The organism is Acinetobacter sp. YH16044 (assembly GCF_013417145.1).
GTDB lineage: Bacteria > Pseudomonadota > Gammaproteobacteria > Pseudomonadales > Moraxellaceae > Acinetobacter > Acinetobacter amyesii.
Window position 1 is genome coordinate 1 of sequence record NZ_VPEK01000008.1, and the last position, 57671, is coordinate 57671.

At 41.9% G+C, this 57671-nt stretch carries 52 protein-coding genes, 5 tRNA genes and 1 riboswitch; of the genes, 24 read left to right on the top strand and 33 right to left on the bottom strand.

Annotated elements, in window-relative coordinates; translation table 11 throughout:
• Nucleotides 1–138: 138 nt before the first annotated feature.
• From FTV38_RS06955 to tpiA, 13 genes are all read right to left on the bottom strand, one after another.
• Nucleotides 139–456: a hypothetical protein gene (locus FTV38_RS06955; RefSeq protein WP_180022043.1), complete on the bottom strand. Its 318-nt coding sequence runs from the start codon at nt 454–456 to the stop codon at nt 139–141.
• Between the two features lie 4 nt (nt 457–460).
• Entirely contained in the window at nt 461–679 is a 219-nt protein-coding gene (locus FTV38_RS06960; RefSeq protein ID WP_180022044.1) for a M48 family metallopeptidase, read from the bottom strand.
• 292 nt (nt 680–971) lie between these two features.
• Complete coding sequence (locus tag FTV38_RS06965; RefSeq protein ID WP_078189413.1) at nt 972–1379, bottom strand: ribosome-binding factor A; 408 nt, start codon at nt 1377–1379, stop codon at nt 972–974.
• Complete coding sequence (infB, locus tag FTV38_RS06970) at nt 1379–4072, bottom strand: translation initiation factor IF-2 (protein ID WP_180008040.1); 2694 nt, start codon at nt 4070–4072, stop codon at nt 1379–1381. The genes FTV38_RS06965 and infB overlap by 1 nt, the downstream gene beginning before the upstream one ends.
• A gap of 10 nt (nt 4073–4082) precedes the next feature.
• Nucleotides 4083–5567 carry a transcription termination factor NusA gene (gene nusA / locus FTV38_RS06975; protein WP_180010651.1) on the bottom strand — a complete coding sequence of 495 codons (1485 nt, stop codon included), beginning with the start codon at nt 5565–5567 and terminating at the stop codon, nt 4083–4085.
• A gap of 35 nt (nt 5568–5602) precedes the next feature.
• A complete protein-coding gene (gene rimP, locus FTV38_RS06980; protein ID WP_078192559.1) occupies nt 5603–6127 on the bottom strand; it encodes a ribosome maturation factor RimP in 525 nt (174 codons plus the stop codon).
• 216 nt (nt 6128–6343) lie between these two features.
• Nucleotides 6344–6420, bottom strand: a tRNA-Met gene (locus tag FTV38_RS06985).
• A 90-nt stretch (nt 6421–6510) separates the two neighbouring features.
• Nucleotides 6511–6587 (bottom strand) — tRNA-Met (locus FTV38_RS06990).
• A gap of 58 nt (nt 6588–6645) precedes the next feature.
• A tRNA-Met gene (locus FTV38_RS06995) sits at nt 6646–6722 on the bottom strand.
• Between the two features lie 73 nt (nt 6723–6795).
• Nucleotides 6796–6872 (bottom strand) — tRNA-Met (locus FTV38_RS07000).
• 48 nt (nt 6873–6920) lie between these two features.
• A tRNA-Leu gene (locus FTV38_RS07005) sits at nt 6921–7005 on the bottom strand.
• Nucleotides 7006–7057: 52 nt separating this feature from the next.
• On the bottom strand, nt 7058–7387 hold the full coding sequence (gene secG, locus FTV38_RS07010) for a preprotein translocase subunit SecG (protein WP_078192560.1): 330 nt from the start codon (nt 7385–7387) through the stop codon (nt 7058–7060).
• Nucleotides 7388–7400: 13 nt separating this feature from the next.
• Entirely contained in the window at nt 7401–8192 is a 792-nt protein-coding gene (gene tpiA, locus FTV38_RS07015; protein WP_180022045.1) for a triose-phosphate isomerase, read from the bottom strand.
• A 275-nt stretch (nt 8193–8467) separates the two neighbouring features.
• Here tpiA and pilB point away from each other — a divergent pair, with 275 nt between their 5' ends.
• Genes pilB through coaE form a run of 4 tightly spaced genes read left to right on the top strand, consistent with a single transcriptional unit; the run spans nt 8468 to nt 12908 of the window.
• On the top strand, nt 8468–10177 hold the full coding sequence (gene pilB / locus FTV38_RS07020) for a type IV-A pilus assembly ATPase PilB (RefSeq protein WP_180022046.1): 1710 nt from the start codon (nt 8468–8470) through the stop codon (nt 10175–10177).
• A 32-nt stretch (nt 10178–10209) separates the two neighbouring features.
• On the top strand, nt 10210–11436 hold the full coding sequence (locus FTV38_RS07025; protein WP_168378204.1) for a type II secretion system F family protein: 1227 nt from the start codon (nt 10210–10212) through the stop codon (nt 11434–11436).
• Nucleotides 11436–12296, top strand: a complete 861-nt coding sequence (locus tag FTV38_RS07030) for an A24 family peptidase (protein ID WP_180022047.1) — start codon at nt 11436–11438, stop codon at nt 12294–12296. Before FTV38_RS07025 ends, FTV38_RS07030 begins: the two co-directional genes overlap by 1 nt.
• A gap of 9 nt (nt 12297–12305) precedes the next feature.
• Nucleotides 12306–12908, top strand: a complete 603-nt coding sequence (gene coaE, locus FTV38_RS07035; RefSeq protein WP_168378206.1) for a dephospho-CoA kinase — start codon at nt 12306–12308, stop codon at nt 12906–12908.
• 14 nt (nt 12909–12922) lie between these two features.
• On the opposite strand, the gene FTV38_RS07040 is transcribed toward coaE, so the two are convergent.
• The 3 genes from FTV38_RS07040 to FTV38_RS07050 form a co-directional block, all read right to left on the bottom strand.
• Nucleotides 12923–13843 carry a DMT family transporter gene (locus FTV38_RS07040; RefSeq protein ID WP_168378261.1) on the bottom strand — a complete coding sequence of 307 codons (921 nt, stop codon included), beginning with the start codon at nt 13841–13843 and terminating at the stop codon, nt 12923–12925.
• An 8-nt stretch (nt 13844–13851) separates the two neighbouring features.
• Complete coding sequence (gene rlmB / locus FTV38_RS07045) at nt 13852–14610, bottom strand: 23S rRNA (guanosine(2251)-2'-O)-methyltransferase RlmB (RefSeq protein ID WP_168378207.1); 759 nt, start codon at nt 14608–14610, stop codon at nt 13852–13854.
• Nucleotides 14611–14787: 177 nt separating this feature from the next.
• On the bottom strand, nt 14788–15111 hold the full coding sequence (locus tag FTV38_RS07050; RefSeq protein WP_067763086.1) for a pyrimidine/purine nucleoside phosphorylase: 324 nt from the start codon (nt 15109–15111) through the stop codon (nt 14788–14790).
• A gap of 598 nt (nt 15112–15709) precedes the next feature.
• Between FTV38_RS07050 and recN the strand changes: the two genes are divergently transcribed.
• Nucleotides 15710–17371 (top strand): DNA repair protein RecN, encoded by a 1662-nt coding sequence (recN, locus tag FTV38_RS07055; protein WP_180008045.1) that lies wholly within the window; start codon nt 15710–15712, stop codon nt 17369–17371.
• Nucleotides 17372–17432: 61 nt separating this feature from the next.
• Here recN and FTV38_RS07060 read toward each other — a convergent pair whose 3' ends face one another.
• The gene (locus FTV38_RS07060; RefSeq protein WP_180022049.1) at nt 17433–18158 is read right to left on the bottom strand and encodes a hypothetical protein; all 726 of its coding nucleotides are present in this window, start codon (nt 18156–18158) and stop codon (nt 17433–17435) included.
• A gap of 308 nt (nt 18159–18466) precedes the next feature.
• Between FTV38_RS07060 and FTV38_RS07065 the strand changes: the two genes are divergently transcribed.
• Both FTV38_RS07065 and ruvX read left to right on the top strand, forming a co-directional pair.
• The gene (locus FTV38_RS07065) at nt 18467–19021 is read left to right on the top strand and encodes a YqgE/AlgH family protein (RefSeq protein ID WP_180022050.1); all 555 of its coding nucleotides are present in this window, start codon (nt 18467–18469) and stop codon (nt 19019–19021) included.
• Complete coding sequence (ruvX, locus tag FTV38_RS07070; RefSeq protein ID WP_111884874.1) at nt 19014–19457, top strand: Holliday junction resolvase RuvX; 444 nt, start codon at nt 19014–19016, stop codon at nt 19455–19457. Before FTV38_RS07065 ends, ruvX begins: the two co-directional genes overlap by 8 nt.
• 105 nt (nt 19458–19562) lie before the next feature.
• Here the strand turns inward: ruvX and FTV38_RS07075 are convergent, their stop codons facing one another.
• From FTV38_RS07075 to FTV38_RS07085, 3 genes are read right to left on the bottom strand one after another with little or no spacing between them, the layout of a single operon-like run.
• The gene (locus FTV38_RS07075) at nt 19563–20567 is read right to left on the bottom strand and encodes an HlyD family secretion protein (protein ID WP_180022051.1); all 1005 of its coding nucleotides are present in this window, start codon (nt 20565–20567) and stop codon (nt 19563–19565) included.
• Nucleotides 20568–20600: 33 nt separating this feature from the next.
• A complete protein-coding gene (locus tag FTV38_RS07080) occupies nt 20601–20807 on the bottom strand; it encodes a DUF1656 domain-containing protein (protein ID WP_180022052.1) in 207 nt (68 codons plus the stop codon).
• A gap of 16 nt (nt 20808–20823) precedes the next feature.
• Complete coding sequence (locus FTV38_RS07085; protein WP_180022053.1) at nt 20824–22899, bottom strand: FUSC family protein; 2076 nt, start codon at nt 22897–22899, stop codon at nt 20824–20826.
• Nucleotides 22900–23363: 464 nt separating this feature from the next.
• Between FTV38_RS07085 and FTV38_RS07090 the strand changes: the two genes are divergently transcribed.
• On the top strand, nt 23364–24140 hold the full coding sequence (locus FTV38_RS07090; protein ID WP_180022054.1) for an IclR family transcriptional regulator: 777 nt from the start codon (nt 23364–23366) through the stop codon (nt 24138–24140).
• Nucleotides 24141–24370: 230 nt separating this feature from the next.
• Here the strand turns inward: FTV38_RS07090 and FTV38_RS07095 are convergent, their stop codons facing one another.
• Nucleotides 24371–24997, bottom strand: a complete 627-nt coding sequence (locus tag FTV38_RS07095; protein WP_180022055.1) for an alpha-ketoglutarate-dependent dioxygenase AlkB — start codon at nt 24995–24997, stop codon at nt 24371–24373.
• A 172-nt stretch (nt 24998–25169) separates the two neighbouring features.
• Here FTV38_RS07095 and FTV38_RS07100 point away from each other — a divergent pair, with 172 nt between their 5' ends.
• The gene (locus FTV38_RS07100; protein ID WP_180022056.1) at nt 25170–26966 is read left to right on the top strand and encodes an ABC transporter ATP-binding protein; all 1797 of its coding nucleotides are present in this window, start codon (nt 25170–25172) and stop codon (nt 26964–26966) included.
• 58 nt (nt 26967–27024) lie between these two features.
• On the opposite strand, the gene phoU is transcribed toward FTV38_RS07100, so the two are convergent.
• Together phoU and FTV38_RS07110 are read right to left on the bottom strand one after the other, a co-directional pair.
• Complete coding sequence (gene phoU, locus FTV38_RS07105) at nt 27025–27741, bottom strand: phosphate signaling complex protein PhoU (protein ID WP_078189433.1); 717 nt, start codon at nt 27739–27741, stop codon at nt 27025–27027.
• An 83-nt stretch (nt 27742–27824) separates the two neighbouring features.
• The gene (locus FTV38_RS07110) at nt 27825–29180 is read right to left on the bottom strand and encodes a TolC family outer membrane protein (protein WP_168378215.1); all 1356 of its coding nucleotides are present in this window, start codon (nt 29178–29180) and stop codon (nt 27825–27827) included.
• 314 nt (nt 29181–29494) lie between these two features.
• Between FTV38_RS07110 and FTV38_RS07115 the strand changes: the two genes are divergently transcribed.
• The 7 genes from FTV38_RS07115 to FTV38_RS07145 all read left to right on the top strand — a co-directional run bounded on the left by FTV38_RS07115 (nt 29495) and on the right by FTV38_RS07145 (nt 36238).
• Nucleotides 29495–30481, top strand: coding sequence for a hypothetical protein (locus FTV38_RS07115; RefSeq protein WP_218950259.1), 987 nt, complete (start codon nt 29495–29497; stop codon nt 30479–30481).
• A gap of 102 nt (nt 30482–30583) precedes the next feature.
• Nucleotides 30584–30710, top strand: a riboswitch (TPP riboswitch).
• 116 nt (nt 30711–30826) lie between these two features.
• Entirely contained in the window at nt 30827–32722 is a 1896-nt protein-coding gene (thiC, locus tag FTV38_RS07120; RefSeq protein ID WP_180022057.1) for a phosphomethylpyrimidine synthase ThiC, read from the top strand.
• A gap of 76 nt (nt 32723–32798) precedes the next feature.
• Nucleotides 32799–33419: an NUDIX domain-containing protein gene (locus tag FTV38_RS07125; RefSeq protein ID WP_078189436.1), complete on the top strand. Its 621-nt coding sequence runs from the start codon at nt 32799–32801 to the stop codon at nt 33417–33419.
• 10 nt (nt 33420–33429) lie between these two features.
• A complete protein-coding gene (cpdA, locus tag FTV38_RS07130) occupies nt 33430–34233 on the top strand; it encodes a 3',5'-cyclic-AMP phosphodiesterase (RefSeq protein WP_180022058.1) in 804 nt (267 codons plus the stop codon).
• Nucleotides 34234–34442: 209 nt separating this feature from the next.
• A complete protein-coding gene (gene dksA, locus FTV38_RS07135; protein ID WP_078189438.1) occupies nt 34443–34970 on the top strand; it encodes an RNA polymerase-binding protein DksA in 528 nt (175 codons plus the stop codon).
• A 4-nt stretch (nt 34971–34974) separates the two neighbouring features.
• Nucleotides 34975–35892, top strand: a complete 918-nt coding sequence (gene gluQRS, locus FTV38_RS07140; RefSeq protein ID WP_373887007.1) for a tRNA glutamyl-Q(34) synthetase GluQRS — start codon at nt 34975–34977, stop codon at nt 35890–35892.
• An 85-nt stretch (nt 35893–35977) separates the two neighbouring features.
• Complete coding sequence (locus FTV38_RS07145; protein WP_180022060.1) at nt 35978–36238, top strand: zinc-ribbon domain-containing protein; 261 nt, start codon at nt 35978–35980, stop codon at nt 36236–36238.
• Here FTV38_RS07145 and ftsW read toward each other — a convergent pair.
• The 5 genes from ftsW to FTV38_RS07170 all read right to left on the bottom strand — a co-directional run bounded on the left by ftsW (nt 36227) and on the right by FTV38_RS07170 (nt 41378).
• Nucleotides 36227–37423, bottom strand: a complete 1197-nt coding sequence (gene ftsW, locus FTV38_RS07150; RefSeq protein ID WP_180022061.1) for a putative lipid II flippase FtsW — start codon at nt 37421–37423, stop codon at nt 36227–36229. The genes FTV38_RS07145 and ftsW overlap by 12 nt on opposite strands.
• A 21-nt stretch (nt 37424–37444) precedes the next feature.
• Nucleotides 37445–38791, bottom strand: a complete 1347-nt coding sequence (gene murD / locus FTV38_RS07155; RefSeq protein ID WP_180022062.1) for a UDP-N-acetylmuramoyl-L-alanine--D-glutamate ligase — start codon at nt 38789–38791, stop codon at nt 37445–37447.
• Between the two features lie 173 nt (nt 38792–38964).
• The gene (locus FTV38_RS07160; RefSeq protein ID WP_180022063.1) at nt 38965–39216 is read right to left on the bottom strand and encodes a DUF6587 family protein; all 252 of its coding nucleotides are present in this window, start codon (nt 39214–39216) and stop codon (nt 38965–38967) included.
• 36 nt (nt 39217–39252) lie between these two features.
• Nucleotides 39253–41118 carry a ferrous iron transporter B gene (locus FTV38_RS07165; RefSeq protein WP_180022064.1) on the bottom strand — a complete coding sequence of 622 codons (1866 nt, stop codon included), beginning with the start codon at nt 41116–41118 and terminating at the stop codon, nt 39253–39255.
• Complete coding sequence (locus FTV38_RS07170) at nt 41115–41378, bottom strand: FeoA family protein (protein ID WP_111884859.1); 264 nt, start codon at nt 41376–41378, stop codon at nt 41115–41117. The genes FTV38_RS07165 and FTV38_RS07170 overlap by 4 nt, the downstream gene beginning before the upstream one ends.
• 172 nt (nt 41379–41550) lie before the next feature.
• Between FTV38_RS07170 and xerD the strand changes: the two genes are divergently transcribed.
• The 5 genes from xerD (at nt 41551) to FTV38_RS07195 (ending at nt 47539) form a co-directional block, all read left to right on the top strand.
• On the top strand, nt 41551–42468 hold the full coding sequence (gene xerD / locus FTV38_RS07175) for a site-specific tyrosine recombinase XerD (RefSeq protein WP_180022065.1): 918 nt from the start codon (nt 41551–41553) through the stop codon (nt 42466–42468).
• A gap of 96 nt (nt 42469–42564) precedes the next feature.
• The gene (locus FTV38_RS07180) at nt 42565–43377 is read left to right on the top strand and encodes a DsbC family protein (protein WP_180022066.1); all 813 of its coding nucleotides are present in this window, start codon (nt 42565–42567) and stop codon (nt 43375–43377) included.
• Between the two features lie 130 nt (nt 43378–43507).
• The gene (locus FTV38_RS07185; RefSeq protein ID WP_078192857.1) at nt 43508–44812 is read left to right on the top strand and encodes a homoserine dehydrogenase; all 1305 of its coding nucleotides are present in this window, start codon (nt 43508–43510) and stop codon (nt 44810–44812) included.
• A gap of 62 nt (nt 44813–44874) precedes the next feature.
• Complete coding sequence (gene thrC / locus FTV38_RS07190) at nt 44875–46014, top strand: threonine synthase (RefSeq protein ID WP_078192584.1); 1140 nt, start codon at nt 44875–44877, stop codon at nt 46012–46014.
• Between the two features lie 88 nt (nt 46015–46102).
• Nucleotides 46103–47539 carry a hypothetical protein gene (locus FTV38_RS07195; protein WP_180022067.1) on the top strand — a complete coding sequence of 479 codons (1437 nt, stop codon included), beginning with the start codon at nt 46103–46105 and terminating at the stop codon, nt 47537–47539.
• A gap of 103 nt (nt 47540–47642) precedes the next feature.
• Here the strand turns inward: FTV38_RS07195 and FTV38_RS07200 are convergent, their stop codons facing one another.
• On the bottom strand, nt 47643–48692 hold the full coding sequence (locus FTV38_RS07200; RefSeq protein WP_180004717.1) for a serine hydrolase: 1050 nt from the start codon (nt 48690–48692) through the stop codon (nt 47643–47645).
• 212 nt (nt 48693–48904) lie between these two features.
• Here FTV38_RS07200 and FTV38_RS07205 point away from each other — a divergent pair, with 212 nt between their 5' ends.
• The 3 genes from FTV38_RS07205 to FTV38_RS07215 are packed head-to-tail and all read left to right on the top strand — an operon-like array spanning nt 48905 to nt 52575.
• A complete protein-coding gene (locus FTV38_RS07205; protein ID WP_078189449.1) occupies nt 48905–49540 on the top strand; it encodes a response regulator in 636 nt (211 codons plus the stop codon).
• A 22-nt stretch (nt 49541–49562) separates the two neighbouring features.
• The gene (locus tag FTV38_RS07210; RefSeq protein ID WP_180022068.1) at nt 49563–51128 is read left to right on the top strand and encodes a PAS domain-containing sensor histidine kinase; all 1566 of its coding nucleotides are present in this window, start codon (nt 49563–49565) and stop codon (nt 51126–51128) included.
• Between the two features lie 19 nt (nt 51129–51147).
• The gene (locus FTV38_RS07215; RefSeq protein ID WP_180022069.1) at nt 51148–52575 is read left to right on the top strand and encodes a sigma-54 dependent transcriptional regulator; all 1428 of its coding nucleotides are present in this window, start codon (nt 51148–51150) and stop codon (nt 52573–52575) included.
• Nucleotides 52576–52597: 22 nt separating this feature from the next.
• On the opposite strand, the gene FTV38_RS07220 is transcribed toward FTV38_RS07215, so the two are convergent.
• From FTV38_RS07220 to lptF, 4 genes are all read right to left on the bottom strand, one after another.
• Nucleotides 52598–53773, bottom strand: a complete 1176-nt coding sequence (locus FTV38_RS07220) for a S41 family peptidase (protein ID WP_180022070.1) — start codon at nt 53771–53773, stop codon at nt 52598–52600.
• 17 nt (nt 53774–53790) lie between these two features.
• Nucleotides 53791–55338: a 2,3-bisphosphoglycerate-independent phosphoglycerate mutase gene (gene gpmI, locus FTV38_RS07225; RefSeq protein ID WP_180022071.1), complete on the bottom strand. Its 1548-nt coding sequence runs from the start codon at nt 55336–55338 to the stop codon at nt 53791–53793.
• A gap of 122 nt (nt 55339–55460) precedes the next feature.
• Nucleotides 55461–56531 (bottom strand): LPS export ABC transporter permease LptG, encoded by a 1071-nt coding sequence (gene lptG, locus FTV38_RS07230; RefSeq protein WP_180022072.1) that lies wholly within the window; start codon nt 56529–56531, stop codon nt 55461–55463.
• 1 nt (nt 56532) lies between these two features.
• On the bottom strand, nt 56533–57633 hold the full coding sequence (lptF, locus tag FTV38_RS07235; RefSeq protein WP_180022073.1) for an LPS export ABC transporter permease LptF: 1101 nt from the start codon (nt 57631–57633) through the stop codon (nt 56533–56535).
• Between the last annotated feature and the right edge of the window lie 38 nt (nt 57634–57671).

Sequence of the window (57671 nt, forward strand, 5' to 3'; positions counted from 1 at the left end):
CTGATGCTAGTTGGTCTAACACCTTGCAATGTTTGTCTTTTATACGTAATTTAAGGGTTTTCATGTACTTATATTAACAATCAAAACTCAAGGAAAATAGTCCTTAGTTAAATCAAACGACACTTCATGTCGTGTCGCTTATATCTCTGACCTGAAGGACAGAGTTTTACGCTCCATTTGATAAAACAGCTGTGCCATCACGGCATTCTGTCTTGAAACAAAATTTTTCCGCTCATTAATCTGTAAACTGGCCTGCTCTCGTATAGCATCATATTCTGCCGTTGTGAGTTTTCGCTGATTCTTCCAGTGCGCATCAGGTACATAACCTGTTCCATAATGTACATTCAACAATGGCAATTCATGAAAATATTTTGCCGTCGCACGTTTTTCTTTGGCTGTTAAAATATTCAGATGAATCCATTCACTGCCAAGATGAATCGATGGATCACGCTTCATACCTTCAGCAATCCATTTTTTTGGCTAGTTTAATATTGCCGATCAACTCATAAGCTGTGCCTAAATTCACTGCCATCTTCGGTAAACCTGGATGCTCTTTTTCAATTTCACTTAAAACCTTAATGGCTAAATCGTGACGACCTGCGTGGATCTGATGTACGGCAAAATCAATTTCTGCTTGATAGTCTATTGGGCTAGGATGCCTTGATACAAAGTTATTCAATTTCTCATCATGATCTTCTTCAAGTTGATTTTCTTTTTATGAATCAGATGTATAAAAATCTTCTACATTGGTATTTAAACATGCCCAACTTGGCATAGTGATGAGTAATATGCTGCTCAATAGCATGATTTTTTTTCATTTCATTGTTTTTACAGATAGGCGGATTGAATATCATGTTCGACCTGTCTTTCATTAGCACATTATAATTTTAAAGTGATTGAGTTTTTAAGTTACTGCTATTCAAACATAAAAAAGCCACCCGAAGGTGGCTTTTTTCATTCAGCGAACTGAATTATTCATCATCTTTTTTTGCTTCGTCAGTAGGAGGTAAGTCCTTGACCGCTTCCGCAATTAGACCAAACATATAGTTGCCATAAGCATTTGTTTTGTCGTAATGGAAACGCAAACGTGGCGTAATACGTGTTTTGATACGACGGCTCAGTTCATGACGCAAGAAACCAGATGCTTTATTCAAGACATCTAAAGTTTCTTTATTTGCAGCTTCACTTTGCTCATCGCCTAGCTCACGACCCATTACAGTCACATAAACTTCGGCATATCCTAAGTCTGGGCTCACCTTCACGGCAGAGATGGTCACAAGACCACCTAAGCGTGGATCTTTCAGCTCCTGACGGATCAGTTCTGACAACTCACGTTGTACTGTATCCGCCATACGCTTCAGACGTTGACTACCCGCCATTAAAGACTCCGTTTAATCAATTGAACATCGTACACTTCGATCTTATCTTGTGCTTTGATGTCTTTATAGCCTTTCACCGCAAGACCACATTCCATACCGGCACGAACTTCTTCAACCACATCTTTGTAGCGACGAAGAGATTCAAGCTCACCTTGGAATACCACCACGTCATCACGTAATACGCGAATCGGTTTATTACGGTGTAATGTACCTTCAAGTACCATACAACCTGCAGCAGCACCGAATTTACTTGAGTGGAACACTTCACGTACTTCAGCAACACCAAGAATTGTTTCACGGTGTTCAGGCGCTAATTTACCGCTCATCGCATCTTTCACATCATCAATTAATTGATAGATGATCGAGTAGTAACGAATGTCGATACCATCAGCATCAGCTTTTTGACGTGCAGTATTATCAGCACGTACGTTAAAGCCGAGAAGAACCGCTTCTGATGATTCAGCAAGTGTTACGTCAGACTCAGTGATCGCACCAACACCTGAACCAATAATACGTACTTTCACTTCATCAGTTGCAAGTTCAGCAAGTGCAACGTGTAATGCTTCCAAAGTACCACGTACGTCTGTTTTCAATACCACGTTGACAATAGGCACATCTTTCTTGCCCATAGACGCCATGATATTTTCAAGACGCATCGCAGATTGACGCTCAAGACGTTTTTGACGTTCACGATCCATACGCGCATCAGCAACTTCACGTGCTTTTTTCTCGTCATTTACAACAAGAACTTCATCACCCGCCATTGGCGCTTCTGGTAGACCCAAGATTTCCACAGGAATCGAAGGACCAGCAGATTTAATACGTTGACCATTTTCATCTGTCATTGCACGTACACGACCGTATGACGAACCTGCAAGAACAAGGTCACCCACTTTCAATGTACCGTTTTGAACAAGAATCGATGTTACCGCACCACGTCCTTTGTCTACACGTGCTTCAATTACAACACCTTGTGCCGCACCCTCTTCAGATGCTTTAAGCTCAAGAAGTTCGGCTTGAATTGAGATCAAGTCAAGAAGTTCGTCGATACCTGCACCGCTGTGCGCAGAAACCATTGCCACTGGAACGTCACCGCCCCATTGCTCAGGTACGATTTCTTTCGTCGTCAACTCATTCAATACGCGATCTGGATCAGCAGACTCTTTATCCATTTTGTTGATAGCAACAATAATTGGCGTACCTGCTGCACGTGCATGGTCAATCGCTTCAGCAGTTTGTGGCATAACACCATCATCTGCTGCAACAACCAACACTACGATATCTGTAGATTTCGCACCACGTGAACGCATTGCAGTAAATGCTGCGTGTCCCGGTGTATCTAAGAAAGTAATAATACCTTTTTCAGTTTTCACATGGTAAGCACCAATATGCTGTGTGATACCACCTGCTTCACCTGCAGCCACTTTAGAGCGACGAATACGGTCAAGAAGTGATGTTTTACCATGGTCAACGTGACCCATAATTGTCACAACTGGCGGACGAGTGGTTTGGACACCACGCGCTTCTTCAGCTGCTTCAAGTAAGTTGTCTTCTGCTTGTGTATCCGAAACAAGTACTGGATTGTGACCCATTTCTTCAACAACAAGTACTGCGATTTCTTGATCAATCGCTTGGTTTTGAGTAACCAATTCGCCCATTTTCATGAGTGATTTGATAACTTCGCGAACTTTAACCGCCATTTTCGCAGCCAAGTCAGCAACAACAATTGTTTCACCAATTTCAACATCATAAACTTGTTTTTTAACTGGTTTTTCAAAGCCATGCTTGTTCGCTTGACTTGTTTTTAAACCACGTTTATGTGAGTTATCACGGAAAGATTGCTCTTCACCACGACGACCACCTTTTTTAGGTGAACGTGAATTGTTGGTATTGGTACCACGTTTAATTTCACGGTCTTCTTTCGCAAATGAATCTTCATATGCCTGACCTACAAGGCCGGCAGCAAGCGGAGAATCATCTACAACACGAATGGTCGCAGTAGTGTCTTCGTTAGAATACTTAGACGCCATTTGACGCATTTGCTCAAGCGTACGTTGTTGCGCTTCTTCAGCGGCTTTACGACGCGCCGCTTCTTCTACAGCTTTCAATTGTGCTGCTTGAGCTTCACGTGCTTTTTTCTGTTCTAGAGTTTCAACAGGTTTTGTAATTGGCTTGTTGTTTGACTTACGTTTTACAACAACCGCAGCTTTCGGTGTTTCTTGCTTCGCATGTTCTTGCTTCGCAGCAGCACGCATTGCTTCTAAAGCTTGTTTCGCTTTAGATACTGGTTGTTGCTTCGGTTCTTCAGCTTTCGCTTCAACCTTAGGTTCCTGTTTACGTGCTTGTTGGTCAGCTTGTGCTTTCGCTAATGCTTCAGCTTTAATTTGCTCAGGATCCGGTTTAACAAATGTATGTTTCTTACGAACTTCTACATTAATCGTTTTTGCCTTGCCCGATGTACTCGCCACTTTAGCAGTACTGGTAGTTTTACGTTTCAACGTGATTTGTCCTGCATTGCCCGCATCCTGACCATGAACTTTTTTCAAATGGTTAACGAGGGCATTTTGTTGTTCAGTGGAGATAATATCTTCAGGTTTAGTTTGTGTTAAACCTGCATCACGAACCTGTTCCAGCAGCTTCTCAACTGGACGACCCACGCTGAGAGCTAACTCCTTAATCGACTTGTCCGTCATATATTACCTCCTAGTTAAACCATGATTCGCGCGCTTTCATAATAAGTTGACCTGCTTTTTCAGCACCTAAACCTTCAATATCAGAGATATCGTCAGTGGCTTGATCTGCAAGATCATCTACAGTTACCACACCGCGAGCGGCAAGCGCATATGCGATTTCTTTAGTCACGCCTTCCATTGCAGCAAGCTCTTCGCTTGGCTCTTGGATGTTCTCTTGTTGTTTCAATGCATCAGCCAATGCAACTTCTTTTGCACGACCTTGTAGCATTTCAACAGTTTCAGCATCAAGTTCGATCTCATCGAATGTTTCCGCAGGAACATACGCGATTTCTTCTAATGATGTGAAGCCCATTTCAACCAACGCCATCGCTAAGTCTTCATCAATATCTAGACGTGTAACAAACATATCTAAATATTGTTGCGCTTCGTTTTGTTGGCGTGCGTGATATTCTTCTTCAAGCATCATATTGAGCTTGTAACCAGTCAATTCAGATGCTAAACGTACGTTTTGACCTTGAGAGCCAATTGCACGCGCTAACTGATCACTCGTTGCAAAAATAATATCTGCAGTACGTTCTTCTTCATCAATCACGATACCTGATACATCAGCAGGCTCTAAAGCACTTGCAATGTACTGTGCCGCGTCATCCGACCAAACGACTACATCAATACGCTCACCATTTAACTCTGACTGAACCGCTTGGATACGTGTACCACGCATACCAATACATGCACCTACAGGATCAATACGGTGATCGTTTGTTTTCACAGCGATTTTAGCACGAACGCCAGGTTGGCGTGCAGCTGCCTTAATCTCAATGATTTCTTCAGCAATTTCAGGAATTTCTTTCTTCATCAATGCGATGAGCATTTCAGGTTTAGAACGAGAAAGTAATAACTGAGCACCACGGCCTTCACGGTTCACATTAAACAAAATCGCGTTTACACGTTGTTTAGGACGTAGAATTTCTTTAGCGATCATTTCTTCACGCGCAAGATATGCTTCTGCATTGTCACCTAAGTCAATGATAAAGCCATCTTTGGTTTGTTTTTTCACTTCACCGTAGATGAGTTCACCAACTTTAGACTCGTAAGCATCTGCAATTAATGCACGTTCTGCTTCACGAATTTTTTGAACAATCACTTGTTTCGCAATTTGTGCCGCAATACGACCGAAATCAATCGATTCAACTTCAAGTTCACGAATATCGCCAATTGCCCATTTTGCAGGATCTACATCAGAGATCGCATCTTGGCATGCTGGCATTTCGTGATCTTCGTCGGCAACCACTTCCCATTGACGGAAAGTACGGTAATCACCAGTACGACGGTCGATTTCTACACGTAGACGAGCTTCTTCCGAGTGAGTTCCCTCATAGAATTTCTTCTTAGTCGCTGCAACTAAAGCTTGTTCAAGCGCTTCAAAAATTGCATCACGACTTACACCTTTTTCGTTACTAACCGTTTCTACTACGGTAAGAATTTCACGAGCCATAAGTCACCTATTCGTTCAGATTCTTATTTATTAAATTAATCTTGGAAAACCAGATTTGCTTTATCAATATTGTGGCTGTCAATATCCAATACTTGTTGCTTTTCAACTTCAACCTGAATCATTTCGTTCTCAAGGTCTACGTTTACAAGTTTGGCTTGGAATTTACGACGATTATCTACAGCACTGATCAAACGCAAAGCGACTTGCTGACCAATGTATGCCGTCATTTGTTCCAATTTAAAGAACTGACGATCCCAACCTGGAGATGACACTTCCAATGCATATTCGCCTGAAATTGGATCATGTACATCCAACATCGCACCCACTTGCTGAGTGACACGAACACAGTCCTGCACGCCGATACCACGGCCTTGCTCAACTTCACCATCTTCATTGATGACAGGTTCTGCATTTTCATCAACTTCACGGTCGATATAAATACGTAACAGTGAACGTTTTCCTTGAGGTTGGAAATCAATCCCCCAAAGTTCTACATCACATGCTTGCACCGCTGGGGCAATTAAGTCCTGAAGTGCTTGAGTTTTATTTGATAGCTTCATTTACTCTCGTCAAATTTGTGCGATTCGATGGTCGAAATGACCACTACAGACCAATACGAAACTATAGTAGTAGTGAAACATGACGGTTTGACCAAAATACTGTCGACACTACACGATAGCCAATAAAAAAGGGCGTAAATCGCCCCATTATTACACAGAAAACCATAGTCCACTGTGCAAAAAGGCCCACCTAGTTGTGAGCCTCTTTTAGAAACTTGGTAGCGGGAGCTGGATTTGAACCAACGACCTTCGGGTTATGAGCCCGACGAGCTACCAGACTGCTCCATCCCGCATCAACATGCAAAAATTATATACAATTTCTTGGTCATTTTCAATCTAAAACAACCTGAAGAATTGCCCTACTGAGTTGCATCTCAGAGGATTGGTAGCGGGAGCTGGATTTGAACCAACGACCTTCGGGTTATGAGCCCGACGAGCTACCAGACTGCTCCATCCCGCATCAACATCACAATGACTTTCAGATAAACTGCTTATATAGATTGTGTGCTATATAAGATTGGTAGCGGGGGCTGGATTTGAACCAACGACCTTCGGGTTATGAGCCCGACGAGCTACCAGACTGCTCCACCCCGCATCAATATGCAAATAGTTTTCTCAGCTTTAAAAGCTGTCCATTTAAAAGTTTGCATCTTAAAAATAGAATTGATTGGTAGCGGGAGCTGGATTTGAACCAACGACCTTCGGGTTATGAGCCCGACGAGCTACCAGACTGCTCCATCCCGCATCAACAGAGTTTTGCTGCATACACCAACTTATGTTCTGGATTATAAGTTGGTGCGGAAGGGGGGACTTGAACCCCCACGCCCGAAAGCACTACCACCTCAAGGTAGCGTGTCTACCAATTCCACCACCACCGCAGCTGTGACGCATTCTAGTCTCAACACGTCAAAAAAGAAAGTGCTAAATAAATTATTCAGCGCTTTTTGGTGCAGTTGGCGAAGTTTCAGCCGATTTTGCAGGCGCAGTCGGTACTGAAGAAATCGCATTCAGACTATAAGCATCTGTCGTTTGTTTCTTTGCAAACACAGCAAGTGTCAAGCTCGTAACGAAGAACAAAGCCGTTAAAATCGCAGTCAAACGGGTCATAAAGTTACCCGAACCCGATGCACCAAATACAGTTGCAGCACCGCCGCCACCAAAAGATGCACCCGCATCTGCGCCTTTACCATGCTGAACTAAAATCAGCACGATCATTAAAATCGCTAAGATAATATGTACCACCAGCACAAACGTATGCATGCTGAACTCCTAATTATTTTGTATATGCAAATGCTTGAGCAATTTTATAAAACGACTCTGCATTTAATGATGCACCACCGACCAGCGCACCATTGATATCTGGACAGGCTGCCAACTCTACTGCATTTTCAGGTTTTACACTACCACCATAAAGAATCGCAGTATGAAGTCCCATTGGGGTGATTTGGCTTAAACCTTCACGAATTTTAGCATGCATCGCTTGCGCATCTTCAGGTGACGCCGTTTTACCTGTGCCAATAGCCCAAATTGGCTCATAAGCCACCACAATTTGTTTCCACTGCTCTGCTTGTACGACAGCAGCTATATCACATATTTGTTGTAACACAACCTGTTCTGCTTGACCGCTTTCACGTTGTTCTAAGCTTTCACCCACACAATAAATCACAGTCAAACCTGCGTTTAATGCATTTTTTACTTTTTCATTAATGATATGCGGTTGATCAGCAAAAATTTCACGGCGTTCTGAATGACCAATCAGTACAAATTCAACACCATAATCTTTTAATAGCTCAGCACTTAGCTCACCCGTATATGCACCTGTACCTGCAACGCGAGAAACGTCTTGTGCAACAGTCATGATGTTACGGCTAGCTTGTGCTAATTCATTTTGCACCGAGGTCAGAGCAATAGCTGTTGGTGCAACCCCAATATGGCATGCCGCTTCAGCAATATTTTGTTCATTTAATAATTGCTTAAAATTCTTAAGAAGTGCGCCAGCATCGGCTTGCAATGGGTTCATTTTCCAGTTACCCACTACCCAAGGCGTAATCGTCGAACCCGACATATTTATCCCACATGACAAAGATGAAATCGGGCACATTCTACACGTAATTCATAATTTTGAAGATAAATTTCAACACATTTGCATCTTCGAACCACACCAGTCATTCCAAGATCTTCACTTTTCTGTAAAAAAATTAAGCAGATTTAAGGACTGGTTCATGCTTTTTACCAATTCTTAGCTAGTGACAACACTTTAAGATATGGTATTTTTGTGCAACAAAAGTATAATTTTGCTATACCAATTATAAACAGACTGAAGCATAGGCAAGTAAAAGCATGACAGCAGTTCAAGGTTCTTCAAGATTTACGGGGTTTATTCGTCGCTTAGTTGACGAAGGGCATCTGTCTGCCGAAAAAATGCAAACAGCGCTGCAAAATTCAAAAAAGGCTCATCAAGATATCGTGCCGCATTTGATTCAGGAATATCAACTTTCAGCACGCCTGATCGCTGAAACCATCTCGATAGAGTTCGGTGAACCGGTTTTTGATATTTCGACTTATGACACCTCCTTAATTATTCGTGATGAATTTGAAGATAAGTTAATTACCAAGCATCGTATTTTGCCCATTTTTAAACATGGCAATTTATTATTCGTTGCGATCAGTAATCCCACCAATATTGAAGCAGTGGATGCTATCCGATTTGGTAGTAAGCTCAATACCGAAACCATTATTGTTGAACATGACAAACTTGAAAAGTTAATTGAACAGAACTTCGCTGAAGAAAGTACTTTTGACTTTGATGATGACTTTGATCTTGATTTAGATAGTGAAACACCCGATCCATCTCAAGAAGATGAAGATGAGGCAACGGGTGATGAAGCGCCGATTGTTAAGTACATCAATAAACTACTAGTCGACGCAATTCGCATGGGTGCATCTGACTTACATTTCGAACCCTATGAAAAGTCTTACCGCGTCCGCTACCGTGTCGATGGCGTGTTAAGAACAATTACCAATCCGCCCTTGCAGCTCGCTACAAGACTTGCTTCACGTTTAAAAGTCATGTCACAAATGGACATCTCGGAAAAACGTATACCTCAAGACGGTCGTATCAAGTTAAAGCTGTCAAAGAACAAAGCTATCGACTTCCGTGTGAACTCTTTACCGACCTTATTTGGTGAAAAACTTGTTCTACGTATCCTTGACCCTTCTAGTGCGATGTTAGGGATTGATGCATTGGGTTATGAAGCGGATCAAAAAGAACTGTTCATGCAGGCTTTAGAAAAACCACAAGGCATGCTGCTCATTACCGGTCCAACGGGTTCCGGTAAAACTGTATCTTTATATACAGGTTTAAACATTCTCAACCGTGAAGATACCAACATTTCAACGGCCGAAGACCCTGTGGAAATTAACTTAGAAGGCATCAATCAGGTCAACGTAAATAATAAAGTCGGCCTCACCTTCTCTGCAGCCTTAAAATCATTCTTACGTCAAGACCCTGATATTGTCATGGTCGGTGAGATTCGAGATTTAGAAACGGCTGAAATTGCCATTAAAGCAGCTCAAACGGGTCACATGGTGATGTCTACACTACATACCAATAGTGCACCTGAAACATTGACACGCTTACGCAATATGGGCGTGCCCTCATTTAACATTGCGACATCCGTGAACCTTGTCATTGCGCAGCGACTTGCGCGTCGCCTATGTTCACAATGTAAAGAAACAGTAGAGGTACCAAAACAAAGTCTACTGGAACTTGGTTTTACTGAAGACGATTTAAATACACCAGAATTTCAAATATACCAACCTGTTGGTTGTGCCGAATGCCGTGAAGGCTATAAAGGCCGTGTCGGTATATATGAAGTCATGAAAGTGACACCTGAAATTTCAAGAATTATTATGGAAGATGGCAATGCCTTACAAATTGCCGAAGCTTCAAATCAAGCAGGTTTTAACAATTTACGCCGTTCAGGCTTAATTAAGGTCATGCAGGGGGTGACTTCACTTCAAGAAGTCAATCGTGTGACCAGTGAGTAAGTGAATTAGTATTTAAAAATAAGGATAAATTCATGGCTGTAAAAAAAGCGCAGATGATGCCAACCTTCAGTTATGAAGGCGTGGATCGCAAAGGGGCGAAAATCAAAGGGGAAATGCCTTCGCGTAATATGGCTTTAGCCAAAGTCACTTTACGTAAGCAAGGCATCACCATTAAAACCATTCGAGAAAAACGCAAAAATATTCTCGAAGGCTTGATGAAAAAGAAAGTATCCACTTTGGATATCACGGTATTCACGCGCCAACTTGCAACCATGATGAAAGCCGGTGTACCGCTCGTTCAGGGTTTTGAAATCGTGGCGGAAGGCCTAGAAAACCCAGCCATGCGTGAAGTGGTCTTGGGGATTAAAGGTGAAGTTGAAGGCGGTAATACCTTTGCTGGTGCGCTGCGCAAATATCCGCAGTATTTCGATAACCTATTTTGCTCCTTGGTTGAATCAGGTGAACAGTCGGGTGCATTGGAAACCATGCTAGACCGTGTTGCCATTTACAAAGAAAAAAGTGAATTGCTTAAGCAAAAAATCAAAAAAGCCATGAAATACCCAGCAGCGGTCATCGTTGTCGCTGTTATTGTGACGATTATTTTGATGGTAAAAGTGGTTCCCGTATTCCAAGACTTGTTTTCATCATTTGGTGCAGACTTACCTGCCTTTACCAAAATGGTGGTCAACATGTCGGAATGGATGCAAAAATATTGGTTCTTCCTCATCATTGGAATTGGAGCTGTGATTGCTGGTTTCATGGAAGCGAAAAAACGTAGCAAGGCTTTCCGTGACTTCTTGGACAAAGCTGCACTGAAAGCACCGATTTTTGGTGATTTGGTTTATAAAGCAATTATTGCCCGCTACAGCCGTACCTTGGCAACCACATTTGCAGCCGGTGTACCCTTAATTGATGCGCTTGAATCAACTGCAGGTGCAACCAACAACGTGGTATATGAAACAGCTGTGTTAAAAATTCGTGAAGATGTGGCGACCGGCCAGCAATTGCAATTCGCCATGCGTGTCACCGATAAATTTCCCTCTATGGCGGTTCAAATGGTGGCTATTGGTGAAGAATCAGGCGCTTTAGATGCCATGCTAGATAAAGTGGCAACGCATTATGAAAACGAAGTTGATAATGCCGTAGATGGCTTAACCTCGATGATGGAACCCTTAATTATGGCGGTACTGGGTGTCCTCGTTGGTGGTCTTGTGATTGCAATGTATCTTCCAATCTTCCAAATGGGTTCTGTGGTTTAATGCAAGAATTAATAACATATTTAATCAATACCCCAATTGCGATGTATATCGCAGTTGGGATTTTTAGTCTTTGCATCGGTAGTTTTTTAAATGTGGTGATTTACCGTACGCCAAAGATGATGGAACAAGAATGGCGCACAGATTGCCAACTGTTTTTACATCCAGACCAACCGATTATTGATGAAACAAAGATCACACTAAGTACCCCTGCTTCAACGTGCCCAAAATGCAAAACGCCCATTCGTTGGTATCAAAACATTCCGGTCATCAGTTGGATTGTGTTACGCGGAAAATGTGGAAGTTGCCAAAACCCGATCAGTAGCCGTTATCCACTGATCGAGCTACTCACCATGATCTGCGCGCTGATTGTTGTTGCTGTTTTTGGCCCAACCATCCAAATGCTGTTTGGTCTGGTGCTGACTTATGTATTGATTGCATTAACATTTATTGATTTTGACACCCAACTTTTACCTGACCGTTATACCCTTCCTTTAGCTGCACTCGGGCTTGGCGTGAATAGCTATGCCATTTATACCTCTGCAACCTCAGCCATTTGGGGATATATCATCGGCTTCTTATGCCTATGGATCGTTTACTATTTATTTAAAATTATCACTGGCAAAGAAGGTATGGGCTATGGTGACTTTAAGCTTTTAGCTGCCTTGGGTGCATGGATGGGCCCTTTCCTGCTTCCACTGATTGTATTACTCTCTTCACTAGTGGGTGCAATCATTGGCATTATTTTGCTCAAAGTTCGTAAAGATAACCAACCTTTTGCATTTGGTCCCTATATTGCCATCGCCGGATGGATCGCCTTTTTATGGGGTGATCAAATTATGAAAATTTATTTGGGTCAGTAAGGTCGTTGTATGACATTTGTCTTGGGTTTAACAGGTGGTATTGGTAGCGGTAAATCTGCTGCAAGCAATTGGTTTGAACTCCAAGGCATTCAAGTCGTCGATGCTGATATCGTTGCACGGGAAGTTGTCGAACCTGGTCAACCCGCACTGAATCAAATTCAGCAACAATTTGGTGATTGGGTTTTACTTGCAAATGGTGAGTTAAATCGGCGTGCATTACGCGAGCATATCTTTAAAGATCCTACAGCACGTCAAGCACTTGAAGCCATTACCCATCCAGCAATACGCCAGTCCATTATCCAACAATTAAACGAAGCCACTAGCCCCTATGTCATCTTGGTTTCGCCGTTATTATTTGAAACCAATCAACATGAATTGGCCAATCACACCTTGCTGATTGATGCCACAGAACAATTGCAAATTCAGCGTGCATCACAGCGTGATGGTCAAAATATCGAGCAAATCCAAAAAATTATTCAAGTTCAAATGTCACGTCAGGAAAAGCAAAAAATTGCAGATGATATCGTGCTGAATGATGGTCATTTAGATCATCTTTATGCGCAGCTTCGACCCTTACATCTCAAGTACTTAGCGCACGCTGAAAAAAGCTAAAGAAAAAAGCAGTCTTACTCAGACTGCTTTTTTTGTTGTTCGAGTTGCTGCTCTAGACTATCCTTTCGTCCCAACCATTTCCACGGTTGAATCGCTCCAATCCCCATCCCGACCAATCCGCACACAATTGCAAAACTTAAGGGTTCATTTAGCAGCGGTACCGCTAAAATCGCAGCAATAAAAGGTGCCAAAGTTACGATACTTCCGGCTTTAAATGCACCTAAGCGCTTGATCGCCTCTACATACGTTAAAGTCGCAATAATCACCACAAAAATACCGTGAAAGATGACTTGCCCAATGAGCTGCAGCGGCTCAGGATCGGACCAATGTTTAGGGAAAAATAGTAGGTAAATTGGTACAAATACCACGGCAGACCAAATCGCAACCCCCGCCATGGCATGCCAAGCAGAGAGCTTCCATTGCTTAAGCAATACCGTAAATATCCCCCACCAAATGGCACTGATAAAAAACAGCAAATCACCTAAACCAAACGCTACACCGGTTTCCACATACATCAAATAACTCATTAAGCTAATGGCAGAGACCATAATCACCACACTGATCCAGGTATGCTTATCGAGCGGCTGTTTGAAGATCAGAAATGCGGCTATGGCCGTACATAAGGGAATACAACCATTGAGGAAAATTGCAGCATGGGCCGCAGGAGCATAATGAAATGCGCTATAGGCCGTTAAACAATAGGTCACCCCACCGAGCATAGCGAGGATAAAAGGCTCTTTCTTCCATAAAAAAGCCGTATCTTTTTTATAAATCAAAATTGGCATTAAGATGCAAAATGCCAAAGCAAACCGAAGTGCCGTGATATCCCAAGCACTGATTCCCCAATTGGCACTTAAACGCGCCGTTAAGGTGAATCCTCCCCAAATACACATGGTAATGAACACATATAAATAACCTTGCTTTTGAGGAGACATCATCACTGCTATTTCAATTCATTATTACGTTGACGACATGCTTCATACAATGCCATACCTGTTGCGACACTGACATTTAAGCTTTGCAAATTGCCGGCCATTGGAATGTACACAGTTTGATCACATTGCGCCTGCGTAATAGGACGTAAACCTGTATCTTCAGCGCCCATCACCACACATACACCCGTACCTGTGAAGTCAAAGTTTTGAATCGGCAACGCTTTTTCATCTAGCATGGTGCCGACCACACGTACATTAAAGTCTTCTTTGATTTGAGCCAAGGTACGTGCCAAGTTCGTCACCTGAATAAACTTCACTTTTTCAGCACCACCTGCAGCAACTTTACGGGCTGTTGGGGTAAGCGTCGCTGAACGATCACGCGGTGCAATCACAGCTTCAACACCCATGGCTGCCGCTGTACGAATGCATGCACCAAGGTTATGTGGATCTGTAATATGATCTAATGCCAATAGCAACGCATTTGGATTGGCTTGTAATAAAGCCTCTAAATCTTTTTCGTTCAAGACTGGATGTGGGCGTACAGCCGCAACCACACCTTGATGGAACGGTTGTCCCGCAAGTTTTTCCAAACTATCACGACTAGCTTTTTGAATGCTGACACCAAACGGTTCTGCAAGCTCAAAAATACGTTTTAAACGCTGATCATCACGTCCTTTTAACGCAAATAAAGTTAAAACGCGTTCTGGCTCAAGTTCCAGTAATGACTCCACTGAATGAACGCCATAATAATATTCCGGTTTCGCCATGAACGACCTCTAAATTGCAAACTTCGATAAACTTTTGAACAGGGTATGATATCCCTAGAGCACAGCATAGGCTGCCAAAAAGAAAAATCCTGCAAAGCAAGCTTTACAGGATTTATGCTATGACACATAGTTTAACCGATTTAAGGTTAAAAAACTGTGCCTAAATTGATTGAATCGTTAGCCTTCTAAGTGGCACACATAATCCAAGACTTCGTCTGTTTCAATTTTAAAACGGCTATTACCTGGCACGTAGAACGATTGGCCCGCACGGAATAATTCGCTTTCTTCGCTATCTGCAATTTGAACACGACATTCACCTGAAATAATTTCCATACGTTCAGGTACATGAGTTTCAAAAGTCAGCGCTTGTTCAGTTGGAAGCAACACACCCAGTGTTTTCTTTGTTCCATCTTCAAATTGCACAGTATGGCTGATGCATAGACCGCCAAAATAAACATTTGATTTTTTGATTACCGATACATGATCAAACTGTGCTGACATGCGTTTTCTCCAGATAAAGCATATTTATAATATTTTGATCGATGTAGTTTAATTGTGCTGCAAAAACTAATCAATCTGTGTTGAAAACTGTGCGATAGATAATTACAAAAATCTGAGTACTGGATGTGCCCCTATTTCATCCCACCACCTCAACATTTAGAGTCTAAAACAAGCTGTGCTGTTGTACAAAATACTTTTTTGTTTCATCCACTAAAGTCCTAGTTAGGGTTAATTGAAACGCTGCAAACTCATTTCAAAAAAATAGCAGCGTGATGAATCATATTGGTGGATTTGAGTGACCAAATCATGACGTTTTATGGCAATAACACGCTAGATTAAATACAAGAATACATACACAAACGTGTTTTGTGAGGACTTGGCAGGACATTTGATGGTTTCAGCTCACGTTATGCAAGATCACCTACTCTTTACATCACAACACTGCATGGATACAGCGGATACGAAACTAATTTCTTGTTAAACTGAAATTTAAGATAGAATTATGAGGTTTTTCGTCATCTTAAAATAAAACTTGTCTTGTGACCAAAACAAAACTTAATTATCTTTAACTAGAACTTTTCGCAGCTCGGATGCGTTTATGCTGACACATTTAACTCTGATCAATTTTGCATTAGCCGACCATTTAGCCATCGACATTGAACAAGGCTTTAATGTCCTGACGGGTGAAACGGGTGCAGGTAAATCTTTACTTCTAGACGCATTATCAGCTTGCTTAGGTGAACGTACAGACACCAACTACGTGCGCTATGGATCAGACAAAGCCGATGTGACAGCGACCTTTAGCTATCAAGAGCACAGCCCTGAAGCGCTTTGGCTCAAAGAACACGAACTAGATGATGAGTCTGGCGAAATCCATTTACGTCGCGTGATTTTTGCAACAGGTCGCAGCAAAGCATGGATTAATGGACGTCCGAGCAGCTTATCTGAGTTAAAAGAAATTGGCCGCTTATTGGTACAACTCTATAGCCAACACAGCCAACAACAACTCTTGGAACCGCCTTATCCAAAACATTGGCTAGATCGCTATTACAATTTTTATCAGCCTGCTCAAGCCGTGCGTGATGCCTATAGCAAGTGGCAAAAGGACATTCGACAGCACCAAGCAGCACTCGATGCCCAAGCCACACGTAAGCAACGGATAGAAACGCTTGAACTTCAATTAGAAGAACTTGAAGACCTTGTGCAAACGGACTACAAGGAAATCGAGCAAGAATTTGACCGTCTCAGTCATCATGAACATATCATGCAGGATTGTAGCTATGGTCTAAATGCCCTCGATGACGCCGAGCAAAATATCAATCAAGAAATGGGCGCGATCATTCGTCGAATTGAATCGCATGCAGGACGTAGTGAACAACTTTCTGAAATTTATACGTCGCTACTGAACGCTCAAAGTGAAATTGAAGATGCCACCGCAAATTTACGTCAGTTTATTGATCGTCAAAGTTTCGATCCTGAACGTATGGACGAATTAAACACTAAACTCGAAGTTTTTCATCGCTTAGCGCGTAAATATCGTACTCAGCCTGAAGATTTAAAAAATGATTATGATGCGTGGCAACTTGAGCTAGAACAATTACATCAACTTGAAGATCCTGAAACCCTAGCTGAACAAGTGGAAGTGTCTCATCAAGACTTTTTAGCCAAAGCACAGCATTTGGATGATATTCGTCGTGAAGCATCTACCCCATTGGCGAAGCAATTGACTGAACAAGTGAAGCAGCTCGCGCTCCCAGAAGCACATTTTGAATTTAAATTTGAGCCTCTAGAACAAGCTTCAAGTGAAGGTTTGAGCTTTATTCAACTGCTGTTCACCGCAAACAAAGGGATTCCTGCTCAGCCTTTAGCACGCGTGGCATCGGGGGGTGAATTGTCACGTATTGCCTTAGTCATGCAAGTGATGAATGCTGAAAAAACTGAATCAGAAGTGTTAGTCTTTGATGAAATTGATGTCGGGATCAGTGGCGGAACGGCAGAAATTGTCGGGCGTTTGTTGGCTGATTTGGCGCAGCATGTTCAAATTTTATGTATTACTCACCAAGCCCAAGTCGCTGCCCAATCTGACCAACATCTTTTGGTGAAAAAACGCCAAACGGATCCTGCAAGCAGTACCATTATTGAGTTAGAAGAAGATGATCGGATTCAAGAGCTGGCTCGAATGACTGGTGGTGTGGAGATTAGTCAAACGACCTTACAACACGCAAAACAGTTGCGACAATTAAAATTTCAACATAGTTAATTTTTGATGCTTGCAAAAAAGCCTGTGTATTCAAAGTACACAGGCTTTTTTCTTAAACACACTATTTGACAACTCCCTGATACACAAAGGCTTTCGAGCCTAAGGTATAGCGTAAATATTTATACTGCGGCTGATGTTGTTGATTGAGCAACATTACATCCACGTGTTTCGGACTGATTTTGAGATATTCATTACCGCTACGACGATCGGTTTCATAATGGCAGTCATAATCTACCGAGATTTGATCTAGTTTCTTTTGCTTAGTTTGAAATACATAAGATTTAAGTAACTGTTTTGGTCCAACTTCAACAGCTCTTAGATGATGTAGTCCACTGCAATTATCACCTTTATAATAACTCTTCACCAAATATACGGTTTTATTTTGGATGTTGACCGGCAAAATTTGATTGATATAGCCTGAGTCAAATTGATCTAAATGTTGCGTTTTTCCCGTTGCATATTGCACATAGCTGCTCCACTCCCCCATCGTGCCTCCGCCAGACACATCAAAACTATAAAATTTAAGTTTTTTATCTGGTGAATATTGCACATGAACAAAACCTTGCTTTTCGAGTTGCGTAAATCCGTAGTGAAAACTGCTCGGATCTGCCGCAATGACATCCACAATTTCACGTTCTATCGCTTCATTGACCTCATAAAAATTTAAGTTTTTATATTTTTTAATCACCTGAGATTCATGTTTTTGTAAGTCAGCGCTTCCTGCAAAGCCTGAAATAGGTAGGCTTGCACAGAGTGCCATCCCTATTATTTTTGAATAATGTGTCATTGTTTTACCCTCAGTTTATCCTGCTATTTTAAGCAATCTCAGTCATCCATCACGTATATCTTCTCCTCACTTTTGTACTGCTGTTGTTCAAATCACCAATCATCGCTTCACAATTCACCGTATTGTAGACCTGCCTGCACGATGAAGATTTTTAGCATGTCCCTCATCGGTCGTGCATGACAAATATTGAATTTGCAGAAAAACTCATTGTTGAAAACTTGTGAGTCTAGTATGTTGATAAATACAACGTTATTCGAATGCAATTCACCCCAAGAATGAAACTTACCCCAATAAGGAGAAGCCATTAGGTGACTAAACAATACCTTACACACCGCTGCCTGATTGCTCCACCCGAAATGAACGATGAATTCTTTGCCAATACGGTGATTTATTTAGCGCGACATGATGAAGATGGCGCTCAAGGCATCATTATTAATCGTCCATCAGGTTTACAGATCAAAGAACTCTTGAATGATTTGGAAATTGAGGCAGATAATGTGCATCCTCATGAAGTGTTGCAAGGTGGTCCTTTGCGCCCAGAGGCAGGTTTTGTTCTTCATACCGGTCAACCGACATGGCATTCGTCTATTGCTGTAGGTGAAAATGTCTGCATTACCACGTCTAAAGATATTTTAGATGCGATTGCACACAATGAAGGTGTGGGTCGTTATCAGGTGGCTCTAGGCTATGCCAGTTGGGGTAAAAGCCAATTAGAAGAAGAAATTGCTCGGGGTGATTGGCTCATTTGTGACTCAGACATGGATTTAATATTTAACTTACCTTATGACGACCGCTGGGACGCTGCCTATAAAAAAATGGGCGTAGACCGCACGTGGTTATCATCTGAGATTGGACATGCCTGATTTACCACAATATCAAATGATTATGGCCTTTGACTTTGGCACACAAAAAACAGGAATAGCTGTGGGACAAGCCTTGATTGAAAGTGCAAATCCCCTGCCACTCTTTCCCATGAAAGATGGCATTCCCAATTGGGATAATCTACTCAAGATTGTGAAACAGTATCAGCCGGATTTGTTTATCGTGGGTCTACCGCTCAATATGGATGATAGCGAATCTGAACTCTCCACACGTGCGCGTAAATTTGCACGACGCCTTCGCCACCAAACCAATATTGAAACCTTGATGGTCGATGAACGCTTAACTACACGTGAAGCGCGTGATGAATTAGATCATTATCAAGCCCAAGGCCGTGCGAAGAATCTTTCTGCCGACAGCCTTGCTGCAGCATTATTTATTGAAAGTTGGTATCGAAATCCAGTGGGACTGAAACCTTAAGCGCTTTCAACAAACAGGCAAATAAAAAAGCATCCGAAAAAGGATGCTTTTTTATGCGCAAGATTGATCACTCAATGCTGCGCAAATGAAATGATTGGGGATAACTTAGTTTTTATCCATAATATGAATCGTGGTGGTTCGACCCGCGACAAAAGCCAGCTGATCATGCGGCACTTCATCCAGTACAATTTTCACTGGTACACGCTGTGCCAAACGAACCCAACTAAAGGTTGGATTGACATTAGCCAGTAAACCATCAGTCGATGTACGTTCACGGTCTTCAATCCCTGTTGCAACGCCTTGTACATGGCCTTTATAAACTTCAGAACTTCCCATCAGTTGGATTGTTGCAGGTGCGCCAACATAGATTTTATCCAGTTTGGTTTCTTCAAAATATCCCACAACATACAATTGTTGACGGTCAATTAAGGCCGCTACGGCTTGTCCTACTTTGACGTAATTCCCTGCTTTGAGTTCAAAGTTAGACAATGTTCCATCAGTCGGTGCAACTACTTCCGAACGGTTTAAATTCAATTCAGCCAAATGCAAACTGCTATTCGCCGCTTCAATTAGGGCTTTTTGCTGCACCACACTGGCTTTGGCTTGTTCAATCGCTGCCTGAGTTTGTTCATGCTCTGCATGTGATTGATCACGTACTGCAAACATTTGATCTTGTTCTTGTTTTGAAATCGCACCGTCCATCAAACTTGCATAACGATTTGCATTTTTATCTGCAAGATTAATATTAGCTTGTGACTTCACTAGATTGGCTTTGGCTTCAGCAAGCTGCGCTTCAGCCCCTGCTAGTCCTGCTTTGGCTTTCGCCAGGTCAGATTTGGCTTGCTCAACATCCAAAGCTTGACGTGCCACATCTATACGAAACAGCACTTGGCCTTTTTTCACTTGTTGGTTGTCTTGAACCAAAACGTCTGTGACCAAACCTGAAACATCCGATGACACTTGAATCACGTCACCACGTACCCGCCCATCACGCGTCCAAGGTTCCGAATTGTAATAGTCCCAAATATGTTTTAGCGCAAGTAATGCACCACATAGCACGATTATCAACAATACAGGCCGAACATATTTTCGGACATTCAAATTGGTCATACGATTACCTCAATCATTTCATTTTTTAGGGGCTTAGAACTGGCAAAAAATAAAGATTTCATGCACCAGCCAAAGCAACATCACAAATACACCCAAATAAAAAATATTGGGCATCGGCACCCAATCTGGCGCCATCCATCGGTCAAGCAAACTCATGATGACCCGCAATAACAGATAGGCCAATACCGCTTGAATCAATAGAATGGGCACATAGACGCCATATACATTTAGCTCACCCATGTTGTGCCTCGACCTGTTAATGATTTGGAGTCTGCTGTGTTAGGACATGACACAAACTGCTTTGAATATTGTTCAGTGAATACTGAATTCGATGCATAACATCGTCGTTTTCAACACCCTGAACGGCCTGATTCAATCGTTGAATTCGCTCTACAATTTGCTGTTTCAAGCTCATATACACATTCTTTTGCCCTTGTTCCATGGCCCGAAAATAGTCATCTAAATCTTGTTGTAACTCTTCGAGTTCGCTGACCAGTGCTTCATTCGGATCGAGTTTATTCATGAGTTCTTGCAAGCGGGTCAAATCAATCACCGCACTGGCTTCCACCAAAGCCCACTCGATCTGTTGTTTCAAGTTCCCTGATTGCACCATTTTGCTGTTTAGGATGCCGATTCGGTCCAACATACTGCGTAAATGCACCCGAAACGGTAAGCCATACGGCAGATATAAAGCCTGACGCAGTGCCTTATAGTGCTGTGAAAGTATGCGTTGGGCCGTCATATCTGGTGACATTGCACGCACTAAATGAATAATAAACACTGAAATAATGGGTCCCAAAACCGTCCCAATCGATGCATCAAAGAAAAACACCTGATCGAGGCTAAAGCGGTTTTGAAAATTCAGTCCCATGATGGTGCCCATCAAAAGCGGCAAGCTGATCCCAATCAAAGGCGGATGTAAAAACAGCATCAAACAGAACATCACAAACGGTGCTAACACCACGATCAACTGCCAAAAGGCGGTCACATGCGGGAAAATGCCATAGGCGTAGATAAACACCATGAAAGCCGCATACATATTGGCTCGAATAAACATTTTCAATGCAGGAACAGGGTTATCCATTGCCGTTAAAATACAGGCACTGATCGCAGCCATTTCAGCCATCATAAATCCAGCTTTCCAACCACTAACGATCCAAAAACCCGTAGAAATTAAAATAATCAGACACGCAGACACTCCGCCACGAATAGCAACCCCCGCATCACGGTGCAAAGTCGGATAATGACTATTGCTCAAGGCGGTCAGTGTGGTTGGTAAAGTGGAGTCGCCTTGCTGTACCCGCTGCCAAAGCAAGCGAATCGCACGGATATTCTGAATAAAATGGCGAATATCCATTTTTAGACTACCCAAAATCACCTGCTGTGATGGCAATGCCTGTGTCTGAATGTGTTGAAAATCTTGCTCAAATTGTTCAGGTAATTGATTAAGTTCACTTTCCTCAATCTGATGTTGATCTAATAAAAACGCGGCAATATGTTCATGGGCTTGCTTGAGTGCCGTCCGATAATGTGTGTCTAAACCGTCTAATTGTTTCATCCGCTCAGACATGGCCACCAGGTTACTGACCAACAAACTCAACTGATGCAAGATTTCCTGCAACGGACGTGTCATGCCTTTTAAGGTGGATTTTTCATAAGACAAATGCACCGCCATGACATGTATATCGGCGATATCTCGTGCAATATTGCCGAGATTTTTAGAATAATTTTTTAGCTCGGCAGGCTCTAATAAAATCTGATCAAAAATTTCTTTGGTATCGGCAAAGGTTTTGCTCACCCGTGTTTCGACGGCAGGGCCAATATGCATTGGAAATAATGTCGTGGTCACGATGGCACTACAGACCACACCCACCGTAATTTCGAGAAAACGCCCCAAGGCCATATCGAAGATCGAAGCGGTATCAATAAAATACAAGACGTTAAAACAGATAATGACCGTGGTATAACCCGCCAACATGGAAACATAACTACGAGGCGTACGGTCTAGCAGTGACAAATACAGGCAAAACCCAACCCAAACCGCTAAAAACACCGTAAACAGTACAGGCATGTGAATGAGATGTGGCAGTGCCACCACCGACACGGCCGCCCCTAAGAACGTCCCTAATACACGATACAAACTTTTTGAAGACGTCATCCCTGAATATGGATTCGCGATCACGAAAACGGTGCCAATCGCCCAAATCGGATAAGCCAAATTCAGTACAAAGGCCACATACAATGCCAACATGCCCGCGATGAACGTTTTGGTCGCAAAAATCCAGTCCATTTTATTGGGCCGAAAAGCGAGTATTTGTTTCGTCAGCAGCATGATGGATCTCGGTGGTTTGCTTCTTTTTAGTGAAAACGACCTCGTATCGAATGCTTAAACATTCGACAGCACAACCTGTATCACGGCACAGGAATGACTAGAAATTTCAATAAGTAAAGAAGCGATTCAAATCGTATTTCAAACCATTTGAATACAAAAAGTAATGTGCAACATTGCCTGCGCATCGAACAGATGGGCAATATTTATTCAATATAGGATATTTTCATAGCAATTTTGCTAAAAAAACAAACCGAAGTCAATAAAAATATCTTATTTTGATAATTCAACTATATTTTAAATGAGTATTTCAGGTTTTTACTATGCTTTTATCAGGATGACCCAAGAAACCCTGTGATATTTCAGATTTGTTTCATTTCCAGTGTAGAAAATCGCAACATCAGGCCGAGCAATTTGTTATAAAGTAACTTAACGATTCATTTTTTATTGTGACCAAGCAGGTTCTTATGGCGCTTTCCAGTTTTGGTAAAATTCTCACCGTACTCGACTTATTTTCAGTTGCTCGTCCCATCATCAATGTCGACATTATTAGTGAAGAATTAGGCTTATCTAAACCAACGAGCTATCGCTATTTAAAAGAACTGGTTTCTGCTGAATTATTGCAGCGCCTCAGTGGGACTTCTGGCGATTACACACTGGGTTCAAAAATTGCTGTGCTTGATTTTATTTCTCGCACCACCGATCCATTGGTGCAAATTAGCATTCCCTTCATGAAAGAAATTGTGGAACGCACAGAGTCTTGTTGCTTATTGACGCATCTGAATATCGACTCTTGTATTGATGTGCATCATGAACTTTACAAAGACTATACTGCCTTGGCTTATGGTCGAGGTAGCCCGCGTCCGATGTATAAAGGCTCATCATCTAAAGTGATTTTGTCCCAGTTACCCAAGCAACGGATTTTAGATTATTACCACCGTTTTGCAGATGAATTATCTCAAGTTGGTTTTGCGCATAATGAAGAAGAATTTATGCTGCAAATGAAAAAGATTAAAAAGCAGGGTTATTATTTTTCCAATGGTGAAGTTGACCCGAATATGTCGAGCCTATCGATTCCGATTAAATTCTCCAGTAAAGAACCCCCACTTGCTTTGACCCTATTGGCGTCTAAAAATCGTTTTGATTTTATGAATTTTCAGAAAGTTGTAGAAATGCTGCAAGACTGTACAGCGCGTATTGAGAAAAAATACAGCAGTATGATGGAAGAATCGGACACCATTTAAGCCTGATCTGTTTGCGCATAACTGATGCAATATTGTAAAGATGCTATTTAATTAATCTGATAAACCCATATTATTAATTGAATTTATTAATTATAAATATTGGATAAATTATCATAATATGATTATTGTTCTTTAGCAGTCATCTCAGCCATGTGTTCCATGATTTCAGTTGATTGTCGCTATACTCTTCCTCAGAGAAAGAAAAAAGCTCATCTAGATATGGGCTTTTTTTACGGCTGTTGATCATAGAAATAACGAAAGGTTAAATTCACCCTCGGCTCGGTCACTTTCATCGACTTCATTAGGGCATGTTTCCAATACCGTTGGGTTTTCCCACGCATCACAATCAACTGTCCACTTTGCAGTAAAAGCTGTACTTTCTCTTGAGTGCTTTTATGTTTAAAGCAAAACTTTCGGCTTGCGCCAAAACTCAAAGATGCGATCACCATCTGCTGTGTGGGTGAAAGCAAAGATGGCTCATCATCACTATGCCACCCCACCGCTTGCGTACCATTTTCGTATAAATTGGCCAAACAGGAATTAAACGTCTGACCCACCCGTTGCTCAATATGTTGCTTTAAGCGCAGTAAAGCTGGATTCCAGATCAATGCCTGCTTTTGCATGCCTGAATAGTGATACTCATAATGAGCATCTCCATACCAAACCACTTTTCGTTCCGTTTGAAAATACTGTCCATGCAAAATGACTTCATCATGCTGCCAAGCCAACTGCGTGAGGAAATAGTGTAAATATTTTTCACTGTCTTCAGCATTGAAGATCAATCCATAATCTTCAACTTCACCATCATAGGGCAACAGATTTGCATGCGGTTCAGGCGTAAATAATTCAAAATTCATCGGTTCAACTCAACACTGTTTGGCACAGCAGCGTGATGCTGATGTCGTGAGCACATTTAAAAAATATCTTAGCCGAAAAACTCTCGTCACAAATCAAAACATTGTCATTACTTGTCGCATAGAATTTTCAGTCTTAGACTAAAGCTCATATTCACAATAAAAATAATTGCTTATGAACCTGTGGCAGCTTTTCCAAAAATTACGTCCATTCGTACAGCCATACCGCTGGCTGGTGGTCGTGACGCTGATCTTGACCTTAATTGGCTCACTTACGGCACAGGTAAATGCCCTGACACTCAAATATGCCGTAGACAGCATCAATCAGCTTTTGCAACAAGGTCTCGGTCTAGCCAATGGTTGGCATATATTAATCACCATCAGCGTGGTCTTACTGGGAAAAGAAGTCATCAATGCCATCGTGCAATTTGGACAAAAATCGTTTGGTGAAAAGTTACGTATTTTAATTTCTCAGGATTTGTCCCAAGGCATTATTGAAAAATTTATCACCTATCGATTGGCATTCTTCGATCAACAAGACAACCAAGCAGGTAAGCTCCAAACTCGAATTGATCGGGGTGTCAGCTCGCTCACACGATTGGTTCAAATCTTTTTTATTGATATTTTACCATTATTTACCAGTGCCATTATTGCACTGGGCTTAATGTATTATGCCAATGTTTGGGTTGGTGTGGTGGCCACAATTATCGTGCCGATTTATTTTTGGCTGACCTTCAAACAATCACAAAAACTGGCAGGCAAACGCCGTGCCCTACGCGATAATTTTGAAAAGAAAAATCAGGGTATTCTGAGTATTATCAATTCGATAACGGTCATTAAATCTTTTAACAAAGAAGCCGTCGAATCGAAAAAACAATTAAATCTGCAAAAGTCGCTGACTGAAAACCAAATGCAGACACGGCAAACCAGTTATATCTTTGACGGACTCAAAACCTTTATCGAACAGGTCGGTGTGGTACTGATCATCATTCTGACAGCCTATTTTGTTTTGGATGGGCAAATGAGTATCGGGATGATTATGTATCACGTGTTGTTATTTAATAACGTCTCTGCCCCGATTCGCTCGCTGCATCGTATCTATGATGAAATTAACTCTGCGATGATTTATTCGGAAAGCTTCTTTAATATCTTAGAAGCGGATCATGAAATTGAAACCAGTGGCACTGCCCAACCTCCGATTCAAGGTCAGTTTGAATTAAGCAATGTCGACTTTAGCTATCCCAATGGCTTTCAGGCATTGCACCGCATCAACATGACCATCCAACCGAACAAAATCACCGCCTTGGTTGGTTTATCTGGCGCTGGTAAATCGACATTAATTAGCTTACTGGATAAGTTTTATCATCCTCAAGCGGGCAATATCAAACTCGATGGCATCGATTTAGAACAGATTGATACACAGTATTTACGTGAAAATATTGGTTTGGTATTACAAAAAAATCATATTTTCCCAGGTTCAATTTTTGAAAATATTCGCTATGGCAAAAGTACAGCCACAGAGCAAGAAGTCTTTGATGCAGCACGGAAAGCCTCGATCCATGATCAGATTTTAAAACTACCACATGCCTATGAAGCAGATGCCTTACTGCTTTCAGGTGGACAGCAACAGCGTATTGCCTTGGCACGTATGTTCCTAAAAAATCCGCCGATTATTTTCTTAGATGAACCGACTGCAAGTTTAGATGCGATCGCGGCTGAACAAATTAAAAATAGTCTGGATCAAATTAAGCAAGGGCGTACCGTTATCATGATTTCGCATAGTTTGTCGCAAATTATCGATGCTGATTACACCTATGTGATGAAAGACGGACAAATCGTAGAACACGGGGAGCATCATGATTTGTACCATCAAGAAGGTGCCTATAAGCAAATCTTCGATGCGATGGCGAAAAGTTTAAATATTGACAAAATTGCCCGTACTTTTGAAGAAGACGAAGAAACACATAGTTAATTTTAGACCGAAAAAAGCCCATCGTTTGATGGGCTTCGTTCATATTTGTTTTATTCAATTAACGCTGAACTTTTTGCTCAATTTCTTCAACACTGGTGTGACGGACATCTAGACCTTTCACCATATAAATCACTTGTTCAGAGATATTTCGAGCATGGTCACCAATACGTTCAAGTGAACGCAGCACCCAAAGTACATTCATCACCCGAGTAATGTGCCGTGGATCTTCTATCATATACGTCATGAGGGTACGGGTTGCCGATTGGTACTCGCGGTCAATATCAGCATCGGCCAAAAGGACACGTAAAGCCTGATCTACATCCAAACGTGCAAAGGCATCGAGCGCATCATGAATCATCACGCGGACTTGGTTGCCAATATGACGTGTTTCCATATAACCACGCGGTGAACCACCCTCTTCACACAAGCTTTGTGCAATACGGGCAATTTTTGCCGCTTCATCACCAATCCGTTCTAAATCGGTGTTGGCTTTCGACATCGCAATCACCATGCGTAGATCAATCGCAGCAGGATGACGACGCGCCAAAATTAGGGTAAGCGCTTCATCAATTTCAGTTTCCATACGGTTCACCGTATTGTCTTGAAATTGAACATCGATCGCCATCGTTGCATCCGTATCCAATAAGGCATGAATGGCATTTGCAACCTGCTGCTCCACCAAACCACCCATGGTCATAAATTTGGTATGCACATCCTGCAATTCTTCATTGAATTGCGAAGAAATGTGATGATTTAAAACAGGATTATTAGGCAAAGCGAGTCTCCACTACAACGTGAATCGGCAGATTTTAGTGCCATATTAAAGCATATTGATTGTGAAACTTTTATGACCATGGATTATTTCTTTAGTAGGATCGATGGCTGATTTTTCTGATCGACCAACCACGCATTCATTTCCACTAAATCAGCTTCCGTTAATTTCCCAACTGAGGCTTTAAGTTGTAGAACATGAATTAAATAATCGTACTTGGAATTTAAATAATCTTGACGGGCTGAAAAGGCATTACGCTGTGCCAGTAGCACATCAACCATAGTTTTCAGACCTTCTTGGTACTGGGCTTGTGAGGCCAAAGACACTTGCGCGGAAGAATCCATCGCGGCTTTACGTGCCTGTAATTTACTTTGATCCGTTTCGACTTGCATATAAGATTTTTTTACATCGGTTTGTGCTTTTCGAATTGCTGCATCCACCTGTGCTTGGCTTTTTTCAACATTGATCGCCGCTTGCTTAATGGATTTCTGTGTCCGTCCACCATTAAACACATTCCAGTTCATTTCAATCCCCACCTGATCAAATTGACCATCTTGCGACATGATGGATTGTGGACTTTGCTTGTTATACCCATAGGTCCCTACCGCTTCAATCTGAGGATATAAGGCAGCTTTTTCGACGCGTTTACCATCTTCCGCATAACGTTGTTGCATACGCGCTTGTAAAATACCTAGATTCTGCCCCTGAGCCAGTTCTTCCCACGCTTGCACATTGTTTGGAATCGGTTTTTCAAACTGAAAATCTTCACGTAACACCGCCAGATTTTCTCGATATGGCCCAATCAATTGCTGTAATTGTTCCTGCGCCAAAACCAATTGAACATTGGTCGCCATACGGTTGGCCCGCGCATTTTGATATTGAGCATTGGCTTCGCTGACGTCACTTTTTGCCACCAAGCCTTCTTTTAATTTAGCATTCATCATGCGCAGCTGTTCAGATAGCGCCTGTTCTTCTTGTAAGTTGGCAACCGTCAATGCTTGCTGACGTAGGACATTAAAATAAGCTTCAGAGACATTTAAAATATGATCTTGTTTTTGAATCCGCAGATTAATTTCACTTAAATTAATCGAGGTCTTGACTTGCTTCAGCCCTTCCCATGCATCCCAACGAAAAATGGGCTGACGGGCAGTGAGCGCAATTTGTCTTGTTGTGGTGCTGTCTGGCATGATCAGCCCGGCTTGAGCGCCACTTTGGTTGGAATTTTGATTTTTTCGGGTCACATTTCCGGAGATTGTTACCGTCGGGAGTAAGTTCCCATTGGCAATCCCCAAATTCAATTTATCCGCTTCATATTGTAGTTTATTGGCTTGCCAATTGGGGTCTTCTTGTTTTGCACGTTCATAAGCTTGCACAAGGTCTAGCGCACACGCCCATTGACTCGTGAAAAGCAAACAAAGACCCACCACAACTTTTTTGTTCATTTTTTTTGTAAATTCCTAATATTCAAATACCCGAGATTGAATATTCAAGCCTAAAACTAAGCAGATACTAATCATATCCTTGCAAATTTCCGTATGATTTTTATTAATTTTTTATATCAAATGCGACAAAACCGGATAATTTCAGTCGTTTTCGGACACTACTCACAACGCTATAACAAAGAACTGTACAATAGTACACATATTGCACGTGTTTCATCTATAAAATAGTCGACATTCCATCGGACAATACCACTTCTATAGCGCATCGAGTTCCTGTGTCAAAATTTTTTCAGCTGCCTGCAAAGTTTAGTGCAATGTTTTTATGTTTCAGTATGTTGAATGGATGCCAACAACAGCCTGAACCTCAACCTGCACCAGAGTTTCCCAACAATAAGACTGTTCAAAAAGAAGCAGTCGATTTGTCTTTGCTGTGCAGAAAACTTGAAAAAAATATGCTGGAAATAGACGATCAACGCACAACTTTCGCTTTAGAACAAATCAACCAAGATCTCAAAGTCTGCTTACCGCTGTTAAAAGCGGACGAACAAAAAAAATTACTGCGCTTGTCCAATCAAATGTATCGCAACTTTTTACATGTTGAACGTACGGCTCAACAGCAAATGGCGTTCGAACAATTTGCCTTTGATATGGCTCAGCATCCCACCATTCAACAAAATCATTATGAGCAGCTCATCGCCCGAGATCAGTATTTACTGAAACATAAAGGCCAAGCCTATGTGGAATTGTTCGATGCCGGTGAAGGACAGTTACGCTATCGCCGTAGTCCTGAATATTTAGCCAAAATTTTTGCGCCTTATATGCAAGAATCTGAGCAGGTCTTTATTGAAAAACTGGCTGAACAAAATGCACAACCTGCCTTGCTGCAACAAAGTTTAGCCATTGAGCCGCAAGAGATTGCGACACGCGCCATTTTTTGGGAAGACTATCTCAAACAATATCCAGATAGCCCATACAAAAAAGATGCACAACAATTACTATATCAATATAGCCAGTTGTTATTTATTGGTTCAGCGCATAGTCCCGTTTCTAATGATTTTTCAGACCGCCTCAGTATTCAAGCCAGTTCTTTAGAAGAAATTGAACGCTTGGCTCAATTAAAAAACTCCAAATTGGCAGATCAGGCGCGTTTATTTTTAAAATTATTAGATCAAAACACTACCGCATCTACTCAGCGATCAGAAGCGCAGCTGTTGAATTTAATTGGTGTCCGTAATCCTGATCCGCATTATAAGAAAGACTGTTTTAGTGATGCCATCTGTGTAAATCAGTCCTCTACTTAGCCAACGCTATTTCAATTGCACACGGGCCTGCCTAAAATTCTGCACTTGAAAATCGATGAAAAATAACACTGTTTTAAAACAGCCTTCATGCTAATATCCGCACAAAGCTTGACGGAGCGCAGGTAATTTCCTGCTGAGATCATCTAAATTTAGTTCGCTAAATTTAAGGATGAGTACCGTTGAACCTGATCAGGTTAATACCTGCGTAGGAATCAAGCCATCTAAAAACTTAAGCCCTTCTTATCTCTTGGTTTTACGCCTTTATTTTCAGGTGAATCCATCAGATAAACTGCCACGTTTTTGGTCGTGCTTGATTCGTTGATGTCATTCATAAGGATCATTGCAATGAACCAATTAACGAATCTCACCGCTTCAGATCGCGCTGCTCAACATGAACAAGATGCTAAAGATCTCACTCGTATTCTCCCCGCGTCAAAGAAAGTCTATATCCAAGGCTCACGTCCAGATATTCGCGTACCAATGCGTGAGATCAGTCTTACAGATACGCCTACAGGTCTGGGTGGAGAAAAAAATCTGCCGATCCTGGTCTATGACACCTCTGGTGCTTATACCGACCCCAATATTCAAATTGACCTAAATCAAGGTCTACCCAATGTCCGTGAATCTTGGATTGAGTCTCGAAATGATACGGAAATACTCGATACCTTAACTTCAAAATTTGGACAAGAGCGTCTTCGAGATATTCGTACTGCAGAGATTCGTTTTGCGCATATTTCAAAACCGCGTCGCGCTCGTCGTGGACACAATGTGTCTCAAATGCACTATGCCAAACAAGGCATCATCACTCCTGAAATGGAATACATTGCGATTCGTGAAAATCAGCGCCAACATGAAGGTGTTGATATGCGCCAACATGCCGGTCAAAATTTTGGCGCACGCAATTTAACTGAAATCACCCCAGAATTTGTACGTCAAGAAGTGGCTGAAGGTCGTGCCATTATCCCTGCCAACATTAACCACCCTGAATGTGAACCGATGATTATTGGTCGTAACTTCTTGGTGAAAATCAATGCCAACATTGGTAACTCAGCACTTGGTTCAAGCATCGATGAAGAAGTGGCAAAAATGACTTGGGCAACTCGTTGGGGCGCTGACACCATCATGGATTTATCGACAGGTAAAAATATCCATGAAACCCGCGAATGGATTATTCGCAACTCACCTGTACCGATTGGCACCGTGCCGATTTACCAAGCTTTAGAAAAAGTTGATGGTGTCGCAGAGGACTTAACCTGGGAAATTTTCAAAGACACACTGATTGAACAAGCCGAGCAAGGTGTCGATTACTTTACGATTCACGCAGGCGTGCTGCTTCGTTATGTTCCACTCACCGCCAACCGTTTAACTGGTATTGTGTCACGTGGCGGATCCATCATGGCGCAGTGGTGCTTAGCGCATCATGAAGAAAACTTCCTGTATACGCATTTTGATGAAATCTGCGAAATCATGAAAGCCTATGATGTGTCATTCAGTTTAGGTGATGGTTTACGTCCGGGGTGTATTCAAGATGCCAACGATGAAGCTCAATTTAGTGAATTACGCACCTTAGGTGAATTGACTCACCGGGCATGGGAGCATGATGTACAAGTCATGATTGAAGGCCCAGGCCATGTACCAATGCACATGATCAAAGAAAATATGGATCTACAACTCGAGGTTTGCAAAGAAGCACCTTTCTATACCCTTGGACCACTCACCACCGATATTGCCCCGGGCTATGACCACATTACCTCTGCCATTGGTGCGGCAATGATTGGTTGGTATGGCACCGCCATGCTGTGTTATGTGACCCCGAAAGAGCATCTTGGTCTACCAGATAAAAAAGACGTCAAAGACGGCATTATCACCTACAAAATTGCAGCCCATGCCGCAGACCTTGCCAAAGGTCATCCTGGTGCGCAGGCTCGTGATAATGCATTATCCAAAGCACGCTTTGAATTCCGCTGGGAAGACCAATTTAATCTGAGCTTAGACCCTGATACAGCGCGTAGCATGCATGATGAAACTATGCCGAAAGAAGCACATAAATCAGCCCATTTTTGTTCGATGTGTGGACCTAAATTTTGCTCGATGAAAATCACACAAAATGTGAGAGATTATGCAAAAAATCAGCAAGATATGCAGCTTTCTTCAGAATCTAATCCTGAAATTGAAACAGGTTTACAGAGCATGAAAGCGGCCTATCATGAACATGGTCAAAAGTTGTACCACAAAGTGTAAAGCTTAAAAAAAATCTTTTGTATTCAACAAAATCTCGGTTAGGATGAAATGGAAGATTTCATCCTAATTAGCGCTTATGAATATTATTAAACAGGCCACATATAACAAAAAAGATTACAGCATTGAAGGGCGTGAACATCTTTATAAAGGCTTTATTCAAGTTGAAAAAGTTCTGCTTCGACACCGCTTATTCCATCAAGACAGCATGATTCCAACCATTCAGCGTGAATTGATTCATCGTCCTGAAGCAGCAGGTGTGCTGATCTATAGTCATCAACAACAAAAATTTGCCTTAATTGAACAATTCCGAATTGGGGCGATTGATGATGAAACTTCACCTTGGCAACTTGAGATCATTGCCGGCGTGCTCGATGGTGATGAATCTGCTGAAAGCTGTATCCGCCGTGAAAGTTTGGAAGAATCAGGCTGTGAATTAGATGCACTACAGCATTTATTTAGTTTTTATCCCTCTGCGGGTGCCTGCGCGGAATTATTCCACCTTTATAGTGCTGAAGCAGAACTGCCTGAACATGGTGGAGTCTTTGGCATGCCTGATGAAGGAGAGAATATTCAATTGCATATCTTAGATTATGCTGATATTCCTGAATTATTAACCAATGGTCGGCTAAAAAACGCACCTGTCATTATGGCCTTGCAATGGTTACAACAACAAATACATACTACAAGGAATGTCTAAGGGGAAGGACATGACTTTAAGGGACACACCACAATACGACTGGACACTGATCCAGATCTCGGACACACATTTAATGGATCAGGAAGATCTTGAGTTTGTCCGCATGAATCCAGAGCAGAGTTTTCACGATGTGATTCAACAAATTCAGTTGAACCATCATCACATCGATACGCTTGTCCATACTGGCGATCTTGCACAAGTGCCGGTAGAGCGCACCTATGCGCGTTATCGCGAATATATGCAACAGCAGCCGTTTCCGTTTTATCAGATTCCGGGGAACCATGACGAAGCATCTTGCTTCCCTTTTCATCAACAGGAAGATCGGGCACACTGCATCGCATTAGGCAATTGGTGTCTGATTTTACTAAACAGTGCGGTCAAGGGAAAAGTCGATGGTTGGGTATCACAACAGCAGTTGGAACAATTAGATCAGTTGCTCACAGCACACCCACAGCAACACATCATTGTGGCATGCCACCACCACCCTTTTGCCATGCAATCGCATTGGATAGATCAGCATAAACTAAAGAATGCTGAACATCTGATGGATGTGCTTTCACATCACGACAATGTCAAAATTGTACTGTGCGGACACGTGCATCAAGACTCATCTAATCAATGGCACAATATTCAGTTTTTATCGACACCTTCGACCAGTGTTCAGTTCAAACCACATAGTGAAAATTTTGCCTTAGATGAAGCTTTACCAGGGTATCGTGCACTCTATCTGAATGATAATGGTGAATTTAAAACGGAAGTTGTTCGAGTCAAATTGAAACAACCTCAAATTAATGTTGAAATTTCAGGTTATTAACTTTTCAATTTGATTTTTTTGCTTTACTTTATGCCTTCTAAAGGAAAAGTGATAGTTAGAATCCAAACATCAAAGACTATCAATAAGCAGAAAAAGTCTATATGATGACGACCCCCACAGAAGGAAACTCTGTGTTGGGTGGATAAAAAACTTGCATATCACCATATTTTTTGCGTATAGATATATGCATATGATGAGGAATGCCCTATATGGCGAATGACAACCAAAATCAAGTCTTAGACGAACAAACTGATGTAGTAGACGAAAAGTCTACCAAACGCGTGCGCAAATCAAAGCCAAAGGCGACTGAAGGTGGTTCTACTGCAAGCTTATTTGGTATTGAACCTTATCAGCCTAAAAAGAATGAAGAATACATGTCTGAAGGGCAACTTGAGCATTTCCGCCACATCTTATTGGCGTGGAAAGCTGAGTTAATGTCAGAAGTAGACCGTACTTTGAATACCATGCAAGACGAAAATACTGCGCTTCCAGATGTGAACGACCGTGCAACGCAAGAAGAAGAATTTGCGATTGAACTTCGTACACGTGACCGTGAACGTAAACTGATCCGTAAAATTGAACAATCAATTGAAGCGATCAAAAATGATGACTACGGTTTCTGTGAAACGTGTGGTATCGAAATTGGTTTACGTCGCCTAGAAGCACGTCCAACAGCGACTTTATGTATCGACTGCAAAACACTTGCAGAGATCAAAGAGAAGCAAAATAACGGTTAATTCTGTGTTGAGTAATTCCTCTCTAGCCCTCCCTTTAGATAAGGGAGGGAAAGCCGCAGAGCATTACGTGGGTCGGTTTGCGCCATCGCCAACCGGCCCTTTGCATTTTGGCTCTTTAATTACAGCAGTCGCAAGCTACTGCGATGCCCGTGCCCATCAAGGGCAATGGGTGGTTCGTATCGAAGATACTGACATTCCACGGATATTCCCCGGCAGCGAAGAACACATCTTACGTTGTATTGATGCATTTCAATTCGAACCAGATGCCGAGATCATTTTTCAAAAAGACCGCCTCGAAATCTATGAGCAAGTCATTGCACATTTGCATGCCCAAGACTTGGTCTATGCTTGTCAATGCACCCGAAAAATGCTCGGTTCAAATCATATCTATCAAGGTACATGTCGCAATCTGGGCCTTCCCCTTCAGGATCAGGCCATTCGAATCAAAGTCGATGCACAGAACATTTGTTTTACCGACCGCTTACAAGGAACGCATTGCTCCAATCTGCAGCAGGATTTGGGTGACTTTGTCTTAAAACGCCGTGATGGCATTATCAATTATCAACTTGCTGTCGTGGTGGATGACTACCTACAAGGGATGACCCATGTTGTACGTGGAGCTGATCTTTTGGACAATACCGAACGTCAAATTTGGCTCGGACAGGTTTTGGGTTATCCACGCCTTGAATACATGCACTTGCCATTGGCAATGAATAATCAGGGACAAAAACTGTCAAAACAGAATATGGCTCAAGCTCTTGATTTAAACCAAGCAGCACCTTTATTGCAACAAGCATTGCAGGCCCTACATCAACCGCCAGTCGACTTAGACACGCCGCGCATTATGCTACAACAGGCGATTGCGCAGTGGGATATTCAACAAATTCCCCATGGCACAGCATTGCCTCAAATCTATCAATAAACCCACATCCCTATCTGAGCCAATCACTCGATTTTCAATTGAATTATGCTTTAATAAAGTGATCAATCGACCATTGGAGAGCCTAATGTTTTTTATTTTTGGATTTGGTCCGAAAACCAAAGTCATTGAAAAGAGCCAATTTACTTGCCCTGTGTGCCGCAGCAGAACTCAGTATGAGTTAAAACAGCAACGTAATTATTTTTCTTTATTTTTTATCCCATTGATTCCCCTTTCTAAAGCCAAGGCGAGCTTGGTCAAATGTCTCCATTGTGGAACGGAGATGCCAGCCAGTGTACTCCACCATGCATCTCCCGATCCGCAACGAGATACGAATTTAGAAGCTTGATTCTTCTTTACTTGGGTTTACTTCTTTGGTCGTGGCATCGATCTTTAATATCAGACTCACCATAACCGCACAGATAATCAAAGAAGACCCCCCATAACTAATAAACGGTAAGGTCAGACCCTTGGTAGGAAGCATGCCCATGTTCATGCCGGCATTCACCAAAATTTGCAGCAAGAAGATAATACTAATGCCATAAGCCAAGTAGCCTGCACGTAGGTATTGATGACGTAAAGCACGATGACCAATGCGAATACAGCAGATCAACATCACAAATGACAGCGTCAATACGGTCAAAATCCCAAAGAAGCCAAATTCTTCGCCCAAAACCGCCAACATGAAGTCGGTATGTGCCTCAGGTAGATAAGACATTTTTTGAATACTATGACCTAAGCCGACACCAAACCATTCACCGCGACCAAAAGCCATTAATGCATTCGACAACTGGTAGCCTGCGCCTAATGGATCATTCCATGGATTTGAGAAGGACATCAAACGTTCTAAACGATAAGGTTCAAATAAAATCAAGAACACAAAGGCCATGATGATCGCACCAAAGGCAATTGCGAACTGAATCAACGGTGCACCTGCGAGGAAGAATACCCCTAGCATGGTTAAGGCAATCACCACCGTCGCCCCTAAATCGGGCTCTGCCATGACCAAACCGACAGTTGCAGCCATAATCACTGCCAAACGCACCAAGCCCTTAATATTATTACGGACTTCTTCGGCACGCCGTACCACATAGTCCGCGGTAAATATCGCCATCATGACTTTGGCGACTTCCGAAGCCTGTAAGGTGAAACCAGCAATACGAATCCAACGTTTAGAACCATTGACTTCAGTACCTACCGCCAAAACGGCAGCTAACAGGACAATGGTCACAATCCATAAAAAGAAGGTGTTATTAAACCAAACATTTAACGGCACTTTATAGGCGATATAGGCAGCGGCGGCGGCGGCGGCAATCGAAATACCGTGTCGTGAAATGTAATGGAAGGCATTTTCATGCATGCGTTCTGCATAGGGCATAGATGCAGATGCCACCATGATCGAACCAATACACAACAATGCCAAAACACAGAACACCAAAACATTGCGCACGTTGACCTCGGCAGGTAACCGAGGAAGCCAACGCTCTACAACTTCATTTATTCTATTTATGGTCGTCTGAGCCAACCCAGCCATACAACTTTCCTTATCGTTCTTTTAAACGAGTGCATTCACGCAATCGACAAATTGGTGTCCACGCTCACTGTAACCTTTAAACATATCAAAACTTGCGCACGCTGGAGACAATAACACCACATCATTGGCTACCGCATTTTGTTGGCACAGCTCAACCGCTTGTTTCAAACTTTCAGCATGAATCAGCGTGGTTGTCCCTTCAATCGCTTTTTCAATAATTGGACGATCTTCACCAATCAACACCGCAACTTTGGCATATTTTGAAAGTGAATCACGCAGTGCAGTAAAGTCCTGCCCTTTGCCTTGACCACCTAAAATAATCGCCACTTTACCGCCTTTGGCTTCAATCGCGGCACCAAGACCATCAATCGCAGCTAAAGTCGCACCAATATTGGTGCCTTTAGAATCGTTATAATAACGAACACCATGCACTTCTTTGACAAATTCACAGCGGTGCTCTAAGCCTTTAAAGGTTTTCAAGGTTTTCAACATGCCTTCGAGTGGTAAACCAATCGCTTCACCCAAAGCCAAACATGCCAAGGCGTTTGCCACATTATGAGTCCCTTGAATATACATGTCTGTACTTTTCAGTAACCGCTCACGACCACGTGCCAACCAAATTGTGCCATCAGTATCACGTAAAATACCGAACTGATTCATATCTGGTGCATTTAGGCCAAAGCTTTGCATTGGAGTAATATCTGGAACCAATGGACGTGTTAATGAGTCATCACGGTTATACACGACTTTTTTCACCGCTTGGAAAATACGATGCTTCGCAGTGTGATAGCCCATCATATCGCCATGACGGTCCAAATGGTCTTCACTCATGTTCAACACAACAGCCACTTCTGCGGCCAAGTTCGACGTGGTTTCTAATTGAAAACTTGAAAGCTCTAAAACATAAAGTTCAGGATCATCTTTGGTGAGATCCAAAGCTGGACGACCCAAGTTGCCACCCACTGCCACTTTTTTGCCTGCATCTGCTGCCATAAGACCAAATAAAGTCGTTACGGTACTTTTCGCATTCGAACCTGTAATCGCGACAATTGGCTTATCTGTCGCACGACGTAAAATTTGAATTTCTGAAACCACAGGAATGTTGGCTGCAATGGCCGCCTGAATTTGCGGTAATTTTGGATCTAGCCCTGGACTGATAATAATTTCTTCTGCTTGAAGTAATAAATCTTGGTCCAACTGACCGAAACTAGTTTGTACATCACTTGGAATTTGATCATGACCCGGTGGGACTGCTCGTGAATCGGTGACTGCAACGCGGTAGCCATGGCTATGTAAGAAATTCACTGCGGAAACACCAGAAATCCCTAATCCGGCAACAACCTTCAATCCACCACGCTGTATTAACATTTCTGCCCCATTATTTTGGTCGGTTTTTAAAACTGACAAAATGTTAGCACTTTGCTGTTTTGAATGCTTTTTATGTTTTCACTTTCTCACATTTTTTTTGTGTCCGCTCGTAAAAAAACCGCCATTAAAATGACGGTTTTTAAATAATCTAGTACGAGCAGTTCAACGCAGGATTATTTCCACTTCACTGCTTGTACTTCAACCTTTTTAGCTACCGGTTCCTCAGACTCAGAGCAACCACATCCACCGGCGCAACCGATCGCCATTTTAGGCTTCAAACGTTTTGCCAGTGTATGCCAACCTTGGCGTTCACACCATAAGGACAAGGAGTTGAAAACTGAGTTCGATGTTTTTGGAAATACCTTCTTAAACACCACGACAGCACTCCAAATCACCAATACCGCAATAATTATTGATTCAAGCATGTCTCTCTCCTTTGTTCAGCTTTTGCCATTCAAAATTCATGATCCAAAATAGCGTGTTGCAATTTGATACGTGATGAATGCCATTAAATAAGCCAAACCAAATAAATAGATGGTCATGAAACTCACCGTCTTCAAGGAGCCAGTTTCACGTTTAACTGTCGCCAGTGTCGCCAAGCAATGTGGCGCATAAATAAACCACACCAATAATGATAGACCGGTTGCCAATGACCAACCCAATGACCCATCGCTACTAATTAAATTTGCCAGACCTTGAGACATAGCATCGTCATCTGTTGCAGACAAGGCATACACCGTACCCAATGCCGCCACAACGACTTCACGTGCAGCCATCGCTGGAATTAAGGCAATACAGATCTGCCAGTTAAAACCTAATGGTGCAAAAATCGGTTGTAATACATGCCCAAGCATACCTGCCAATGAATAATCAATATCCGGCAAGGTTGCGCCTTCTGGCGGTTGCGGGAAAGTACACAAGAACCATAACAAAATCGATAAAGCGAAAATGATGCCACCGACACGTTTCAAGAAAATCTTGGCACGGTCCAGTAAACCAATCCAAACACTCTTAATATCTGGGAAACGGTAGCTTGGAAGTTCCATCAATAAGGCATGCTGTGATTTATCTTTTTGGAAGAATTTCAGCACTGTTGCCACAATTAAGGCACTCACAATCCCTGCTGCATATAATGCAAATAGCACCAAGCCTTGTAAGTTAAAGATGCCCCAGACCATTTGCTGTGGAATAAATGCCGAGATCAACAAAGCATAAACCGGTAAACGTGCCGAACAGGTCATCAATGGAGCAACTAAAATCGTTACCAGACGATCTCGGGGGTCTTGAATACTCCGGGTTGCCATGATGCCCGGTACAGCACAGGCAAAGCTCGACAGCAAAGGAATAAAAGCACGTCCACTCAAACCCGCTTTAAACATCAGCTTATCTAGCAAGAATGCTGCACGTGGTAAATAGCCTGATTCTTCTAAAACCAAAATAAAGAAGAATAAGATAATAATTTGTGGGAGGAAGACAATTACGCCACCCGCACCTTCAATAATCCCTTTAACAACCAAGCTCTGTAGTAATGGATTGGAAATCATGCCACCTGCGGCTTCACCAACCCAATCCTGCACCCATTCAATACCTTCCATAAACGGCGCAGCCCACGCAAACACCGCTTGGAAGATAATAAACATCATCACCGCTAAGGTAATTAAACCAAAGACTGGATGTAGAAAAATTTTATCAAGGAAGTCTGAGCGTTTATCTTCATGATCAACAAACATCACCACGTCTTTTAAAATTTGTTCAATTTTTTCGTGGTTAGTCCCAGAAAGATTGGTATCACTTAATGACGCATCTGGTTTTCTGAAACCTTCAGCATCCAAAGCACCCATTAAGTTTTCAATACCCGCATTACGTACAGCAACGGTTTCTACAACAGGAACGCCCAAACGCTGAGACAGCTTTTGGGTATTGATTTGCATGCCACGACGGCGTGCTTCATCCATCATATTGAGGACAAGTAAAATTGGACGACCCAAATCGATCATTTCCATGACCAAACCGAGGTGCAATTTTAAGTTTGTCGCATCAACTACACATAAAAAGACATCTTGATGCCCTTCTTCTGCAATTTTACCTTGCACGACATCACGCGTAATGGCTTCATCAGGACTCGTCGCTTCTAAGCTATACGTCCCCGGCAAATCCAAAACTCGAACAGATTTACCCGATGGCAACGTAAATTGACCAACCTTGCGCTCAACCGTTACCCCAGCATAGTTCGCAACTTTCTGACGTGTACCCGTTAAATGATTGAATAATGAAGTTTTACCACAGTTTGGATTACCAACGAGGGCAATACGTAACGCATCACTCATGCTGATGCACCTTCCATTGCTATTTCCACTTTTTCAGCTTCTATTTTTCGCAGTGCGAAACGAGTAAACCCAACTTGAATTAAAATCGGGTCACCACCAAAAATACCTTTGGTAATCACCTGTACTTTTGTTCCGGGAACAAAACCCAAAGTCTCTAAACGGCTAGCGACTAAATCAGCCGGAGCATTGTTGCCATTCTGGTTACGATGTACCTTATGAATGACTGCGCTTTGTTTCACTTTCAAATCAGATAATCGCACGCAACTAACCCTAAAAAATTTTGAATATTATACAAACAAATGAGAATAATTAACAAATCGGATTCGATTTCAATTCTCATTTAACAATCTAGCATCGACACGACTATTTTTTTAAATTACATTGCATTAAACCATTGTGATTTCTTGGTTTAATTTCAAAAATGAGCGGCACATGTTAAATAAAAAACCACGAATCCCGACCCCAGTCCAAATTCCAGAAACACTCAGTTTTTTACACGGATATCGTGATGATTTAATTGCTCAAACGGTCAGTCCACATACTCGAAATGCATATTTATCTGATTTAATTCAATGCAGTGGGTGTCATACACATATCATGACTGATTGGAGCAGTGACGACATTTCAGATGTCTTGCTTAGCCTGACTAAACAAGGAAAAAGCCCTCGCTCGATCGCCCGCTCACTTTCTGCACTGCGTTCATTTTTCAAGTTCTTGCGTGAACAAAAAATACGCAGTGACAATCCTGTTGCAATCCATAAAACACCCAAATTGGGTCGTGCCCTACCAAAGGATTTATCTGAAGCAGATGTTGAAGCCCTGATTAATGCCCCAGACCTCAACACCGCATTGGGTCTACGTGATCGTGCCATGCTCGAAGTGCTGTATGCCTGTGGTTTACGTGTCTCTGAGTTATTAAATTTAAGATTAGAACTGATCAATCTTAAACAAGGCTATTTACGAATTACCGGTAAAGGCAATAAAGAACGCTTAGTCCCTTTAGGACAAATGGCGGTGGAATGGATCGAGAAGTATTTAGCTGAAGCACGTCCCGTTTTATACAAAAGTGCAACCGATGCTTTATTTCTCACTCAACTTGGTGGAATGATGAGTCGCCAAAACTTTTGGTACGCGATTAAACGCTATGCGCTCATTGCAGGCATTCAAGCCGAATTATCACCACATACCTTACGCCACGCCTTTGCCACGCATTTGCTCAACCACGGTGCCGACTTACGTGTAGTGCAGATGCTGCTCGGCCACAGTGACTTATCCACCACACAAATTTATACCCATGTTGCGCAGGTTCGTATGCAAAAATTACATTCAGATTATCATCCGAGAGCTTAACGGCAGGAAATATCAGACCAAGAAGTTCTATTGTGCCCGATATTTTTTGCTATGCTTACTCACCTGTTTGATAAAGCTAAAAGAAAAGGGTTGTTTATGTTATTTACCCGTTCAAAAATTTTTCTCGCATCGACACTTGTTGCCAGTATGGCGTTAGTGGCTTGTTCTAATTCAAATAATGACGAAAAGAAAGATGCGACATTAACGGCAAGTACGCCTGCAACTGGTGAAGCTTCGAATTTATCTGAACGTAATGCTCAGCAGCGTTTAATTGATACTTTGCAATCTAATCTGCAAAAAGCCAATATCAATGCCAAAGTCACTGGGGTGAAAGCGACTGAAGTTCCTAATTTGTTTTGGGTAAGCTTTGAAGGCATGCCTGCGGTCTATGCTACAGCTGATGGTAAATACATTTTCCAAGGCGACGTGGTTCGTTTAGGTGAAAAACAACTCTTTAATGTAGGCGATACACTACAAGCAGAGGCCAATAAAAAATTATTTGATCAATTAAAAACTGAAGACCTACTGATTTATAAAGCCAAAGGTAAAACCAAACACGTGGTTTATGCGTTTACCGATGTCAGCTGTCCTTATTGCCACAAATTACATGAACAAATGGATGATATTAATGCCCGTGGCATTGAAGTCCGTTACATCGCTTGGCCACGTGGTGAACAACACATGCCAATGATGGAAACTATCTGGTGTAGCAAAGACCGTCGTGCCGCATTTGATAAAGCCATTGCCGGTGAGCAAATCGAGCCAGCATCATGTAAAAACCCAGTGCGCAGCATGTATGAAATGGGTCTAAATATTGGTGTGAATGGTACGCCAGCGATCTATAACGCAGAAGGCAAACACATCGGTGCTTACATGTCGGCTTCCGAACTTGAAAGTGCGCTTAAATAACTAATTTTTATAGGCTAAATGAATGTTTTTTATGGGTAGGAATAAAGTGATTTCTACCCTAGAGTCCGAACGTTTTTTTAGCTATGATCTAAACTCACTTAAAGCAATGATGAAATAAATGGAGTGTGACGTGAAACCAGTTCGTCTGGCAATCCTCGGTCTTGGTACTGTGGGTGGTGGTGCCCTTAAACTACTAAAAGAAAATGCTGCTGAGATTAAACGTCGCACCGGTCGTGAAATTGAAATTACCCATGTGGGTACGCGTCGCCCTCGTCCTGATTTAGAACTGCCTGCTTCAGTGAAGCAAAGTGCTGATTTATTGGATATCGTCCGTCAACCCGATGTAGACGTTGTAGTTGAAGTTATGGGCGGCATTCACCCTGCGTATGAAGTGATTCGTGAAGCAATCGTTCATGGCAAACAAGTGGTCACAGCCAACAAAGCTTTATTAGCTGAACACGGTAATGAATTATTTAAATTGGCCGATGATCATCACGTTCAGATTGCTTATGAAGCAGCTGTCGCAGGTGGTATCCCAATTATTAAAGTCCTCCGTGAGGGTTTGGCAGCCAATAAAATTGACTGGCTTGCAGGTATCATTAACGGTACCGGTAACTTTATCCTGACTGAAATGCGTGAAAAAGGTCGTGCCTTTGCAGACGTTCTCAAAGAAGCGCAAGAACTCGGTTATGCAGAAGCAGATCCAACATTCGACGTCGAAGGGATCGATGCGGCGCACAAGTTAACATTGCTGGCTTCTATTGCTTTTGGTATCCCACTCCAATTTGACAAAGTCTTCACTGAAGGCATCAGCAAAGTTACTGCGCAAGATGTCAAATATGCTGAGGACCTTGGTTTCCGTATTAAACATTTAGGTATTGCACGTCGTGCTGCAACAGGCATTGAGCTTCGTGTACATCCAACGCTGATCCCTGAAGACCAACTGATTGCCAATGTAAATGGCGTTAAAAATGCCGTATTGGTTCAAGCCAATGCCGTTGGTCCAACGCTTTACTATGGCGCAGGCGCAGGTGCAGGCCCGACCGCATCAGCGGTGGTTGCTGATGTTGTCGATATTGTCCGTGACATCTCATATACTGAAGATGGTGCTGGCACAATTCCACAGCTTGCGTTTGAAGCCCTAACTGATTTACCAATTCTTCCACGTGAAGAAATGACCACTGGATACTACATCCGTATTAATGCCGAAGATCAAACTGGCGTTCTTGCTGATGTGACGACTATTTTAAGCCGTGCAGGAATAAGCATCGATGCGATCATGCAGCAGCCACGCTTAAAAGATCTTATTCCTATCGTGATTCTGACTGATCCAGTCAAAGAATCTAAAATGGATGAAGCCCTTCAACAAATTCAAGCATTGCCTGTCATTCATGGCGAAATTGTACGAATTCGTTTAGAATCGCTTGATAATTAATCGGGTCGAGGGGAATATTTCAGTTCCTCTCGCCAAGCTCTACACACAATTGGAACATCATCATGTCTAATGCCAATCGTTATACTGGTTTAGTTGACCGCTATCGCGACCGTTTACCCGTATCTGCAACTACTCGCGCAATTTCTTTGGGCGAAGGTAATACACCACTGATTAAGCTTGAGAATATTCCACGCATTATTGGCAAAAATGTTGAAATTTATGTGAAGTACGAGGGCTTAAACCCGACTGGTTCATTTAAAGACCGTGGTATGACCATGGCTGTAACAAAAGCAGTTGAAGAAGGCTCTAAAGCAATTATCTGTGCATCTACAGGTAATACATCTGCTGCAGCGGCTGCTTATGCTGCACGTGCAGGCATTAAAGCATTTGTGCTCATCCCAGAAGGCAAAATTGCCATGGGTAAAATGGCACAAGCGATGATGTATGGCGCGGTAACAATGCAAATCCACGGTAACTTCGATGACGGGATGCGTCTTGTAAAAGAAGTTGCAGATCAAGCACCAGTTACGATTGTAAACTCAATCAACCCATACCGTCTGCAAGGTCAAAAAACCATTGCTTACGAAATCGTTGACGAATTAGGTCGTGCGCCAGATTACCACTGCCTACCTGTAGGTAATGCGGGTAACATCACAGCACACTGGATGGGTTATACCGAAGCTGTGGCGAATCAGCCTAAAGAAGAATTTGTACAAGTGGTTTATGATCCTGAAACTGATCAATTCACAGGTCCAAAACCTGCGGGTCTACCAACAATGGTGGGTTACCAAGCTGCTGGCGCGGCACCATTCCTACGCGGCGCACCTGTAGAAAACCCTGAAACAGTAGCAACTGCAATCCGTATCGGTAACCCACAAAGCTGGAACCATGCTAAAGCAGTAGTCCGCGATTCAGAAGGCTGGTTCGATGAACTCCAAGATGCTGAAATCTTAGAAGCACAGCGTCTACTATCTATGTACGAAGGTGTATTCGTAGAACCTGCTTCTGCAGCGTCTATCGGTGGCGCGATTCGTGACATCAAAGCAGGTAAAATTGCTGAAGGTTCTGTGATCGTATGTACTGTGACAGGTAACGGTTTAAAAGATCCTGACACTGCCATCAAGCAATGCCAAGATGCCGTAATGTTGTCGATTGATGCAACTATGGATCAAGTTCGCGATTCAATTCTGTCAAATATGTAATTCATATGCTGACTGAATAAAAAAGCCCTGCTCTTGCAGGGCTTTTTTTAAATTTAAGAAATTTTTATATAAATATTAGGGGGAAATTATGCTTTTATACCAAACAATTTTTAATGTTGATTCGCAAAGCAAAACTTTAGATGACTTAAAAAATATATGCTGCGACTGGATTCATCAAAGTAAAAATTCTAAAATAAAAATCCATGATCTACAATTTTCTGCGTATGATGACTTTAATTTGTTATCTAACAATCAATCTGAGAAAATCATTACTAATTATGTAGCTTATGACAATACAGAAAGTTTTTACTTTGAATATCAAAAAGATTTACAAAAAGCTGATCATTGGATAACTATTATTTCTGTTGAAAAAACAGGTACTAATTTTAAAATAGGAATAAAGCTAAAAACCATTAGCACAAATCCAAAGCCCAACAATAAGACAATAAAAAAACCGCTAATTATCAGTAGATTAATTGATGATCTAGGTGCCGCATTTGATGGTGAATTTCTAATCGATCAAATTAATTGGTTAGACCACTCATCATATTGGATTGAAACTGTTGCTAAATTTATGCTTGGTGAATTCAATGGACACCTTCCGTGCGTATATCTTAGCCAGCCTCTTAGTTTTAATGAAGAACAAATTGTAGACTTACAAAAAGAATTATTTGGTCTGGCCCATATCTTTATTGAGCCCAAAGAAAACTATGAATTTTTTTCTAATCAATTACGTCAAGCTTCTTTAAGCAAAAATGCATATCAGAGCTCTATAGGTATTTACTGGAAACAAGGAATTAGTAGAAAACTTTTCTTGAAGCCTAATCAAAATAACGAAGAATTAATCGAGGAATTAAAAAAGTTAGTACGAAGTTCCTTGCTAATGCAAAAATTCCCTAAAAATTTGACTCGACACTTTATTCTTGAGAAAAAATTTCGTGCACAAATTGATTTTTTAAAACAAAAAGAGCTTAAAGACCCTAAAGATTATGAAGAGTTAATTAAATTATATGAAGAAGAGATAGATGCTAAAAATAGAAAAATTACAGAATTAGAAAATGCTTCTGTTCAATATGACTATCAAGAATTTCGTATTGCCAACAATCCTGATGAAGACAAAACTTTCATACAAATACCTTTTAATACAGCTGAATATTTCAAAAATGAAATTGAGTACAAAGTCTATAATTTGATTCTAGATCTCAATTTAGAACAACTTGGACTAAACGAAAGAAATAAGGAAATTATTGAAAATTTGAGAGAAAATATAAAAAATCATGAAGCCTATAAAGGCTATTTGGAACATCTTGAACAGCTTAAAACTTGTTTATCAGATTTTAAAGGAGTCACCCCTAGGTTACGTAAAATATTAATTAACTTCAATATTGAATTAAGTGAAGAAGGTAAACATGTAAAAGCTAACTTTAAATTAGACACTAGATATCCACAAACTTTTGCTAAAACTCCAAGTGATGGTCGAGCAGGAAAGAACATCTATAGAGATTTTAAAAAAATAATAACTTAAAAAAAGCCCTGCTCTTGCAGGGCTTTTTATATCTTGCATTCACTTCAGCATTTAAACGTTGAGTAAATCTAAATACTGAAAGAATGAAAAATCTAAAATCTTGTTAAATACGTTTTGGTAACTGGCTCGCCCAATTCATTAAACGAGTCGCATCATTGGTTCGTGCAACTGAAGAATCCGCACCCAATAACACCACCACCGCTGGACGGTTATTCAGTGTAGTATGCATCACAACACAGCGCCCTGCTTCATTAATAAATCCAGTTTTTGAAATATTAATATTCCAACCGCCATTACGCACTAAAGCATTGGTATTGTTTGATTTCAACACGCGGTAGCCCAAATTAAAGTCATAACTTGGTGTGGTTGAAAATTGGCGAATCAAACCATACTGCGAAGCGGTATTCACTAAAATCCCCAAGTCACGTGCCGAAGCGACATTACCAGGGTGCAAACCTGTCGATTCCATATAATGTGTCGAATTCATCCCCAATGAGCGTGCTTTCGCATTCATCGCTGAAATAAATGCAGAACGACCACCTGGATAAGTACGTGCTAATGCCGAAGCCGCTGGATTTTCAGACTTCATTAAAGCAAACAGCAATGCTTCTGCGCGGTTCATACTGTCGCCAGCACGAAGTGTTGAACTTGAGCTTTTACAACCTGAACATGAGAAATCAGACTGTTGTAAGGTAATCTTTTCAGACATGTTTAATCGGGCATCTGAAATCACTACTGCTGTCATGAGTTTGGTAATTGATGCAATCGGTAAAGCGGTATTGCTATTTTTGCTATATAGCACTTCACCGGTTTGCCCATCCATAACCAATGCCGCACGTGCATTTACAGAAGGCTGACCTGCGTATTGATTGGTATCAATGATACGGACCGTTTTCGATGGTGCTGTCTGTACCACACCGCCTGTACTACGTACAGAAGTAGTCACTTTAGTTGACCCTTGAGGAGATGGCTCTTCAGCGCTATAAGACACGTCACCGTTGAGTAACTGGTTTGCATCTTCAGATGACCAGCTAATATTTGACTGCTGATTTGCAGCACTATTCATCACAATTTCAGCAGAACTGAAACTGCTCATACTGAATAAAATTGACATGCCCAAAACGTGCATGAAGGATTTATTTAATTTTTTCACCATTGCTCACTCAACTCAGGATACTAAACATTTGCGCAAGACCAGCAATATGCCGTACATTGGTCACAACTACGAACATTTTTTGCTCACACATTGTGTATGAAGTTTTTCATTTCATATAAGAATAGGATTGCTAATTTTGTCGTTTCATTGCAAGCTTATTTTGCTTTATGTAACAAAAAAAACAGGTTTTGATTTGAGGGAGAGTGTAGGTGATCACAGTTTTGGTGGTAGATGACCATGAATTAGTCCGTACTGGTATTTGCCGTATGCTCGAAGACCATGCAGATGTCCAAGTCATTGGACAAGCCGAATCGGGTGAAGATGCGATTACACTTGTTCGCCAACACCATCCAAATGTTGTTTTATTAGATGTCAATATGCCGGGGATCGGGGGGGTAGAAACCACACGTCGCCTACTCCAAACAGCGCCAGATACAAAAGTCCTCGCCGTCAGTGGACTTGCTGAAGAACCCTACCCGTCTTTATTGTTAAAAGCAGGTGCCAAAGGCTATATCACCAAAGGTGCACCAGTCACTGAAATGGTCCGTGCGATTAATAAAGTGATGCAAGGTGGCAAATATTTCAGTGCAGACATTGCAGAACAACTGGCCAGCTCATATTTGTCTGATACACAACAATCACCTTTTGACGCCCTGTCTGAGCGTGAAATGCAAGTTGCCATGATGGTGGTCAATTGTATTAGTGCACAAGAAATTTCTGATAAATTATTCGTTAGCGTTAAAACAGTGAATACCTACCGTTACCGCATTTTTGAAAAACTGAATATTGATAGTGATGTCAAACTAACTCACTTGGCGATTCGCTACGGGTTAATCAAACCTTAACACAACGTACATCCAGTTACTTATGACACAGCGTTCAATTCATAGTGAATTGAACCAGTATCATTTGGGCCTTTGGTACAGTGCTTATCGCTTTATCATCAGTGCCTGTCTGTTACTGGTCTTTTTACTGACCTACACTCAATTCACTTCAGATTATGAATACCCACGTTTATACCTATATGTATTGACGATTTATTTGCTGTTTACCAGCATTCAATTCATGTCGCTTGGACGTTTCAAAGTCCGGATTCCAAACCAGTTACTGCTGTTATTCATTGTAGATGTCATTTCGCTGAGCTTACTGACCTTAGCCATCGATGGACCTAATTTACATTTGAGTTTACTGTTTGTGATTACGATTTTTGCAGCATCCCTGTTATTAGATGCCCAAAAAGCCTTGGTCATCACCCTCATTGCTGTGATCTGTGTGGTATATCAACTGTTTTTAGGTTCAATTCTTGAATTTACCTCACTTAAAAATTTAACCAACAGTGCGATTTTGGCTTTTTTATTTTGTGTAGTGTATGGCAGTGCGCAAATTGCCGTGAAACGTTTTCAGTTATTGGAAAATCTGAATTTTTCGCAATCTTTAGAGCTACATCGACTACAAAACATTAACCGCTATATTTTAGAACAGATTGATACGGGCTATTTGGTTTTGGATGAAAACTGTCATGTGGTGCTGAGTAATCCTGCTGCTTGCCATTTACTCGGCATGCCAAATTCTTATCATCATGATCAATATCCACTGTATACCACGCAGCCCGACTTATTTGAATTACTCAAGTTTGAAGATTTAAAAAGCGGGGAAAAATTTCAATTTGAATCGCAACAAAGCCAATACCACATTCAGGTACTCGTACAAAAACTCGTTGTGCCGCATCAAATGCTGACCTTGCTGATTTTACAAGATGCACAAAAACTCAATCAGCAAGTGCAACAACTAAAATTAGCCGCTTTAGGGCAACTCTCCGCCAGTATTGCTCACGAAATTCGTAATCCTTTAGCGGCGATTGTGCATGCCAATGATTTATATCCGCAAAGTGATACCGAACAACAGCACATGTTGAATCATATGATTTCACGTCAAGCGGTGCGGATTGACCGAATTATTCAAGACACCCTAAATATGGTGCGCAATAAGGAAACCCATCCGACTCGTCTGAATCTAGAACAATTTTTACCGTTGTTCCTACAAGAAGATCTGGCAGACATTCAACAGAACATTCGACTCAATGTACAAGCCAAGACTTTAATCGATTTTGATGAGGCACAGTTCAGACAAATTTTAATCAACCTAATTCGTAATGCGATTCGCCATAACAATCCGGACATGTCGTATATCGAAGTGGTGGCGCGTACGGATCAGAAAAAAGTCCAGATCGATGTCCGAGATTTCGGTCATGGGGTTGCTTTACAAAACCGCGCACAGTTATTTCAACCATTTTTTAGTACCGAAATTACTGGAACTGGTTTAGGATTATATCTTGCTCATAGCTTCTGTGAAGCGAATCAAGCACAGCTTTCCTATGTAGAAAAAAAACAGGGAGCTTGCTTTAGGATTGAGTGCTTACAAGCTGTTATTTAATTGTTTTTAGGGGAAAACTGTGGATTCACAACCACTGGTATTGTTAGTTGATGACGAAGAAGACTTATGTATGCTGATGCAGATGTCTTTATCAAGGATGGGGGTTAAAACGCATGTTGCACATCGCCTCGACGAAGCTAAAAAAGCCTTGTCTACCTATAGCTACGATGCCTGCCTAACCGATCTCAACTTACCCGATGGTAATGGTCTACAGCTCTTAGATTGGATGAATGAACACTGTCCTGCCCTGCCCGTTGCTGTGCTTACAGCCTATGGCAACATGGACATTGCCATTGCCGCATTAAAGGCGGGAGCATTCGATTTTGTCAGCAAACCGATCAATCCAAAACATCTTGAACAACTGCTACAAAAAGCCCTGAATAAGCCATTGGCCGAAGACATTACTTCGCAAGATGCTTTAGAACATAAAATGTTGATTGGTGAATCGCTTCCAATCCAGCAATTGCGTCGAACTCTAAAGAAAATTGCACGTTCACAAGCACCTGTTTTTATTACGGGTGAATCTGGTACGGGTAAAGAGGTCGTGGCCAATTTGGTTCACCGTTTAAGCAACCGTAATGAAGGACCCTTTATTGCTATTAACTGTGGGGCAATTCCCACAGAGTTAATGGAAAGTGAACTTTTTGGCCATAAAAAAGGCAGCTTTAGTGGTGCCACCCAAGACAAGCAAGGTCTGATTCAATCTGCACATGGTGGTAGCTTATTTCTGGATGAAATTGCCGAATTACCTTTAGCCATGCAAGTTAAACTGCTACGTGCGGTACAGGAAAAACGTATTCGCCCCGTAGGTTCAGACTGTGAAATTGATGTCGACTTCCGTGTGATCAGTGCCAGTCATCAGGACTTAGAAGCTCTCGTCCAACAAGGTCGCTTCCGCCAAGATTTATTTTTCCGCATCCATGTTATGGATTTAGTGTTGCCTGCCTTACGTGAGCGTGGCGACGATATCCTCTTATTGGCGCAACATTTTATTCAAAAAATTAGCCATGAATGGGAAATTGCCACTAAGCCTCTGACTGAACGTGCGAAAAATTTCCTACTCAGCCAATATTATCCGGGTAATGTTCGTGAACTCCGCAATATTATCGAACGTGCTATGACCCTCTGCGATGATGATCAAATTGATCTTCAACATCTGCAAAGTGCGCCATTAAGACAACCGAGTGCTCAGTTCAATTCCGCTCCAACAACGAATGATTCTGCGCAGTTGGGTGCAAACAGCAACGAACAAAGTGTGGTCCCTCGCAAACTGCCTGAAGAAGGTTTAGAACTCTTTTTAGAAAATATCGAAAAAGAAGTGCTCATGAATGCGTTGAATCTCACCCATTGGAACCGAACCCTTGCCGCAAAAAAATTAGGCATGTCATTCCGCTCATTGCGCTATCGTTTGAAAAAATTCGGCTTAGATACCGAAGACGAAGAGTAAAAGCTTTCCAACGTATTGCTGTTTATTTTTGATTCAGCAATAACTCTGCAACATGATCGACATAGTGATCTTCACGCGCATCATGTTGCAGCGGATAGTTATAGTCTGGCTGCACCCCAATTCCTTCAATCATTTTGCCATTCGGGGTCAGATATTGCGACACAGTCATTTGTAAAGCCGCACCATTACTCAATGGAAATAGTTTTTGAACCACACCTTTACCATAACTTTTCTCACCCGCTACCCATGCACGTTTATGCTCTTTTAAGGCTGCGGTAAAGACCTCTGCGGCAGAAGCAGAACGATTATTGATTAAGATGCCGACTTTCATATTTTGAAATTCAAAACTTGGTAAAGCCTGAAATTGTTGGTCACCCTCAGATCGACTTCGTGTCGACACAATAATGCCCTGATTCAAAAATAAATCGGCAGACTCGACAGCTGCGGACAATAACCCACCGGGGTTATTTCTTAAATCAAACAATACGGCTTTGACACGTGAACCGTGACTTTCAATTAAACGCTTTATTTCATTGGCAGTATCTTGTTGAAAAACTTTAACGTGTAATACTAAAACCTGATTATTTAATAATTTAGATTCTATATCTGTTTCAACTTTAGTGTTTCTGACCAAATTGATCGGTTGACTTGCAGTTATCAGCTGTAGATTCAGCGTCGAGCCGATACTGCCGGTGAGTAAGTGTCGCACTTGATCTTGATTGAGTTTTTTGAGTTCTTGATCATCAATTTTAAACACCGCCGCGCCATTTTTCAGACCTAGCTTTGCTGAATCGGCATCAGGTTTTAAATTGGTGATGACCCATTGCTGTAAACCTACATCAAAGCGCAAATTGAAATCGACACTCGCAATATCCCCTTCGGTGTATTGCAAAAGCTGCTTATAGTCTTCAGGTGAAAGATATCGTGAATAACGGTCTAAACCACTGACCATGCCTTTGATGGCTTGTTGGAATAATGCATCGTCATTTTTTTCAACTACATAATTTTCTTTGACAATGCCATAGATCTGAACAAATTGTTGGATCGATTCGACAGGTACTTCGGCATAACTTTGTTCATAGCTGCCATCAAATTCATCGAAAGCCGACTTTGCTTTGTCGGCTCCCCATGTCGAATGACTAGAACACAGCAGCAAGGCTGTAAGGCTTACAACTGACTTCCAGTGTGCTTTAGTCATTCATACTTCCTTACATTTTAAGATTCAAGAGTAATCAAGTTACGACCTTGCATTTCTGTTGGTACAGGAATGTGCATAAGAGTTAACAGTGTCGGCGCTACGTCAGCCAAAACACCACCTTCTGCAATTGTTGCATTGGTCGGACCAACATAGATAAATGGCACAAGTTCAGTGGTATGTTGAGTATGCACCTGACCACTTTGGTAATCCTGCATTTGCTCTACGTTACCATGATCGGCAGTCACTAGCATGTGACCTTTATTTGCCATCACAGCTTCATACACACGACCTAGGCACGTGTCTACGGCTTCAACTGCTTTGACTGCTGCATCAAACACACCAGTATGGCCAACCATATCACCATTGGCATAGTTCACCACCAGTAAGTCGTACTCACCTGAATTAATTGCGGCAACCAATTCATCAGTGACTTCATAAGCACTCATTTCTGGTTTTAAGTCATAGGTCGCAACGTTTGGCGATGGAATCAAAATACGTCTTTCACCCGGATATTCATCTTCACGACCACCACTGAAGAAGAAGGTCACGTGTGCATATTTTTCAGTTTCAGCAATACGAAGTTGTGTTTTACCCAAATTAGACAGGTATTCACCAATCGAGTTATGCAACGCTTCTGGCATATAAGCCACAGGTGCATCAATTGTTGCTTGGTAACGTGTCAACATGACAAATTTTGATAAAGCGGGAACCACTTTACGTTCAAAACCTGCAAAATCTTTTTCCACAAAAGCTTTGGTAATTTCACGCGCACGGTCAGCACGGAAGTTCATGAAGACAACGCTATCACCATCTTGGATCGGTGCTAAATCACCAATACGCGTCGCTTTCACAAATTCATCTGATTCTTCAGCAGCATAAGCCTGCTCTAGACCTTCAACAGCAGTCGCTGCAGTGCGCACTGCTTCACCTTCAGTTAATAGGCGATAGGCTTGCTCAACACGATCCCAACGGTTGTCACGGTCCATCGCAAAGTAACGACCAATCATGGTAGCAATACGACCTTGACCCGGATACTGAGCAAACAGCGCATCTAATTTTTCAAGCGAAGGTTGTGCGCTTTTTGGTGGCGTATCACGACCATCAAGGAATGCATGAAGATACACTTTTGCACCGCGTTTTAATGCCAATTCAGCCATCGCCACAATGTGATCTTCATGTGAATGCACACCACCTTCAGACAACAAGCCCATGATATGTACAGCACGATTTGCAGCTTTGGCTTTTTCAACCGCATCGACTAAAACGTCATGTTCAAAGAAGGCACCGGTACGAATATCTTTGGTAATACGAGTAAAGTCTTGATACAGCACACGTCCTGCACCAAGGTTCATGTGGCCCACTTCAGAGTTACCCATTTGACCATCAGGTAAACCAACGTCTTCGCCAGAGCCTGAAATCAATCCATGCGGATGCTTTTCCTGCATTGCAGTCAAGTTTGGTCGTTTTGCTGCTAAAAAGGCATTGTCCTCGACCGCTTCGCGATGACCCACACCATCCATAATTACCAATACGTGTGGGATTTTGCCAGCAGTTGCATCCGTCATAATGAACACTCTTTCGTTTATAAATTAATCATACTATCTTACCGAATTTTCGGTGAAGACTCTATGTGACAACCATGGTTTATCTAGGTCATCAACATTGTTTTACTCAATCTTGCATGCACTTAACGTGCGCGATGCAGCAAGTAGCCACCCGCTACAAACATCAAAATAATTGGTATAAAGACGAACCATGCAGGCGATGGCGCGTACACCAAACTTGCATAACCCAAGAAATCTTGTAAGTAGTAAAAACCCAGTCCAGCAAATAAGGCAATCACCAAGCGGAAACCCATCGACTGTTGACGTAAAGGTCCAAAAATAAATGAACACGCAATCACCACCAAGGCAATTAAAGCAAAGGGCGAACCAAACTTTTGCCAAAACGCCAATTGGTAAGTTTTCGGGACTTGGCTATATTCATGCATATAACTCATAAAGCTCACCAATTGACTGGGTGATAGGTCTTCAGGGTCAATGGTAACCATATGCACATATTTAGGTTGCAAGGCCAATGAAAGCGGCTGTTCAACATTTTTCTTCGAGACGGCATCACCCGTCGCTAAGAGATCGACTTGGGTTGAATTTTGTAGCGACCAAGAGCCATTTTTGACAAAATTCCCTTGCTCTGCATCCAAAGTGCCTCGCAAACGATATTTTTCATCAAAATCAACAACCTGAACATCTTTAATTTGACCTTGCGAATTAGCATAGTCAATATAAATAAAGCGCTGGCCTTCACGTGACCAATAGCCTTTGACTTCGCCCAGTTCAGCCGCAGTGCGGTGACTTTTGACGCTTTTGGCTTGTTCATTGGTATAGGGAATGACCCATTCGCTTAATGCAAAGGATAAAACCACCAAAATGAGTGCCGAACGAATCACCCAGCCCACAATCCGCCATAGGCTGATGCCGACCGAACGCATCACAATCAATTCACTGTTTGAAGCTAGAGTCCCTAAACCCAGTACTGCACCAATCAAGGCTGAAATCGGCAAAATTTCATATAAATAATTCGGTGAACTCCATAATACATACTGCAAAGCATTCCATGCGTTATAGCCTTCTTTCAGCGAGCCCAATTCACCTAAATAAGTAAAAAGCACTTGTAAGCCAGCCAATACCGCGGTCGCACCAAGCATGGCTAAAGCAGTAGTTTTGGTCACATGTTTTGCAACTATACGACGTGCCAACATTTTAAGACCTCACTCGCTGAATTTGTTTCTTAATTTTGGGCGCTAATTTTTGTTTACGCGAGAACAATGCCGCTGCAATGCCGTAAATCACTAAGACCAGTGGATAAGCCCAAATCCCCATTTCATCTTTACTGATCCGCGTTTTGATCGCCATTAAAGCCACGATTAAACTGGCAAAAATAAGTAATGCAGGAAACAGTTTCAGGTAACGCCCTTGACGAGGACTTACCTCAGACAAAGCAGTGGCAAGCAATAACGCCACCAAAATAGCGAACGGCACAAAGATTCGCCAACCGAGTTCGCTGGCAACCACAGGATCATGGCGGTTATCCCATAACTTCGAGGTTGGTAAAGCTTCTACTTCGGTACTTTCAAATTTTGCTTCTTTATCATTTTCTAAACGTAAACGATAACTTTGGAATTCAGCTTGAGAATAACGCGGTTGCCCCGGATAGATTTCGTAACGGCGGCCTTCAACTAAGTCAACCACATTGGCATTATCATCGGGCACTTCGACGCGGGTCGCTTCTTTTGCCAAAATAATGACATCAGGCTTACCCTCCTTTTCTGCACGCTGATAAAAGAAAATATCTTTTAAGTTTTTACGGTCTTCTGACAAGTCCCCTGCATAAATGGTATAGGGTCCAGAGGAAATAAACTCTTTTGGTCGAACCAAGTCAAAGCCTGTTCGTACCGCTTGCGAAGTCGTTAATGCTTCAAACTGACGGATGCCCCAAGGCGATGCCCACAGCATCAAAAATGCTTGAACAGCCATAAAGACCACAGTCATCGGCACCAATAAACGTGACAATTGATTTCGACTGACACCACTACCATTAAGCACAGCCATTTCATGATCGACATACAGACGACCAAAGACCAACATCAGACCGATAAAGAAACCGAGCGGAAGAATTAAAGTTAAAAACTCAGGCAAACGGTAGCCAATGATGCTAAATAAAATACTTGCATCTAAACGACCCTGCGCCGCGACACCAAAGTACTTGATCAAACGACCACCCATCATGATCAAGGTCAATAAGGCAATCACAACCAGTGATGTCGACACCACTTGCTTGACCAGATAACGCCGAATAATCAAATTAATTCTTCCAAAAATAGGGCCAATAAAAACTAGCG

Excerpts from the sequence above, each read along its gene's own strand:
- FTV38_RS06955 (WP_180022043.1), bottom strand. The coding sequence starts at position 456 with ATGAAGCGTGATCCATCGATTCATCTTGGCAGTGAATGGATTCATCTG.
- FTV38_RS06965 (WP_078189413.1), bottom strand. The coding sequence starts at position 1,379 with ATGGCGGGTAGTCAACGTCTGAAGCGTATGGCGGATACAGTACAACGT.
- infB (WP_180008040.1), bottom strand. The coding sequence starts at position 4,072 with ATGACGGACAAGTCGATTAAGGAGTTAGCTCTCAGCGTGGGTCGTCCA.
- nusA (WP_180010651.1), bottom strand. The coding sequence starts at position 5,567 with ATGGCTCGTGAAATTCTTACCGTAGTAGAAACGGTTAGTAACGAAAAA.
- rimP (WP_078192559.1), bottom strand. The coding sequence starts at position 6,127 with ATGAAGCTATCAAATAAAACTCAAGCACTTCAGGACTTAATTGCCCCA.
- secG (WP_078192560.1), bottom strand. The coding sequence starts at position 7,387 with ATGCATACGTTTGTGCTGGTGGTACATATTATCTTAGCGATTTTAATG.
- tpiA (WP_180022045.1), bottom strand. The coding sequence starts at position 8,192 with ATGTCGGGTTCGACGATTACGCCTTGGGTAGTGGGTAACTGGAAAATG.
- pilB (WP_180022046.1), top strand. The coding sequence starts at position 8,468 with ATGACAGCAGTTCAAGGTTCTTCAAGATTTACGGGGTTTATTCGTCGC.
- FTV38_RS07025 (WP_168378204.1), top strand. The coding sequence starts at position 10,210 with ATGGCTGTAAAAAAAGCGCAGATGATGCCAACCTTCAGTTATGAAGGC.
- FTV38_RS07030 (WP_180022047.1), top strand. The coding sequence starts at position 11,436 with ATGCAAGAATTAATAACATATTTAATCAATACCCCAATTGCGATGTAT.
- coaE (WP_168378206.1), top strand. The coding sequence starts at position 12,306 with ATGACATTTGTCTTGGGTTTAACAGGTGGTATTGGTAGCGGTAAATCT.
- FTV38_RS07040 (WP_168378261.1), bottom strand. The coding sequence starts at position 13,843 with ATGTCTCCTCAAAAGCAAGGTTATTTATATGTGTTCATTACCATGTGT.
- rlmB (WP_168378207.1), bottom strand. The coding sequence starts at position 14,610 with ATGGCGAAACCGGAATATTATTATGGCGTTCATTCAGTGGAGTCATTA.
- FTV38_RS07050 (WP_067763086.1), bottom strand. The coding sequence starts at position 15,111 with ATGTCAGCACAGTTTGATCATGTATCGGTAATCAAAAAATCAAATGTT.
- recN (WP_180008045.1), top strand. The coding sequence starts at position 15,710 with ATGCTGACACATTTAACTCTGATCAATTTTGCATTAGCCGACCATTTA.
- FTV38_RS07060 (WP_180022049.1), bottom strand. The coding sequence starts at position 18,158 with ATGACACATTATTCAAAAATAATAGGGATGGCACTCTGTGCAAGCCTA.
- ruvX (WP_111884874.1), top strand. The coding sequence starts at position 19,014 with ATGCCTGATTTACCACAATATCAAATGATTATGGCCTTTGACTTTGGC.
- FTV38_RS07075 (WP_180022051.1), bottom strand. The coding sequence starts at position 20,567 with ATGACCAATTTGAATGTCCGAAAATATGTTCGGCCTGTATTGTTGATA.
- FTV38_RS07080 (WP_180022052.1), bottom strand. The coding sequence starts at position 20,807 with ATGGGTGAGCTAAATGTATATGGCGTCTATGTGCCCATTCTATTGATT.
- FTV38_RS07085 (WP_180022053.1), bottom strand. The coding sequence starts at position 22,899 with ATGCTGCTGACGAAACAAATACTCGCTTTTCGGCCCAATAAAATGGAC.
- FTV38_RS07090 (WP_180022054.1), top strand. The coding sequence starts at position 23,364 with ATGGCGCTTTCCAGTTTTGGTAAAATTCTCACCGTACTCGACTTATTT.
- FTV38_RS07095 (WP_180022055.1), bottom strand. The coding sequence starts at position 24,997 with ATGAATTTTGAATTATTTACGCCTGAACCGCATGCAAATCTGTTGCCC.
- FTV38_RS07100 (WP_180022056.1), top strand. The coding sequence starts at position 25,170 with ATGAACCTGTGGCAGCTTTTCCAAAAATTACGTCCATTCGTACAGCCA.
- FTV38_RS07110 (WP_168378215.1), bottom strand. The coding sequence starts at position 29,180 with ATGAACAAAAAAGTTGTGGTGGGTCTTTGTTTGCTTTTCACGAGTCAA.
- FTV38_RS07115 (WP_218950259.1), top strand. The coding sequence starts at position 29,495 with ATGTTTTTATGTTTCAGTATGTTGAATGGATGCCAACAACAGCCTGAA.
- thiC (WP_180022057.1), top strand. The coding sequence starts at position 30,827 with ATGAACCAATTAACGAATCTCACCGCTTCAGATCGCGCTGCTCAACAT.
- FTV38_RS07125 (WP_078189436.1), top strand. The coding sequence starts at position 32,799 with ATGAATATTATTAAACAGGCCACATATAACAAAAAAGATTACAGCATT.
- cpdA (WP_180022058.1), top strand. The coding sequence starts at position 33,430 with ATGACTTTAAGGGACACACCACAATACGACTGGACACTGATCCAGATC.
- dksA (WP_078189438.1), top strand. The coding sequence starts at position 34,443 with ATGGCGAATGACAACCAAAATCAAGTCTTAGACGAACAAACTGATGTA.
- FTV38_RS07145 (WP_180022060.1), top strand. The coding sequence starts at position 35,978 with ATGTTTTTTATTTTTGGATTTGGTCCGAAAACCAAAGTCATTGAAAAG.
- ftsW (WP_180022061.1), bottom strand. The coding sequence starts at position 37,423 with ATGGCTGGGTTGGCTCAGACGACCATAAATAGAATAAATGAAGTTGTA.
- murD (WP_180022062.1), bottom strand. The coding sequence starts at position 38,791 with ATGTTAATACAGCGTGGTGGATTGAAGGTTGTTGCCGGATTAGGGATT.
- FTV38_RS07160 (WP_180022063.1), bottom strand. The coding sequence starts at position 39,216 with ATGCTTGAATCAATAATTATTGCGGTATTGGTGATTTGGAGTGCTGTC.
- FTV38_RS07165 (WP_180022064.1), bottom strand. The coding sequence starts at position 41,118 with ATGAGTGATGCGTTACGTATTGCCCTCGTTGGTAATCCAAACTGTGGT.
- xerD (WP_180022065.1), top strand. The coding sequence starts at position 41,551 with ATGTTAAATAAAAAACCACGAATCCCGACCCCAGTCCAAATTCCAGAA.
- FTV38_RS07180 (WP_180022066.1), top strand. The coding sequence starts at position 42,565 with ATGTTATTTACCCGTTCAAAAATTTTTCTCGCATCGACACTTGTTGCC.
- thrC (WP_078192584.1), top strand. The coding sequence starts at position 44,875 with ATGTCTAATGCCAATCGTTATACTGGTTTAGTTGACCGCTATCGCGAC.
- FTV38_RS07195 (WP_180022067.1), top strand. The coding sequence starts at position 46,103 with ATGCTTTTATACCAAACAATTTTTAATGTTGATTCGCAAAGCAAAACT.
- FTV38_RS07210 (WP_180022068.1), top strand. The coding sequence starts at position 49,563 with ATGACACAGCGTTCAATTCATAGTGAATTGAACCAGTATCATTTGGGC.
- FTV38_RS07220 (WP_180022070.1), bottom strand. The coding sequence starts at position 53,773 with ATGACTAAAGCACACTGGAAGTCAGTTGTAAGCCTTACAGCCTTGCTG.
- gpmI (WP_180022071.1), bottom strand. The coding sequence starts at position 55,338 with ATGACGGATGCAACTGCTGGCAAAATCCCACACGTATTGGTAATTATG.
- lptG (WP_180022072.1), bottom strand. The coding sequence starts at position 56,531 with ATGTTGGCACGTCGTATAGTTGCAAAACATGTGACCAAAACTACTGCT.